This window comes from Enterococcus sp. DIV1421a, assembly GCF_051711025.1.
GTDB classification, from domain to species: Bacteria; Bacillota; Bacilli; order Lactobacillales; family Enterococcaceae; genus Enterococcus_B; species Enterococcus_B hirae.
This window is the reverse complement of the sequence record NZ_JBIOLU010000001.1, coordinates 806,372-864,042: the sequence shown is the minus strand read 5'-3', so window position 1 is coordinate 864,042 and position 57,671 is coordinate 806,372. Positions and strand designations below refer to the sequence as shown.

Here is a 57,671-nt window from a genome sequence, read left to right as displayed (position 1 = left end):
TCAAATTCATAGATATAAGAAATTTTCGGGTTCATCAGGACATTTTGACAATATTTATAATAATGCAAATTAAAAATACGGTCTTCACAGCTATTGTATCCTTTAAAAAGAAGCTGATTCTGTTTTAAAATATCCCTTCGATAACATTTATTCCAAACTACATACATCAACTGATCGTTCATTAATCGATACATGTCTTTTATAAAACTATCATGACTTTGATAATGATGCTCCGTCACTAAATTTTCTTTTTCTGAAATAATCTGTTCTCCGTCCATCGTTCGAAAGATAAACGAACTAACGATCAAATCGGTGTCTGGATGTTTAGCTAAAAGCTTGTCATAATCAGATAAAACTTCTTTTTTCGGCGTATCATCCGCATCAAAAAATAAGATGTAAGTTCCTTGGACTTGCATAATCCCTTCATTTCTTGCTAAACCAGGCCCTTGATTAGCCGTTGTGATCAGTCGAAATTTAGGGTCGTTCTCAATAAGTCTCGTAATGATTGCTTCCGTTTGATCTGTCGAACCATCATTGATTAACAAAACTTCATAATCAGTAAAATCAAATTCTTTTAAAGATGCGATCGTACGAGCAATCGTGCTTTCAGCATTATAAATGGGTATGACGATACTAAATTTTGGGTTACTCATTTTTCACTACCTCTCAACTAGCGAAAGATTTTCTCTTTTGGAAAAGCAATCTCTGCCAATGAATGAACATTCTCATCTTCTTCCAAGCCTTGAGAAGACATCTTATCAAAAAGAATTTTAATGGTTTGTAATAATATTTTTAAATCGAGCAATAAAGAATATTTCTTGATGTAAAGTAAATCAAACCGTAATTTACTGTTGTAATCTGATACGTATTTCCCATAAACTTGCGCATAACCCGTTATCCCAGCACGTACATTGTGTCTCAAATAGTAATAAGGATTTTCCGCATTGAATTGATCAACAAAGAAAGGACGTTCTGGTCGAGGACCAACGATCGACATGTCTCCCTTTAATACATTAAAGATTTGTGGTAATTCATCAAAACGAACTGCTCGGATAAATTTACCCACTGGAGTGACACGAGCATCGTTGCTCTTAGCCAAAACAGGTCCTGATTTGGCTTCTGCAGTCGCAGTCATCGAGCGAAATTTATAGATTGAAAATTCTTTTTGATTTTTAGTGATCCGAATTTGTTTATAAATAACCGGACCCGGTGAAGTAACTTTTACTAAAATAGCAGTTAATAACATGAAAGGTGAGGCTATGATCAGTAAAATCAACGAAACGATAATATCAAACAACCGCTTGAATAATTCATATTCTGGTGGAATCCTGAAGCCTGAAGCTTCAATAATACTTTCATCTTCAAAGTTCATGATGTTTGGATTGATCATCGTTAAGTTTTCAAATGTCGTATTGAGAAATAATTTCTTCTCATTTTTTGTCACTAGTTGATAGATTTTTACTTTTTCTGCTTCTTCAATATGTGAAGCCAGATAGACGATATCCATTTGATCAATCATTTTTTTCACATTTTCATAGTAGTGATCGATGACAACCGCTTCTACTTTATGCTTATTATTTTTTTTAGAACTGAAATTTTGTATGGCCGGTGCCACATCTTTTTCTGATCCAACGATCACGACTTTCTTATCACGACTGACTTTCAAGTACAACTTATAGATTAATATTCTGTAAAGACTCAATAAAATGGTCGCTAGCACAAATGACAGTAAAATTACGCCTCGTGGGAAAGCAAACCAGCGTCCAGCAAAGGTGACGACCATGATCCCCAATGTCATTAAGACTTGACCAATAACCGTGACAAACACGATATCGCTGACCGTTCGATTATAAAAAACATATACGCCCAATAAGATATTCAAGGCAATAAATATAACAGAAATAAAGATTGCTGAATGTTGAAAAGTTTCAAAATTCCGCATGGGTATTTCCCCATGAAATTTCAGTAAGAAACTGCTATATATGGCTACATTGTACATCAAAACATCCATTAAAATAATGAATATTCGTCTTGCAGCACTCCATTCCCCATTTTTATTCATATATACACTCCTAATCACAAAATAATGCACCTATTATCTTACCATAGCAGGGTTTAAAAGCCTAGTGAATAAACAAATTGTAACAGAATTACAAAAAACTACTGCTCTACAATTATAACGCTTGCTTTTAATATCTCATTTTACGAAAAAAAACTACCATGCTTTCTTAACTGATTGCATGATAGTTTCTATTTTCATTTCTTAATTAATCTGGTCTTAATGAAAAATCTCCAATTCCTTCTTTTGTCAGATTATCGTTATAAAAAGGATCATGGTTGATATATCCTGGCCATTTCACTTGCATTTTCTTTATCTCACCTGCAAAACGTTTTTGCTTCTCAGGCGTATCTTCATAGCCTCTTGATTTTGATTCAAAATGATAAAGTTCAACTTGATGGGCATAAACATTATATCGACCTAGCTCATAAATTTTCAGGCATAAATCCACATCATTGAAAGCGACTGCTAATGTTTCATCAAAGCCATGGACCGCATGAAAATCACTGGCTTTGACCATCATACAGGCAGCTGTTACCGCTAAGTAATTGACATCGATGACTAACCGACCAAAGTAACCACAGTGTGTTTGGTCATAGTTGTTCAACGCATGACCAGCAACGCCACCAATACCAACTAACACACCAGCATGTTGTGTCGTATCATCTGGGTAGTAAAGTTTGGCACCGACACAGCCAATTCGATCAAATTGCGCATAGGCAACCATATTGGTCATCCACTCAGGCTCAATAACTTCCGTATCATTGTTTAAGAACAATAAATATTTGCCACTTGCTTTTTCTGCCGCTAGATTGTTGATCCTAGAATAATTGAAAGGTATATCGATCAATTCCACTATAAAACGTTCGTTTAGTCGTTGCTGGTATTCCTTAAATAGTTCCTGCATCTTAGGATCGGTACTACCGTTATCAGCAACAATGATCTCATAGTTGGAATAGGTTGTTTTGTCAATAATTGAGTCGATACATAGTTTTAAGTCATCATATCCGTTTTTAGTGGGAATAATGACACTAACTAAGTCTTCTTGCAGCACTTCATAATTGACCTCGTAGAAACCAGAGATTCGTCCAGGACGAACTTTTCCTTTAATTCCTCTACGATCGAGTGCATCAGTCAATGCCTTGACTCCAGAATCATAAATATAGCTCTTCGCTTCACCATTGCTGGCAGTAGATCCTGGAATCGTGCGCCAGTGATACAGTACTTTATCAATGTGATAAATGTGATCAGCTGGGATCTGCTCAGTGATTCGTAGTACCAAGTCATAATCTTGAGAACCTTCATATCCTTTTCTAAATCCACCGATTTCTTTAACTAAGCTGGTACGATAAACCCCTAAATGTGAAATATAATTATTGCCCATTAAAGTATCTGGTGACCAATCCGCTTTAAAATGAGGATCAAAACGCTGACCTTCTGCGTCGATTTTATCTTCATCGCTATAAATGACATCAAGTTCAGGACGCTGATTCAAGACGCTTGCGACTTCAAACAACGCATAAGGCGGTAGTTCATCATCATTATCTAACAACGCTATGAACTCTCCTGTTGCCATTTCCAAAGCAGAATTGGTCGCTAGACTGATATGCCCATTTTTTTCTCTAAAAACGACTTTGATTCGTTGATCTTTAGCTTGATACTTTTCTAAACATTTTCTGATTTTAGGATCAGTTGATGCATCATCACTGATACATAGTTCCCAGTGATCATACGTTTGTTTTAAAACAGAATCAATACATTTTTCCAGCCATTTGATTTCGACATTGTAGACTGGCATAAGTACTGAGATTAATGGACGATATTCAAATCCTTTAGCATCTTGACGTTGCTTTTGGAGATCAAAGTGTTCATGACGTTTGATCCATTCGGTATAATTCACAGAAGCTGGTTTCATTTCAAACTTGACACGTCGGATCGCTTTTTTCACTCCGTGTGTCCGTGCATAATTGAATCCTTTTTGAAGCAATCTTTTTTTCTTTTCCCAGTTTGTTTCAAGGCCATCGTCATACGGATAACGACCATTCAATTTCACCGCGATCCCATTTTGATGGGATTTTGTTTGGAAATCTAAAATCGCTTTACCTTTCATTCTTCCAGATAATCGGATGTTGAAACCACTTGGTGTTTTCACATCCAGATTGTATAAATGATTGATATCCAAACGAACAACATTGGTGACTTCGGCAGATACTTTGTCCTTATCGACTTTAATGATCGGAATTTCTTTCGTCACCTCATCGACCGCCCAGCCAACAATCAATAAATCCCCAGTTGCTCTTTCACGAGTAATTCGGTCTATAAATACAGCAATCTCTTTTTTTTGCACGAGCTTTTGTTCTCCTTTATTAAAAATAAGTTCGTTCTTATATCTCGATAAACCAGGATTCGCCATTTTCAGCAACAGCTTCAATTAAAAAAGATTTTTCTCGTTCACATCTTATTTGCAATTCAAATCCAGCTTTTGTTCCCGCTGGCAATTGTTCCGCCTCATTTACTTCTGGCCGTTCAAACTGCAAGGCTTGAAAAAATGGTGCTTGGTTCACAGATAACTTATAGGATAACGGCTGACGTTGTGCGTTAGAAATTCCCCAACCATTGATTGTCAAAATTTTCGTTTCTGGGTCCCAATGCTTGCTATCCACGCATAGAGAAATCGCCTTTGCTTGAATTTTCTTTGCTGTTTCTTTCGATCGAAGCTTGCGGTTTCTTGGTTTAATTGCGAATTCTTCCTCAGTTATCAGTTTACAATAACGGTCAGTCGTCATCTGTAATTCGTTAGCTAATTTTTCATTTGTCAATCGCACTTGTTCATTTTCTTTTTTCAGCGAAGTGATTTGTGCCATTAGACGTTGCTCGATCTGCGCTAAAGGTTTGACTGCCTCAAGTAGTTCTTTCATGGTTTGTGTCAATTCCCCGATAAACCGATAATGACAATGGATCGTCAATTCTTGACCTGCGACATCAAATAGAGTAAATTGTGGCGTTACTTCACCATCAAATAAATAGCAATCATTTTGTGTTTTGATTACTGCATTAGATTGGATGAAATCAATTTTGTTCCCCGCCAACTCCCCGCTAAATTCGATAAAACTTGGTTGATCAGCAAATTTAAAAATGACCGATTCGACATCCCCGGCAATTGGAAAAGTCAATGTTTGGTTTTCTCCCGTATAATTGTTGAAAGGATATTTTTGGGAGACTTCTTTGTTTGCAGTCTTTTGGATCACTTCCACCATTCGAACATAATTCGAATTTTGTGGTTGTGAGATGTGACTATTCTCAGTGTGTTTTTTCAAAGAAAAGAAGTATTGATAAACTTCTCCGAAAGGTCGCATTTTGAACTCATAGCGAACTGCTTCGGGTAATTCTTCATAAGTTGAATTTAATTCTGTGTCTCCGACAGCTAAGTAAAGGTAATCCTCAATATTAATAGATAAACCAGCTTTTTCAAACACTTTTTTAAAGCCTTCGTGTGTGTAAAAAGAATTATGTGTTTCATCTAATAAGCCATAAGAAGCCCATGGCAACTCATTGTTGAATAAATGGATCAGCACAGAATTATGGACTAAATTCGGAAATGTGATTAAAATTTCTCCATCTTCATTGAGAAATTCTCTCACTTTTTTTAATGTTTCAGCTGGGTTCACTAAATGTTCTAAAACATCGGCAAAAAGGATATAATCAAAGGTTTGCCCTGCATAATAGTTTGCCCACTCAAAACTTTCAATATCTCCATAAAAACCATCTTGTGAAAATTCACTGACAAAATCGAATAATTCTTTATCTAATTCGACGATACTTACTTGACAATTTTTGGCTCCGATTAAATGTTTGGTCAATCGGCCGTTTCCCGGTCCAAATTCCAAGACTTTGCTGCCTGGTTTAATTTGGGCAGCAATTTTCCCTACACTACTTTGTTCATCTAAGTCCATTTCAAAATCATACTTCATCGGCTAGATAACCTTCTTCCCATTTATGGTCTAAGACCACGATTCCTTCCCCAATATATGAACCATTAACAAATAAGTTCATATATTTTGTTTTGTAAACTAAAGGTACGGTGGCATTTTCTTCAAAAATTGCCACATCAAAATAATATTCACCAGCTAGCAGGCCTAGTTTTTCATATTCTAAATAGAAAACATTTTTGCCTTTTTTCCAAGGGATTTTGATGCCATCCAACAGTGTATTTAAACCACAAACGTAAAAATTATCGACGGTCCGTAAGGCAATCCCTAAAACAGGATTCTTGATCGAATCATCTTTTACTTCATAGGTTACTTTGACATACAGTGTTTCGCCTTGATCAAGCACGTCAACAGGATTTTTTTCTTTATCCAATAATTCCGCACTCAGTACATCAACGATGTCAGGCGCTGCAAAACGTTCCATTTGATTTTTATTTCGATCAACTGTTTTGACTGATTTTTTCTTTAAAAAGTTTTCATAGTTCGTTGTGACATCCATAGTATCCCCATATTCAACCACTTCACCATTTTTTAGCCAATAGGATCGATCACAAAAACGGCGGATCGAACTGATGTCATGGGAAACGAATAAGATCGTTTTACCTGAGTTCTTGATTTCAGTAAATTTCTCCATACATTTCAACTGGAATTCAAGGTCCCCTACAGCTAGAGCCTCATCGACAATCAAGATATCTGGATTGACATTGATAGCTACCGCAAAGGCTAAACGAACAAACATCCCACTGGAATATGTTTTTACTGGTTGGTAAATATGTTCGCCGATATCAGCAAATTCAATGATGTCTCCGACCATTCCATCGATTTCTTCACGAGAAAAACCTAACACCATGCCATTCAAATAAATATTGTCATAGCCAGAATATTCGGGGTTGAACCCAGAACCTAGTTCTAATAGTGCAGATATTTTCCCTTCAATCTCCATTGTTCCAGATGTGGGCGTCAAAACGCCAGTAATGATTTTGAGCATGGTGGATTTTCCTGAACCATTTTCTCCGACAAAACCGATCATTTCCCCTTTTTTAATTTCCACATTGATATTTTTCAACGCATAAAAAACGTCATGATAAGATTTTTTAAAGGGATTCAATGCTTCACGAAAACGGTCAGATGGTTTTGCGTACATATTATAAGATTTTGTAATGTTTTTTAATTTAATCGCATATTCAGTCATATTCATACTCCTTACAGCACATCTGAAAAATGTGGTTTCAATCTACGGAACACAGCAGATCCAATAACGAAGATAGCTAGCGTAAATACCCAGAAATAGAGAGTATACATTCCGTGTTCCCAGAACCAAGCTTGTCCTAAGAAAGACTCACGATATCCTTGTACAACATAATAAAGTGGGTTTAGTTTTAAGATTTGAACGATCACTGGATTGAACTGACTTGGACTCCAAAGGATCGGCAATGTCCACATAACCAACTGTAGGACAATCGTGATCAATTGCATGATGTCTGGTAGAAATGGTTGAATTGATGCTGTCAACCATGTTAAGCCGGTTAAAAAAGCACACATACAGAATAAATAATAAATCAGTTGGAGCGTCATCCAAGTTGGATAGATTCCATGTCCAATAACCACCACTAAACCAACGAAAATAAAGAAAAGATGTGCATATAGATTCGATAAAATTTTCGTAGTTGGTAAAATGCGGATATTAAATACAACTTTTTTTACTAAATAAGTGTATTCTCTGAAAACTAACGTCGTTGATGTAAACGCGTCAGAAAAAAAGAACCATGGGATCATTCCCGTAATCAAATAAACAATAAAAGGATATTTTCCATCTGTCATCGCTGCCTTTAATCCAAAACCAAAGACCAACCAATAAATCAATACGGTAAAGACAGGATTAATGAATGCCCATAAAATTCCCAAAAAAGAGCCCGCATAGCGAGACTTAAAGTCATTCACTGAAAACTGAAGCAAGAGCTTTCTATTCTGGTAGATATCCTTCATAAATAAAAACAGATCTTTAAACATTTGTGTTCCTCCAAGCAAATTCTGTTAATTACAGTCATGTGCCATTTTACCACACTTTTACTCACGGACTGTGATATTCTTAGTTTCTTAATTTTCTATTAAGCAACTTTACGCTAACATTTTTATTTTACATAAGAAATAATTTAATTGCAATGAAGCAAAAAGCTAGCTGACCCAAGAATAACTTGTTTCAACTAGCTCTTATCTAAATATTTAATGTCGGCGTGCCACTCTTGATAGAGAGCCGTCTGTCGTTTCCCTCGTTTGTCGATTCGCTATTTTCCGCTTGTTTGCAACGTTTTTTAAATTATCATAGCGATGACTTGCCATTCCCAATAACAGATAGATGATAGGTACCCACGGAAAAGAAGTTAAAGTATCTTCCATAAAGGATTGGATCATCACTGCAAAGAATGCCCATAAAAAGGTTACTTGTCCATTCGATAAATCTGCTTTTAAGGTCAATCGACCTACATAGATTAAGACTAGTACTCCTGCGATGATGACACCCAGCAATCCATATAGATTTAAAAATGAATTATAACTATTGTGATTTCCTAAAAATTGATTTCCACGTTGAAAAATGAACGGTTTCATTCCAACCCAGACTTGTTCGCTTTTTTCTGAAATAGTCTCATAGAATTTCAACCAAATTTCTTCACGACCAGTAAAGAGATTTAGATGCTCGGAATGAGCTGCTAAGTAAGAAACTGGCAACGCAAAAATCGTGACAATCATGTAGGCTAAAAATGGCGCTCGTATTATTTTGAACAATTGTTTTGGCCAAATATCCAGTAAAACAAATACGATCATCGCAACTAAAGCACCTTTTGATTGACAGACCCAGATACCAATAATCCCAGCAATCACACTCGGAAATCCAACGAATACCCGAACATACCAGCGCTCAAATGAACTGGCAAACCCACTGATCAGTAAGGAGAGGGTCATTAAAGTACTACCAATCGTATTCGTGTTGATCCAAATATCGGAAACTTTATTATCAGGCAACCAAATACTTTCACCATCAGGAATTTTTATTTCAGTAAAAATGCGGTATAACGTAATGCCAAGAAAGACATAACATACTAAAATAAAAATCGAACGATCTAACTTATCAAACTGAATCCATTTAACCGTCAAACAAAAGACTATGATTAGCGGGATCAAAAGATCTACATTCATAGAACTTGCTCTTACTTCACGGAAATGATCAAACAGAAAATAAATAAGCATTGCCGCTGCTAAAAAAATAAAGTCAGCTCTTCGTCCTTTATATACGTTTAAAATAAATAAAATGACAATGCCAAACGTAACAAATTGCGCACTGTTGTCATATAAAAAAAGCGCTTGAGCATTGCCTAGGCCTGCTGTCCATACAAAATAAATAGCAGAAAGAAATAGAATCAGTAATCCAACACTCATTTTATTTATTAATTTTCCAATAACCGTCTGAATAATCTCCATCCTCCTTTCATACTGTTTTATTATACTGTTTTTTAAAAACAAACGGCAATGCTATTTTTAGATTAATTGATAAAAAACTCACTTTTAGTGCTTCATCCAGTCTTTTTAAAAGAAAAAACATGGAACCTAAAAATAGGTACTGAGCAATTTCAGAAGAAGCAGTAAAGAAATTTACTTCCTTACACTCCCATATCAATTACTCAATACCTAATAATTACTTTCTCAACCGCCTGTATACGACCATTCATCTACTTGGTTATCCGTATTATTCACAGCATTATTGGCTGTAGATGGATCGTTTTCAGGATAGGTTACTTCAAAAATCATATAACCATCTTTATCAGGACCGTATAGTTGAGTGAATTGTGCTTGGTACAATTGATTATAATCAGTTAACGGGCGTTTGCTGACCACGTATTTGATTCCAAGCTTTTCAGCATCTTTAAAGTTGAGGGTCACAGAAAACATATCTGGACGATCTAAAACAAATGAAGTTTTTTCTTTAGCAATAAAGGCACGTGTGTGGGCATATCGATTATAATATTTTTCATATTTTTTATCTGGATCAATTTTAGCCCATGCCTTCATGTCTGGATAAAAGCGTACCGAATTAAAAGCTTTTACGCCTAATGTTGGTGTAAAGTTATACAGCTCATCTTCTGTTAACCATACTTGTTGTGGATCTGCCTGATCAATTGCTTTTATCTCTTTTGCCAGAGTCTTTTCAAAGATCGCACCAGTTCCTTCTACAACTGGGTTCACAAAGAAACCTGAAGCTACAATCAAAGCGATAAACGAAAGATAGAACAATCGACAACGTCGGAACAGAATAAATGCCAGGATTAACGTACCAACAATCACAATCATGGTGATCTCTAATTCGGTAAAGTATTTTGTCATTTTGGAATTGACCAAAGCATACGTAAAGATTCCCGCGTTCGCCAACAATAGGAAAAATTTATACCATGTTGGGATCACATCTTCTTGCCAAATATAGGCAATAAACCATATGGTTAAGAGGCAAGCTGCAAAACTAAAGGTTAAGATTGCTCTAAAAGGTGGCACGTAAGATAATAAAGTGAGTTCAGCGAGCCATTTTGGTAATCCTAAAGTAATCCAATAAATTGAAAACAGACAAAAGAGCATTAAAATCCGTCCAAACAGTTTTTGTTCACTATTTTTTTTACCAAATAAAACAAATGGGCTTGCTAAAAAGACGGTCGGGAAGAAATGATAAAACAGAGCAACTTCAGAATTATTAGAAAAATTGATATCTTTAAACGAAATTTTCCAGTTTGTCAGAAAATAAAAGAACTCTCCCAAATGCCATTTTCCTCCTGTACTTACTCGTTTTCCTGGATATAAGGTATTTAAAGAAGCCAGTAACGCATCTTTAGAGGTTAACCAAAAGTGGATCAGTACGCCACCTATAAATAATATTGCCCCAATGATCAGTACTGCATCAAACCAATCCCAAGTGATTCGCTTCCCATAATAGAGCAATAACCCAACAAAATAAAAGACAAGTAAATAAGCAAGCATAACTTGATGGGCTGGATAAATCACCAGGATAAAACCTAGACCAAATATGACGATCAAACTCATCATCATTGCTCGTACCCATTTTTTTTGATGTTGGTAAAAATAATGATAAAAAGCAACCATTAGTCCTAATGTGAAGAAAATCAGATCTCCCACGTGTTGCATGAACCACCACTGGACTGCTGGTGAGAAAGTTAAGGCAAAGGCGCCTACGAGTGATAAAGCTTTTTTTCTTTTTGTCAAAATCATTAAAACTTCATACCCCAATAAAACCATGACCACTAATTTCATTGCCCAATAAAACGAAAGCCCACGATCTCTTCCCAAGAAAAAGAATCCCCAATTGAATGGTTTACCAATAACTGTGATATCTTTAACAGGAGAATTATAAGCAATGATCATATTTTGTCCATTTAAGGAATAATCGGGATTTACTAAAGGATAGTCATTTTCAGCTTGTGAAAGATAAAAAGGTGTTTGCACGAGCCATTCATCTGAACGAACTTCCCTATTTTGCCCGAAGATGACATCAGTTTTCTTTCCATCATCTCGTTGCGATACATATTTATCCCATACACCCAATGAACTACCATTCAAATTAAACGTTACAATAACTACAATGACTAGCAATCCGATGAGGTAACGAAGTTTTAGAAAGACATCAAGAACAGAATGATCTGTGCGCTCAGGCTTAACGGCTGTTCGTTGCGCGCGTCTTGTTTGTTTTTCCATGCGATTCTCCAATTTCTAGTTTGTTCTTTTTTTTACGGAAAAACAAGTTTGCTATCTCAAACTTTCAGCTGCTTCCAACATTTTTGCTAATGCTTCTTGCCATGTCGGAATGACAAAGCCTAGATCTTCTGCTTTCTTTAGACTCATCACAGAATATTGTGGGCGAACTGCTTTTTGTGGATACTCTGCTGAAGTGACTGGTGCTACTTCGACATCCGTATCTTTTAAGATTTCTTTGGCAAATTCATACCATGAACAGCTATTATCATTGGATAACTGATATACGCCATAAGGTGCTTGTTTTTCAATCACATATACCATAAATTCAGCAAGTGTTCGAGTCCAAGTTGGGCGACCATATTGATCATTAACAATAGTTAAACGATCATGCGTTTCGGCTAAACGTTGCATTGTAAAGACAAAATTATGTCCATAAACACCAAATACCCATGAAGTACGGATAATATAATAGTCTTCTAAAATTTCTTGAACTGCTTGTTCCCCTAGTAATTTTGTGCGACCATACTCATTCAATGGGTTAGTTGGATCGTCTTCGCGGTATTCTTGGTCTTTCTTTTTGCCATCAAAGACATAATCCGTACTGATATATACTAATTTAGCATTCACTGCTTTTGCAGCCAATGCCACATTTTTAGTTCCATCAACGTTAATCTTCTCATCTAATTCTTTGCCTTCTTCTTCTGCTTTATCAACGGCTGTATACGCTGCACAATGAAAAATAATTTCTGGCTTTAAGTTTGTAATATACTCCATTGTTTTTTCTGCATCAGTAATATCCAGCTCAGCAGCATCAGTTGACACATAAGCCATTCCTTTTTCATCTAATAAATGGCGTAATTCCGTTCCAAGTTGACCATTTCCTCCGGTTAATAAGAACATTCTGATCTCTCCTCTTTTTTGTTTTAAAAAGGGGTCTGCAACATCTGTCACAGCTCCCCTTACAATTGCCAATAAACAATTCCTATTTTTATACTAATTTTTTTCTGCACGTTTTACAACTTCATGCGTGTCTTTTTTACCCGAATTTTTTGAGAGTTCATTAAATCCGGCTTATCATCATTTATTGACCATTTTTGGCATAGGCTGCTTCCACAGCTTCTTTTTCTTTCTTCCACCAATCTTGGTGTTCTTCATACCATTTGATTGTATCAGCTAAACCATCACGGAAGTTGGTAAATTCAGGTTGCCAACCTAGCTCCTCACGTAACCTTGTCGAATCAATTGCATAACGTAAATCATGTCCTGCACGATCGTTGACATGGTCGTAAGCATCTTTGGGTTGTCCCATAAGTTCCAAAATCAATTCCATGACTGTTTTGTTATCTTCTTCCCCATCGGCACCGATCAAATAAGTTTCACCGATTTTTCCTTTAGTCAAAATCAACCAAACCGCAGATGAATGGTCATTCGTATGGATCCAATCACGAACGTTTTTTCCTTCACCATATAGTTTTGGACGTATACCACTTAAGATATTAGTAACTTGACGAGGAATAAATTTTTCAATATGTTGATATGGTCCATAGTTGTTTGAACAATTTGAGATCGTTGCTTGCAACCCAAATGAACGAACCCAAGCTTTCACTAATAGATCAGAGCCCGCTTTAGTTGAAGAATATGGACTTGATGGATTATAAGGTGTTTCAGCTGTAAATTTTTCCCCTTCGCCTTCTCCATGACCTGGTAAATCTTCACGTAAAGGTAAATCCCCATACACTTCATCGGTGGATACATGATGGTAACGAACATTGTATTTACGACAAGCTTCTAACAGGGTGTACGTACCAATAATATTGGTTTGGACAAAAGGAAATGGATCTTTTAGCGAATTATCGTTATGCGATTCTGCTGCATAGTGGACTACGGCGTCTGCTTCTTTGACTAAACGATCCACTAATTCTGCATCCGCAACATCACCAACGACCAATTCTACACGGTCACTAGGTAGCCCTGCTAAGTTCTCTTTATTCCCAGCATAAGTCAATTTATCTAACACCGTAACATGAACCTCTGGATGATGATTGACCACATAGTGGACGAAATTTGAGCCGATAAATCCGGCACCACCAGTAACAATGATATTTTTCATATAAAAATTCTCCTTGCAATCCTAAATTTCACCATAAACAAATGGATTTTCTGCTTCAAACTCTTTTAAAGTTGGATGATGCTGATCCTTTTCAGACATAATCGCTTTGGAAAGATCGATAGGCCAATCAATCGCTAAGTCTGGATCATCAAAGGCAATCCCACCATCAGCTTGTGCATTGTAGTAATTATCACATTTGTAAAGAAAATTGACATTTGGTGTCAATGTCACAAATCCATGAGCATAACCTTTAGGCACCAAAAGTTGTCGATGGTTGTGTTCAGATAAGATAAAGCCTTCCCATTTACCATAGGTTGGACTTCCTTTACGAATATCGACAATCACATCTAAAACAGCACCAGAAGTTACCCGAATCAATTTCGTTTGTGCTGCTTCTCCTTTTTGGAAATGCAGTCCGCGGATAACACCAGCTTCTGCCGATAATGAATGATTATCTTGAACAAAATCAAAATCTAAACCATGTTCAACAAATTTTGCTTTGGAATAACTTTCGGTAAAAAAGCCACGATGATCACCAAAAACATCCATTTCAATGATCTTCACATCTGTTAAATTAGTATCAGTTACTTTCATTACTTCAGACTCCCTTAATTGTTGGCCAACTGTAAAAGATATTGACCATATTGATTTTTTTTCAACGGTTGAGCTAATGCAAGTAATTGCTCTTTAGTGATATATCCCATTCGGTAGGCGATTTCTTCTAAACAAGCTACCTTGAGATTTTGACGTTTTTCAATCGTTTCAATAAATGTGGATGCCTCTAGAAGAGATTCATGCGTGCCAGTGTCTAACCAAGCAAAACCTCTACCCATCAATTCAACAGATAGTTTTCCTTTTTCTAGATAGACTTTGTTTACATCAGTGATCTCTAATTCACCACGTTCAGAAGGTTTGATGTTTTTCGCAATCGAAATAACATCATTATCATAAAAATATAACCCTGTTACTGCATAATTTGATTTTGGTAGCGCAGGTTTTTCTTCGATTGACAGAGCCCGCATCTTTTCATCAAATTCTACAACACCAAAACGTTCTGGATCATTAACGTGGTAACCAAACACTGTTGCTCCAGTATCTTTAGAAGCAGCGCGTTGAAGCATTTTAGATAAGCCACCACCGTAATAGATGTTATCTCCTAAAACTAAGCACACACTATCATCACCGATAAATTCTTCACCGATAATAAAAGCCTGTGCTAGCCCATCTGGACTTTCTTGCACTGCATACTCAATTTGTAATCCTAACTCTGCCCCATTACCAAACAGTTCTTTAAATCTTGGTGTATCTTGAGGAGTAGAGATAATCAGGATTTCTTTGATACCCGCTAGCATTAGTGTAGACATTGGATAGTAGATCATTGGTTTATCGTAGACTGGCATCAACTGTTTTGAAGTTGCCTTAGTTAGAGGGTATAAGCGTGTACCACTTCCCCCAGCAAGAATGATTCCCTTCATGAGTATAAATTCTCCTTTTCAATTTAAAATTCACCTTGTTATTATCTCATCAAACTTGTTATTTGTCATGGAATTATTAACGATTTAACTATCTTTTATTAATTCCAAACCATTTTCTCTTCACAAGCGCCTTGATCAGATACAACCGCCAGGTAATTTTTTGGGTTAGTTTAGTGTTTGTTTTGATTTCACTCACATTAAAATCATGTCTACGATAAAGTGTCAATGTTTCTCTAATAAACCCAACACGAGTTCCACCTAACATTCCAATCCACATATCATGCATTGGTACTTCAGAAGGAATCGGTACTATTTTTTTCTTTAATGAAGATCGAAAAGCCATGCCGGCACCGATATAATTACTCCGAATCAAATTATTGAGCCAGCCTGTTCGGGAATGCCGATAGGAAAAATACGACGCGTGTATCTCATTGAGTTGACCATCCACAATCACTAGATCACTCACTACTACTAATTGTTGCGGATTTTCTTCAAAATATGCGGTGATCTTAGCCACCTTATTAGGTAGCCATACATCATCTTGGTCTGCTAAAAAAATGATGTCGCCTTTAGATTGTTGAATGGCATGGTTGAAGTTGGCAATGACACCTTTCCTTGGTCCTTCAACAAATTTGATTCGATTGTCTAGTTGCGTGTATTCCTTTATAATTTGACAAGTTTCATCTGTCGATCCATCATCTGAAATAATCAATTCATCCTCAAGTGTCAGTTGGTTTAAAATACTATCCAATTGTTCTCTTAAATATCTGCCACCATTAAAGGTAGCCATACAAACTGATCGCACAAATTCACACCCTTCAGTTTTCAGTAAATGATTGTAATGTCAAACGCCATATTTTACGATTTCTGACTGTTAAAAATTGTTTTACTGTACGTAACAATAATTGTTTTCGATGACGCGGTAACATTTCTTTATCATAATTTTGATAAAAAGTTTTTTCAGCTTTCAGTATCGACTGATACCTTGTAACAGAAACTTTCTGATAATCAAGAACTGAAAGATCATGTTCCATTTTTTCAGGTAAGATAAAAACCGTCTTTTTGAACTGATAGATCGTCCAAAAAAGCCAATGATCCAAGAAATCAAGGGGAAAATCTAAATTAAAACCGCCAATTTCCTTTAAAAATTTGATAGAAAAAACAGCACCCGAATTAATCGCCATGATTCGTCTTTGACTGAGCTGTGATCGCTCAACCTTTTCAACTTGACGATTGATATAGCGATCCGCAAAAACAGGCGATATTTGGTTGCTTCCAGCATAAACCAACGGAACTGCTGCAACCAATTCATCTGTCCAATCAATCGTTAATAGCGTATCAAAATACGTTGCAGTCAATTGACTATCATGATCGAGTGTAACGAAATAGCGAATATTCTGCTGCGCATGATTCAACGCATAATTATAAGCCGTAGCTAGACCAGGATTTGATGGATCATGATAGTAGCTTATATCTTTGTCTTGTTCTAATAATGGCTCCAATTGCTTAACGGGACTATTATCATAAACAACCAGTTGAATCTTCTTCTCTTTGACAGCTTTCATGAGCAGATCAAAAGAAGGCGATTGACTAAAACGCTGCTGGTATAATACGATAACGACTACTATTTTGGGTATGGTCAAAAGAAAGTCCACCCCCACTTATTGAAAAATTTCACCATTGACTGTAAAAAGATACGAAAAAGTTTAAAATTGCGATGAGCGCCTTTTCCATATAAATGAACAATCGTATATAACGGCGTATAAAGGAGTTTTTCTCCTGCTTTTTCAAAAGTTAAGCAAAGATCATTATCTTCAAAATACATAAAATAGCGATTATCAAACCCGTTGACTTTTTTAAATTTATTGACATCAACGACCATAAAACTACCAGAGATCATACGCACGTAGCTATTGGTTGTTTCTGACAAATCATGGCATTCGAATTTTGCTAAACGTTGAGCAAACAACTGCTTGACAAAACGAGCCGGAATAAACCGCAATACATAATCGAATACATCTAATTTTTGGCGAATCAAATGTTGTGTCGTACCATCTTCATTCAATATTTTAGGTGCTAACATGGCACATTCTGGATGTTCCTGCAAAAGTTTGACCAAATCAACGACTGTCTGCTGATCCACCAGAATATCTGGGTTAAAGATCACAGCATAAGAAAAGTCACTCGTTAATAAATTATGGTTATGTCCATAACCAAATCCTTTATTTTCCTGATTAAAATAGATTTTGACAAACGGATACTTTAGATATTCTTTCAATTGTTCTTGGTAGTCAATCGACGAAGCATTATCGAAAATCAAGATCTCAACCATGGCTTGGTCATTTATGCTGGCTAGAAGCGTATCTAACGTTTGAAAAATCTTTTGACTATTAGCCGTTACGATGCTAATTAAAATCGGTTGTTTTTGATTTATTTTCATTAGTGTCTAGTCCATTTCCTTTTATATTTCTGTATGACTTGTGTTCGATATTCTTTATTGCCTAAAAAACGTAAAGTTTTAAGAATGTACTGATGCTTCTCGTTGATCAATCCAATCAACTCAAACAATAAAATAGCCGCAAATAGCATCGAAACGATCAAAACAATCGAACCGAGACGCCCAGTATAGTTCATGATCATGGCAGTAAATGAAAACATCAATGCCATAGCATAAATGGTCAAAACTGCTCCTTTATGCGTAAAACCTAGACTCAATAATCGATGATGTAGGTGTTTTTTATCTGCTGTAGAAAAAGAGACACGGTTCGCTTTTCTGCGAATAATCGCAAAAAATGTATCTGTTACTGGAACGCCCATCACAATCAATAATGAGATAGAAGAAACAAATGTTACATTCTTCAGACCTTGTAGAGAAAGAACAGCCATCATAAATCCTAAGAACAACGCCCCAGTGTCTCCTAAGTAAATTTTGGCAGGATAAAAATTATAAGGAAAAAAGCCAATAATGCTTGCCACTAAACAGAATATGACGATTGGTATGTATACTGTAGAAGCATGTAGGAAAAAATATCCGATAATACCAATTGTAATCAACCCGATCAACGAGATTCCGGTTGCCAAGCCGTCTAATCCATCAATCAAATTAATTGCATTAGTGATACCGAAAATCCAAAAAATGGTCACAGGAAAACTCAGCCAACCCAATTCGATATAACCAAAAAAGGGCAATGTTACTGAATCAATGTGAATATCTGCCACAAAATAGACGATCAACGCTGCTAATAAGATCCCGACGGACTTTTGTTTAGGCGTCAACTCGTATTTATCATCCAGTACTCCCGTTAGAATGATCACTAAGGAAGCTAGTAAAATAGGAATGATATAAAATTTGGGAATGATGTCACGAAAAAACAATAAGGTGGATACGACAAATGAAATAAAAATGGGTAGTCCCCCAGCTGAAGGCATAGGTATTTCATTAATACGTCGCGCATTCGGTTTATCCACCATTCCGGTTTGGACAGAAATAATTTTAAATATGGGCGTTAGTACTAAAGATAACAAGATTGTTAAAAAAAATTTGACAACCATACTAAATGAAACAAGCATATTGGCACCTACTTTAATTAAGAGTCTAGAATTATTATAAAACACTCAAGCAATAAAAACTCGCAGTTCTATTTTTTTTTATGAGAAAATTTATTTTTGAAACGAATCCACCATTTATTTGTAGAAACTCGTCTTTTCTTGATTTCGTTACCTGTTATGTATTCTTGCACAACAGCATTGATGATTCCGCCAAATATAATGATTGTAGCAGCAAAATTGAGCCATAGCATCAAGACGATGAAACTCCCGATGATTTGGTATCCACTGACTCTTGTTGCAAAGTATTTTGCGTAGATTCCAAACACCTGAGATAGCAACATCCAACCGACAGTAGCAAAAATCGTTCCCGGAATTACTGCTTTTAGTTTTAATTGCGCATTCGGTACTATCACATAAATCAAAAACATAATGATAAATAAGACAACTAAGGTAATCGGCCATTTCAAAGTTTGGAACTGGATGATCACATTGCCAGAAAAATTAAAAATCGGTTGGAGCGCTTCAAGTATCATTTGACCCAGTCCTAAAAAAATCGTTACGCCACTAATCGCAATCATGAAAAGCAAAATCACTACTAATGAAAAGAAACGGACGATCAAAAAATTCTTTCTATTTTCTACACCATAAGCCTTATTCATGGCAATTTGTAAAGCGTTGATACTTTGACTGGCAGACCACAAAGCAGCTAAAGCAGATAACGACAACAAGCCACCGGAACTTTGCGTTAACAAATTTCGAATTGCAGGACCGATAAACTGATAGACCGTCTCAGGGATGATTTGCCGCACATAAGTCAATACTGTCTCTTGATCGATCTTTAGAAATGGCAAAATATTACCAAACGCAATAATTAGGGGAAATAAAGACAATAATAAATAATACGCCACAACAACTGACGTGGTACCCATTTCTGAATCAGTGATCCGTTTTTTTGTTGTTGCAATAAAACGCATTAAATTCTCATTTTGCTTTATTTTCCCTAATAATTTCATCAAATTCTCCTTATTGATCTAGCTTCTCAATACGTACCTTCTTCACCTTGAGAAGTTAAGATTCTTGGTCCATCTTTCGTAATTGCCAGTGTATGTTCATATTGGCAAGACAAGCCACCATCTCTTGTATAAGCAGTCCAGCCATTTGGATCCATTTTCATTTTCCAAGTTCCAGTATTAACCATTGGCTCAATGGTAATAACCATCCCTTCTTTTAACCGTAGACCTTTTCCTGCTTCACCATAATGAGGGACAGCAGGTTCTTCATGGATCGTTGGACCCACACCATGACCAATAAAGTCCCGGACAACCGCTAAGTTTTCACTTTCAACATAAGTTTGGATAGCATGACCAATGTCGCCAATTCGGTTCCCAACTTGCGCTTGTTCGATTCCCAGATACAAAGCTTTTTTTGTCACTTCCATCAAGCGGTCAATTTCCGGTGTTGACTCTCCCACTACATAAGCCCAACAAGAATCAGATATGCCGCCTTTTAAATCGATACACATATCCACTTTCACTAAATCGCCATTTTTCAGCGGTTTTTTACGTGGAAATCCATGACAAATTTCGTCATTGATGCTAATACAAGTCGCATACTCATAGCCTTCAAATCCAATTTGAGCCGCAATCCCACCATGGCTTTCAATATAGTTACGAACAAAAACTTCAATATCCCAACTCGTCACGCCTGGTTTGATAAAATCTCGCAGATTTTTATGTACATCCGCTAACAACGCGCCAGACTCAGCCATTGTTTCAATTTCTCGTGCTGATTTCAATGTAATCATATTTTCGTCTCCTTTTTACAAATCTTCCTCATTTTACCATAGTGTCCGGTCGTTCGCCAAATCAGATTCTCTTCACATGACTTGTTTTCTTTTAGTAAAGGTTTTGGTATAATCTGTAAATGTTAGAGGATCATATATCAATAAGTAGGAGGCAACCCATGGCTTTAGCAAAAATCGTTTACGCAAGTATGACTGGCAATACAGAAGAAATTGCTGATATCGTAGCAGAAGCTTTTGAAAATTTAGATATTGATGTTGAAATCAATGAATGTACTCAAGTGGATGCAGATGAATTTGAGGATGCAGATATTTGTGTCGTCGCAACTTATACATACGATGATGGTGACTTACCAGATGAGATCGTAGACTTATATGAAGATTTACAAGAACTTGACTTGTCTGGAAAAATCTATGGCGTTTGTGGTTCTGGAGACACTTTTTATGATGAATTTTGTAAGTCCGTAGATGACTTCGATGCTGCCTTTGCGAAAACAGGAGCAGTCAAAGGAACAGAAAATGTTAAAGTTGATTTAAACGCTGAAGAAGAAGACATCGAAAAACTCGAAGCATTTGCTAAGGCGCTTGTTTCAAAATTATAGGCCAAAGCAGTCAGCTCACAGCTGAGAACTTTTGGCAAAACTTCAATTATTTGATAAAAAAAACGTGTGATGCTGGAGAGAGTTAGCGTCACACGTTCTTTTTATCATGTTTTTAGAAGCTTTTTTAATTTCAAAAAATCAATGTGTATGTTTGAGAAAGACTTTCGAGAAATACTTCAAGTAGTTTGTTTAATTCACTTGGATCGTTTCTTTCGTATTTAGCGTCGCATTGATGCTATCTTGGATCATTTTTTCAATTTGTTCCTTGGTCGGATGAATGATACTTGAAGACATCAGTGCCGCTAATCCTGTAGCGATGATCCAAATTGTGTTATGCAAAGACTCAATTTGTTCCGCAGATAGATCAGCATACTCTGGATCTTTCTTGACCGTCTCGACAAAATAATTATAAGAGAAGTTTTGCATCTCCCTTCCCCCACCATATTCTTCTAAGTACAGAGAACTGTATAATTTTTTCTCTCGATTGGCAAAATCAATATAGTTTACAGCTAAATCGATAATGGTATTTCCTGTATGTACAACTGGGAACACTTCATGCTTCAAGTACTCGTAAATCTGAGCAAATAAGGCTTGCTTCAGATCATCCATGTTTTTGAACTCAAGATAAATCGGTTGAGTCGAACAATTCATTTTATTTGCAATATTCCTTGCCGTAAATTTTGAAAATCCTTCTGTGGTAGCCACTTCAAAAGCGGCTGCCAAAATCTGATCTTTTGTGATCGTCTTTTTTCTTGCCATAATTTTTTAATCTCCTTGAAATTATTTATAACGCTTCCACCATTGATTAATTTAATTGTAACATGATTATTTTGTTATGCACAACTTGTTTTTTTATTTTTAAAAAATTACTTTAAAAACAATCAATTTTATAAATTCTAGACATCATTTAGAAGAACATCCATTTTTTTATTTTACGATTCTGGCAGATTGTCTCTAAAAGAATTAAATGTTATCATACAAATAGCTATTGGATGAAACATTAGGAGGAAATGGATTATGTTAGAAAATTTTAATGAGAACCTCGAAAAATATGCACGATTAATTGTTGAAACCGGCGTAAACGTCGAAAAAGACCATACAGTTGTTTTACAAATCAACGTCGATCAAGCCCCATTAGCTCGCTTGATCACCAAAGAAGCCTATCGTTTAGGTGCAGCTGAAGTGATCGTACAATGGACGGACGACGTGATCCAAAAAGAATTTCTTTCTTACGCTGCACAAGACCGCCTTGAAACTGTTCCACAATATAAAATTGATCAGACTGATGATTGGATCGCTAAAGGCGCTAGCCGAATCAGTGTTGTATCTGCCGATCCAGATGCTTTTGGTGGCGTAGATGGAAAACGAATCGCTACGTATCAAACTGCCGCTGGCAAAGCAATGATGAATCTAAGAAAAGCGACCCAAGCAAATAAAGTAAGCTGGACTGTAGTCGCTGCGGCTGGTAAACAATGGGCAGCTAAAGTTTTCCCAGATTTACCAGAAGAAGAACAACTGGATGCGTTATGGGATCAAATTTTTAAAACAACTCGTATTTACGAAGAAGATCCTGTACAGGCTTGGAAAGAACATGATGAAAAATTAGCGAAAAAAGCTGCTGAATTAAATCAAGAACAGTTTACTGCCCTACACTATACTGCCCCTGGCACAGATATCGTCATTGGCCTACCAAAAAATCATCTTTGGGAAGGCGCAGGAAGTTACAACTCCCGTGGAGAAAAATTCATGGCAAATATGCCTACTGAAGAAGTGTTTACTGCACCTGATTACCGACGGATCGATGGTTATATCTCTAGTACAAAACCATTGAGCTATGCAGGTACGATCATCTCAGGGATGAAGTTTACTTTTGAAGCTGGAAAAGTCATTGATTTTTCTGCTGAACAAGGTCAAGAAGTATTGGAAACCTTGCTCAACACTGATGAAGGCGCACGCTCATTAGGAGAAGTAGCGCTCGTTCCCGATCCTTCGCCAATTTCTCAATCGGGTATTATCTTTTACAATACGTTATTTGACGAAAACGCGTCGAATCACTTAGCTCTAGGATCTGCGTATGCCTTTAGTGTCGAAGGTGGTACTGAAATGACCGATGAAGAACTTGTGCAAGCTGGTCTTAACCGTAGTCAAACCCATGTTGATTTTATGGTTGGTTCTGACCAAATGAATATTGACGGTATCCGTGAAGACGGTTCTACTGTTCCAGTATTTAGAAATGGTGACTGGGCTTAATCTGATAAAACGATACAAAAAAAGAGGAGAAATCTTAAACGACCTCCAAAAGTTAGATTTTTGGTCTAACTTTTTGGGGTACTACAGACTTCTTCTCTTTTTTGTGATGATTATTTCTATTACAGACAACACTTTTCCCTGCTGATCACTGAAAGATGGTCGAATAAGCGATTTTTTGATCCTGTTGTTCAAGTTTTTTATAAAAATTATTTATACTATCTATCACGAAATTCTATTAATACATTTTCTGTTTTTTGATAAGATTGACAAAAACAACATTCATTATTAAAAATTAGAAAAAATGATGGAGAGATAGTATGCCTTTTATTGTTTATTTTTTTGTCTTACTATTAACACTTTATATCCCTCTGCCGACTGTATTATTATTTTTTCATCGTTTAGCTAACCAACATGATATGCTCACGACTATTCACAAATTCATTTTACTATTTTTGGTTTGTTTAGATTATCGGTTCAGTTTCTACTGTATTTATCAATGTAAAATAAAGAAACAATACTACTTGTACCTTATCTTGATTAATATTATCGAATTAGGCATCCATTTTTATTTACTGGTCAAATACCAAACAGTTTGCTTAACTATCATCACTTTGAGCCAGTTATTATTGCTTATTTGTATGTTTACTTTTCCTTTATCAAAAAAATTTAGAAAAGCTGTCTTTCATTCACCAGAAAAATCGAATGTAGCGTAGAAAACTATCTTGGTCCCACACAAACAAAAAAACCTGAACCACAACGGTTACAGGTTTTTAACGTTCCTGACTGGAATTGAACCAGCGACCTATCGCTTAGGAGGCGATTGCTCTATCCTACTGAGCTACAGGAACAAGTTCTCAATAATATTATTTTAGCTTGTTTAAGAAGCACATGCAAGCTTCTCTTAGAAAAATCATTTTTCTTCCTAAGCAAAACGTTTCCACTAGCTTTTGACGAGTGATAAAATAGAATTATCCAACAAGTGATGAGGGAGGTTTTATTTATGAAAGACAAACCAAAAGAAGAAGTATATGCTGAACGCTTTGATGCTTCTAAACAAGAACGAGAACAACTATCAAAAGAAGCCATTAAACAGCATGAAGATGAAAAACCTCAGAAAAAAGAAAGTCGCAAATTCAAGTTTACTAAAAAAGAAGATTTGCTGTAGAGAAATGAGATAAATCAGTGGCAAAAAAGCAATCTGATTTTCAGAATGATATCGAAAAAATTTCAAAATAGCTTTTTATACGATAACGCCCTCCAAGAATTCGTCGAAAACCTTGGAGGGCGTTATATGCGTTGAGCAACAAACATTTTACGTTCATTTTAAAAATAATCATTTAGAATAGGTTGCTGACTTGGAAAGCATGGCGCCATTTCTAATAGAGCTTCAGTTGACAATTGGATGTGATTGTAAAAAACAAGTTCTTCCATCTGACGATACCCCATTAATAATTGAGTCATGCGTTGAATGGTGCCACTGATGGTTGGTAATTTTGTTTCTGTTACTTTTTCAATTTTCACCTCTGCATTTGATACAGTGATCTCAAAGATCCCTTCATTCCACTGTGCGTAAGGATCATCTGTTACTTCTAAAGCAAAAGTGAGCGCTTGTTTTTTGAAAGGATAGTCTTTCAAAAACAACTCAAGATCAACAATTCTGCCCATCATATATGGCGTGATCGTCATTTGTGCAAAAGGATTTTTAAGCAAATAATTTTGATCACTACCTGAATAACCACAAGCATAGTCAAAAGAAGCAAACGCCCCACTATGGGAACTAACAAACCTCACTAATCCTTGAAAGGCTTCATGACTCAAATAGCCCCATTCCACTACTACAAATGTTGGTGCCGTTAACTGGTAAACCACATATCCCGCTGCTTGACCAGATTCATCGTAATACAGCGCATAATGATTATCTGTCTTTTGCTTAAACTTATAAGTATACCACCAGTCTTCTCTACTTAATCCACCACGTTGATTTGCTGGCATTTGTTTATAAATCATTTCTATGACTTCTTTTGCTTGTTCAAAAGTCACTCGTTTCATTTTGCCAGCCGTCTTTTTCACGTTCGGTACATCTCGACTATCCAATTGATAATTGATTTTATCAAACAATTGCTCATAACCGTAGCGACGATAAAATGGGTAAGAAAATGGAGCAAGATAAGAAAGACTTACTTTTCTTTCACGGCAATCTTTTAAGATTTTTTCCATGATTTGATTGATCCCGCCTTGTCCCCTAGCTTCAGGATAAGATGCTACATAACCGATTCCTGCCATTAAATACTGTTGCCCATAAAATTCAACAGAAAAAGGCGTCGCCATTACTTGGCTAGTGAGTTGCTCTTCCTCGTCAAAAAAACCATAATTCCATGAATTTTCAACGATCAGTTTGAATCGTTCACGTCTTGCAGGTGTATCCTGCGCATTAAATGCATAGGTTGCTAGTTCAAACATCGCTTCTTGATAAGCAACACCAAGTTCTTTTACTTCATTTGCCATTTTTGTTACCCCTTCCATCAAAAACAATAAAAAATTGTGTCAAGTTCAGTGATCCAACCATAGTCACTTTATCAAAATAAAAATGTTATTTCAATAAATCACTATTTAGCTGAATCAACTGCTTCTTGCCACAATTAGTTTTTTACTAGTAAGTTTCTTCGATCATTACTAACATTTTTTTGAAGCGACGTTTTTTAAAATACATCAACATCGTTCCTAAAATCATATCATTCAATTTTTGTAGCATCCCATATGATTGCATTTGTTCCGTATAACGTACTTCGCAGGTTTTATCATCTAACGCTTTGATTTGATAATGGACGACATAATCATTTTTTGTGGTAGATGTTCGAAATTTATACGACTGATTTTCAATAACTTCCTCGATCTTGATGCGAGCGCGGCTATTTTGTGAGAATTGTTTGACGTATTCAAGGTTTTTAAGTTGTTTACGAGTAACCGATTTTCCAGTCGCTTTACGTACATCAAAAAGGACAGAGTCCATCACTTTATCATAGAAAAAGGATGCTGGAATATTTAAAGTTTTAACGATTTCCATTAGCTATTTTTCCCCTTTGCTTCTTCTCTTTTTTTCCCTTTTAAAAAGAAATGTATACCTAAACCTGCCAGAAATAGTCCTGTAGCCATACTATACAAATCATAGTTTTGCGAACTAGGATTTAAACAATACAATACGATCAGTGAACCAATACTACATAAAAATAAGCCGTTTTTCATCATTTTGAACCCTTCCTATCTTACAACCAGTTAAACTGCTGTTGCTTGAAAATATAAAACAGTGCCCCATGGTTGTGCTTTGATTAATGCTTTTGCTTTTTGTGCTGCTGCTTCTTTATCTTGTGCGCTCGTCTCAAAAAACAATTTGATCCCTTGTTTTTCTTTAAATGTATATGAAAAGCCATCTTCATTGTAACCTTCTAATAACTCTTTGATAGCATCTTGTTGCATGGCACTTGCGATTGAAATCATTTTAGTTCCTCCTAGATTATTGTTTAGAGAGCAGAAGCAAAAAATGCTTCTGCTCATTGATTTTTATTGTTCGCCTGCTGCTGGATCCATCTTATTCGCTGAGATAACGAACGGTGCCCAGATCAAGAAAGTAACAACCATACATACTAATGTCACGATTGGCGCACGCCAGTCTGCTCCGGTAGCTAGGAACGAGAGTAAGAATGGTGGAACAACCCATGTGACTTGTTGCGATACTGGGGCGACCAAACCAAAGTAAGTTGCTCCCCAACCTATAGCTGTTGCAACAACAGGTGCTAATAAAAATGGGATGAACATGATAGCGTTCAATACAATCGGCAAACCAAACATAACTGGTTCATTGATGTTGAAAATACCAGGTCCGATCGACAATTTAGCAACTGTTAAATAATCAGCACGTTTAGAAAGGAGTAAAATAGCAATCAATAGAACGATCGTACCACCAGAACCCCCGAACCAAGCGAAGGCATCAAAGGATCCACGAACCCACATATAAGCCTTACCATCTTCAATTGCATCTAAGACTGCAGGTGTTCCTGTTTTTCCATTGTAACCTTTTTGGAAAATATCGATATTGATCAATTGTGCTTGACCCCAAATTCCTTCTAAAACTGGAGCTAATACGTTTGGTCCATGAATACCAAAGAACCAGAAGATCTGAACAAAGACCGTAACGATCAATACAGCACCGATCCCTTGAGATAATCCCAAGAAAGGTTCAGCGATATATTTTTGAACTAAATCAATGATCAATTGTCCATCAGCGATACGACCAACGATATAATTAATAATAGCAATGACATATAAAGCGATCGTTGCTGGCAGAATTGCGGCAAAAGCCTTCGATACTGCTGGTGGTACAGAATCTGGCATTTTGATCGTAATGTTGGCTAACATTAATTTACAGAAAATAATGACAGAAATAGCACCCATAATCATGACTGTGAAATAAGAGTTTCCATTTAAATGATCAAGTTTTAGCCAACCCCAAAGACCAACAGATAAATTTCCATCCGCGATCGTTGCCCCTAATTCTGTTCCATTGATGGCATCAACGATATTTTGCGGAACATTCACGTTCAAAGCGGCTGACAATGAAGGACCAAAAGAAATTCCTTGGATCAAAGTTGCCAGACCAACGATCCCTCCGGCTAGGTCATTGACCCCATAAGCTCTCGCAAGATTGTATCCCCAAGAAAAGGCAAAAATCAAGCCGGCAATTGCTAAAGTTCCATTCCATACAAATCCATTAATTCCAATAATAACATTTAATACTGCAAAAATTCCTTTGTCCGCTGCTAAACTATCTGCATACGTACTATTAAATTGCTGTGGTAAATCTCGAATAATTGCATTGATCATTACAGCGACTGATCCCGCCATTGTTGCAGGTAAAGTACCGATAAAAGCGTCACGCAAAGCAACTAAATGTTTCTGCGCGCCAATTTTTGCGGCAACCGGAAGGATGTATTTCTCCATCCAACTTGTTAATCCGTTCATTTTTATATCCTCCTATAAGTTTTTTATATAAAGAATTGCTTCCTCATACCAAATTAAAAAAATCCGTTCAAAATTTTTTCTTCTTCCGTTCAAAAAAGAAGGTTCTATTTTCGTTCATCTGTCTTTATTCGACATTGATTCTTCGGTAAAGTTCAATAAGTTCTTCTGCTAAATCAGTAAAAGCAATCGACGTCATTAAATGGTCTTGACTGTGTACGGTCAATAACGTGACCTGAACATGGTTTCCTTGTGCTTCTTGTGTCAACATTTGCGTCTGTGAATGATGGGCTTGGACTAATGATTCCTTTGCATCCATTATTTTTTGATCCGCTAACTCGAAATTACCTTTTTTAGCCGCAGAAATCGCTTCCATTGCATCGCTCTTGGCATTACCACCAAACATGATGAGTCCCATGATGGCTTCGAGATTTTGTTGATCTTCCACATTTTTTCCTCCATTTCCTATAGATTTATTGCATCAAATTTTCGGCTTGTTCTAGTACTTTCGCACCATTCATCATGCCGTAATCTTGCATATTGATTACATCTAGCGGAATCCCTTTCGGTGCTAATTTTTGCTCAAATTGAGCTTTCATAAACCGGACTTGAGGTCCTAAAAGTAAGACATCGACATTTTTTGCTTCAAGATTATTATCAGCATCTGAAGCTGAAACAGCAAAAATATCTGCCTCCATTCCTTTTTCTTCTGCAGCTTTTTGCATTTTCGTAACTAGCAAACTTGTACTCATCCCCGCAGAGCATACTAACATAATCGTTTTTTTCGCCATTTTCTCCACTCCTTTTAATTTGTTTTACACATTTTTATAATGCAAGAAGCATGCCAAACAAAAAAAGAACCAAAATAGCGTTTTCATAGCCTTTGGTCCTTCTTTTCTGTGCGCACACTGATGATATCTGTGTAAAAAAATAGATTAGTGTGTTTTATTTTTTAATTTTATTTTCAATAAACATTTGCGTTAAGAAGGCAATCTCATTTTCTGGGATATTCACCTGATATTTCCGTTCCAATCCAATAAGATTCGTTCGAACGATGTCCATTTCTAAACGATAAATTTTTGAGAAAGTAGACAGATTCTCAAATTCTCGGGTCTTCTCATGCTTGATCAGTCCATCCAGTAAAAAGGCTAAATGAATCACGATCCCAATATCTACTCCTGGCTCTACTATAATTGAGAGATCCGTTTGGATTTGCTGGATGTTTTTTTGTAAAGAATGGATCAAAAGCTCTACCGAAGAAATCGAATTTAAAGAATCTTTTAATGAATCAACAATTTTGGCAGTTGGAACTTCATCATCAGCGATCCGCTTGAGCATATTCAATTTCTCATCGTTGAAGACATCATACGCTGAGAAAAACGGAATATTTTGGTAATCCACATCTACCGTGCCCGCAATGGCTTTGATCTCATATTCTTCTAATAATGCATCAATGTGTCGCTTAAATGATTCTCGTTCTAAAAACTGCATTTGGATCACTTCGACCTTTTTCTGGTCGATTACAGGAACAATCCGCTGGTATAATTTAGCTGCTACACCTTCCCCAGTAAAACAAGTAACGATCACCGCTTTTTTACGTTCATAGGTCTCAGTTTGTTCTTCTTTGAATTGGTCCTTGACGATCGTTTCAAAGGATATCTGGATACTTTGATAGATATCTTCCAAGCTCCGACCAACATTCGCCATCCGTAATGCCTCAATCACGATCATCGTACTACTCATTGTAATTGCTTTCGTTTTGATTCCAGTCTCTTCAAAAATCAAGTCACCAAAGGTATTTAAAGAACCCATATCCGTCAGTAAGATCAATCCATTCGTCAGACTTGCCTGACGATTTTGAACATAAGCCAGCACTTCTTCATACATCGTTTGGACTTCCATGGCTAACGGCATATTAAATGCTGTACCTAATTTCGTTCCTAATAATTCTTGCGCCATTTCCAACATACTTGAGGCGGTTTGTCTGCCGTGCATCAAAACTAAGACCTCAACTTTATTTTCTTTTACTGGTTCACTTTCGCCAAGATTAATGGAAAGAAACATACTGATAAAACCAATTTCGTCAAACGGAATTTCAATTTGTTGTTCTTCTTCAATGATCGTAGATAAATCAATGGCTACTTGAAATTCCTTTTTAAAATTTTTGCGTACGTTGTTGAGATCAGGATGAACAATCATGTGTCCTTCTTTGACCCGATCCAATGTACTTTGCAAATGAAGGGCAAAGGCAAATCGAGCTTTTTCATTGTAGATTCGATCCAACCTAGCTTCTGCAACATCGTATAACTCGTTGGTTAACCGCCAAATGTCATCTGGCAACAGATCTTTTGGAATCGTACTCTTTGTCAACTCTTTGACATAAGTTTGGAAATAAGCATCCACATCTTTCGAGATCAAAGTTTCTAAATCAATACTTTCGACACCCGTTTCTGATAAAGAAAGCATTTTTTCTTCGATATCATTATAGACCTGCATGTTTCGTTCTGGATCTTGTGACCAAACAACATCAGCAAAACCAGGCTCAAAAGTCAGGTATTGACTCTTACTATCCATAAAGCGATCCAAACGTTCAGGTACTTCTTTGATTTTCAATAACCCTTTTTGTACTTGGAGAGACAGTTCTTCTTTACGAATAATCAGTTTTTCTTCATTATGTGTCCGATAATGTAAAAATGACTTCGCACACACTAATTTCAAATCACGCTTGACTTGTCCGATATTTCCTTCTGCATCATAAAGCATAAATGCCAAAATGGCTTCTTTTTCGATATCAATACGTTGATTCAAACGATTGGCCTCTTGTTTGATAAATAAAGAAATGATTTCATAACGTTCATCTAATGAACGAGAAGCCAGATTTGGTAATGTGATTGCCATAGGAATTCGGCGATTAAAGGTTGTCAAAAAACTTTCGGATGACTCGGTGGTTGCTCCAATGATCTGAACAGATGCTTCATGGACGTGGGCGCTTTCTCCCAACGGACGATAGAACCCTTTATCAATAAAAGTAAACAACATTTCTTGTCCTTCTGGTGGTAAACGATGAATTTCATCAAGAAACAAGATCCCACCATTCGCTTTCGCAATCAACCCTTGACTATCTTGCGATGCCCCAGTATAAGCTCCTTTTTTGATTCCAAAAATATGTCCAAACAGTAACTGTGGATTCTGCGCATAATCCGCACAGTTAAATGAAACAAAAGGTGCATCTTCTGAGAGCATTTCAGAATCAATCGCAAAATGATACATACATTCTGCAAACATCGATTTACCCGTTCCTGTCTCACCAAAAATGATTGTATGCAATCCTCGAGGAGGATATAATATGGCTGCCTTAGCTTGCTGGATGCTTACTTTCAAAGAATCATTTTCACCAACTAGTGTATCAAACGTCACTTGGGTCGATGCATCAACGTGAACTTTGTCAGAGGCTGTTTTTTGCGGAGGCAATGAATAGACGACTGGTCTGCCGGAACTTTTGATAATATAGCGGTCTTTATAGAGATCGCTGAGATATCGACTTGCATTACTTCGATCGATTTTTAGATGTTTTGCCACATCACTTGCCGTCAATCCTTGCTGTTTCTCATGCAATAGATCCAATATTTCTTCTTGTCTTTCGTTCATACAATCCCCCACTATCCTCAAATAACGCTGATTGCGTTTTCAATATAATAACACAAAAAGGCGCTTATTTGCGCCTTGCTCCTTTATTTTTCTGCTTTTTTTGTTTGTTTTTAAGCTTTTTCTTTGGCGTACTATTTTTTTCAACTTGTTCTTTTTTCGAAGGACCAAATGGAGCATTTTTTTTTGTGTTTTTGTCATTGGCTTCTTCTTTTTGTGAGAGTTCTTTTTGTGGCAATTCTTTGACTAATTGTCCACCATGAAGAAAAATCTCTTCCATATCAATCGCCATATGACGTGTTAATTTTTTCAACTCTTTAACTGTATGATCTTGCACGAACGTGATCACGGTTCCGTCTTTCCCCATCCGTCCGGTTCGCCCTGAACGATGCAGATAAGCTTCTTCCGTTAAGGGAATTTCGGCATTCACAACATAAGGTAATTGTTCGATATCTAATCCTCTGGCTGCTACGTCAGTCGTGAACAACATCGTGATTTTTTTATTCTTGAATTGATCAAGTGCTGCTTTACGTAACAATTTATTTTGATCGGAAGCTAAGCTGCCAACTGAAACACCACGAAATTGTAATTTTTCTTCCATTGTCCCTAATTCATTGAGTTGGTTGAAAAAGACTAGTCCATGAAAATCTGTGACATAAGCAAGCCGTCTTAAATACTCTTCTTTTTTACGAGGTGGTATCCTTAAATAGTAATGTTGCTGACCTTTTCTAGAGTCATCGTCTTTTGTGACATCAACAACTGGGATGGAAGCCTTTGTGATTTCTTCAATTTTACTGATTGAGCGATCAGCTGTTGCTGAGAAGAATACTAATTGATAGTCCACAGGGGCTTGTCGCAAAATTTGTTCCACTAATGAACGATTCCCCTCATCAAACAATTGATCTGCTTCATCAAAAACAATCGTTTGCAACTGATGAGCTTTTAATTTTTTGGTCTTCATCAATTCCAGCACCCGTCCAGGAGTCCCTACTAAGACTTCTGGTCGTTTTTTCAAACCTTCGATCTGCCTTTTGACGTTAGCTCCGCCCACAAGTGATTGGACTTTTAATGCCAATCCTTTTGACCACTCACGAGCCACTTCTGCGACTTGAATTGCTAATTCTTGCGAAGAAACAAGGATTAGTAAAGTACTTCCCCCCTCTTTAGGGACATTCAGCAGCAAAGGTAAAAGATAAGCTAATGTTTTGCCTGAGCCGGTTGGTGAAATACCAATAATTGATTCTTTTTCTTTAAGCGGTTGAAAAGCAGCCTGTTGGATCAGAGAGGGTGTTTGAAATCCCTTTTCCTGCCATTTTTCTTGCCAAGCTTGTGGAAAGTTTTTTACAAATTCATTCATTTTAAAAATCGTCCTCATTATCGGCATCAAATTTGATGCCACCATTTATTCTAAGATCGTAAACTACTTGGTTCACATTGCGAGCAAGTTCGATCCATTCTTCATATCGTAATCCCCAAGCTGGATCGTTTGGATGATTGATCACATTGGCAAAATCAGCTGCCTCTTCTGCCATGGGATTTTCAGCTGCGGTAATTGCTAATGCATCAATTTCCTGATGTTCTCGATCATGGAACTCTGCTTTTTCAATCGCATTGACCCCATTCATGACTAATGTTCCTGAATTAAAGTAGATTTCTGAAGGTAAGTAAGAATCCCCGATTTTACCAGGTTGAATCGTGACATCAAAGGTCTCATAACGCAAGATCCCCCAACCTAATCCATCAACACCAGTTGAGATTTTCCGTGGGAAATAGTGAACTTCTGAAGGCATCCCAAACCATCCTATCGTAGCATAAACGAGATAAACGCCCAGATCCATCAGCGCACCACCAGAAAAACGGGTAGAGAAAATATTTGGTACTTCTCCTGCTAGTACTTGATCGTAACGAGAAGAATATTTCATATAACTAAAGTTGGCACCGAGGATCTCATCTTTCAATGGAAGATAGTCAGCAATTTTTTTGAATCCTGCTTCATGGATGTTTCGTGCAGCTTCAAAAAAATAAACATTTTTCTCATTCGCTAGATGAATGATCTCATCCATTTCTTTAGGCGTACTAAATGCCGGTTTTTCAACAATGACATTTTTCCCTGCTAAAATGCCTTGTTTTGCTTGTTGAAAATGCAGGCTGTTAGGTGAAGCAATGTATACCGTATCAAGATGTTCCAGACCAAAAAAAGTTTCTAAATCTGTCGCATAGGCAATATCTCCCTCATACTTGGCGCCAAATTCTTGTGCTTTTTCTAAATGTCTCGAATAAACTGCTGTTAATTCATATTGTTTCGTGCTTAATGCTGCTTGCACAAATTGATGGGTGATCCAGTTGGTACCAATAATTCCTAAATTGATCATTTCATTTACCTTCTTTCTATTTATTCGGGTCTTCAAACGATGCCTCTACATCAAATGGTATGGCTTGTTTCAAATTGACACAATCCGCTGTTACCTGACAATTATAGGCTAAAACATTCACGCCGTTTAACTGTCCGTAGCGTATGATATTGGCTAACTCCGGTTGCATTGCTTCGTTGATTGTTGCCAGATGAAGGTGTTCAAACTGTGCGATAAACAACACGTAAGTTTCATAGCCTTCCTGTCGCGCTTCCACTAATTCTTTCACATGTTTTAAACCTCGTAACGTTGGCGCATCAGGAAACGCCCCAATTCCTTTATTTTCTAAAGTCATTCCCTTTACTTCGACGAACACTTTTTGTCCTGAATCTGTTTCTAAATAAATATCAAATATGGACTGTCGATAGCGGACTTCACGCTTGAACTTAACGATTTTTCCGATCAACGATGGCAACTGGATTGTTCCAGATAAAATTCCTTCTAATGCCAAACGGTTGGGAAGTTGACTATCGATATTGAACCAGTTATCCCCTTTTTTCACAGCAATTAAATCATAATCTGTTTTCCGTTTTAAACTAGGTGTATATGCAACCGCTACTTTCGCTCCTGGGAGCAGGACTTCTTTACCTCTTCCAGTGTTTTTCACATGGACTACGATCACTTCTCCTTGTTGGTTCAAGCAATGAGCGATGAAACGATTCGGTCGTTCAATAAAAAAAGCGATTTCTACTTGCTGGTACTTCAAAAACGGTCACCTTTCTTCCTACTATGTATCCTACCATAATTTCACAAAAAACTCTTGAAAAACCAGTCGAAAGTCCTAGAGAAATCTTTATTTTTTTTAGGTACAATGAAACTGACAGAAAATGATCGTTGGAATTAAAAGAGGTTAGGAGTGACAATCGTATGATACGTAAAAAAACACTTTATGGAATCCTTGCATTTTTTGCTATTTTATTTGGAAAATTCTTTCTGAAAAAGAAACAGCCAACCACCAAAGACTTTGATCCAACGCAATATCATGGAACCTGGATCTTTATAGATAAAAATCAACAAAAACAACAACTACTGGTCACAGAAACGTTTGATTTATCTATCAACGGTCACTCCTTAGTAACTGAATTGGTCGAACTAACTCCACAGCAACTCGTCTTGCGAGATCAATATGGTTTTTATTTGATCCTATCATACAGTGATACGACCTTTTATGATGAATCATCCGATACTTCTTATACGTTGACAAAACAAAATAGTTCCTCAAAAGAGGGTGTGACAAGAGCGGCTAACTCTGAGAAATAAGTCGAAGAATTTCCAAAAATCTCCTCCTGTTTTTGGAATTCTTCGGCTTATTTTTGATAGAGCCACTTCTTGAACGACTTTTAGAGCAAGTCCTATATCCCAAACTCTTTTCATTCCCTTCATCATTGATTTACCTTTCTGTATTTCTTCGTTTATTTTACGTTTTTTGTCTAGAAAAATAGTCATTTGATGTTTTTTTTGATAAACTTACTAATGATGGTTTCATACCATGAAAGGATGATTAAACATGACACCAAATCGAGAAGATTACTTGAAAATCATTTTGGAATTAGGCGGAGACACGACAAAAGTAAATAATAAACAAATCGTTTCCAGTCTTGCTGTGTCCCCAGCTTCTGTTAGCGAAATGATTTCCAAACTTGTGAAAGAACAACTCGTTGAGCATTCTCCTTATCAAGGAGTTCAACTTACGGAGACTGGCTTACAAAAGGCAAGTAGTTTGATTCGCAAACATCGTTTATGGGAAGTTTTTTTAGTCGAACATTTAGATTATAGCTGGAACGAAGTCCATGATGATGCTGAGGTGTTGGAACATGTGACTTCAGAACAACTTGCTGACCATTTAGAAGACTATTTGAATCATCCTATGCACTGTCCACATGGTGGAATTATTCCTAAAAAAGAACAAGTGGTTCATGAAGAACGTAGACAAACATTAGAGTCTTATCCAGTTGGTTCTAAAGTTCGCATCGCTCGAGTGTTGGATGAAAAAGAACTATTGGACTATCTTGTGACGATTGACTTAAACATTGATGAAGAATATGAGATTGTAGATGTTGCCGCTTATGAAGGACCGATCACAATCCAAAATCAACAAAAGAAAATCCCTGTCAGCTTTAAAGCAGCCAGTACGATTTTTGTCGACAAATTATAAAGGAGTACACCCATATGGCTAATGAAAAAAATGTCTTATTTACAATCTTTGGTGGTACAGGTGATTTAGCACAACGCAAATTGTATCCTTCCTTGTTCCGCCTTTATAAAAAAGGAAATCTAGGAAAACATTTTGCAGTAATCGGTACTGCTCGTAGACCTTGGAGCGATGAACATTATCGTGAAGTGGTCGCTTCGACGATCCAGTCCTTGAATCCGACTGAAGAAGAAGCAAAAGAATTTGCTAGTCATTTCTACTATCAATCACATGATGTAAATGATTCTACCCACTACAATACTTTAAAAGACCTAGCTGACCGCTTAGATGAAACCTACCAATTAGCTGGCAATCGCATCTATTATTTAGCCATGTCTCCAGAATTTTTCGGTACGATCGTTTCTCATCTTAAATCGCAACATATCGTTACTGAAAATGGTTATAATCGCTTGATCATCGAAAAACCATTTGGTTCAGATTATCAATCTGCATTCGAGCTGAATGAAAAGATCCGTCAAGTCTTCCCTGAACAAGATATTTTTAGGATTGATCATTATTTAGGTAAAGAAATGATCCAAAATATCTCAGCAATTCGTTTTGCTAATAACATTTTTGAATCACAATGGAACAATCGCTATATCGATAATATTCAGATTACATTCGGTGAAGCTTTAGGTGTTGAAGATCGTGGTGGCTACTATGATCACAGTGGTGCTTTAAAAGATATGGTCCAAAACCACATTCTACAAGTACTAGCACTTTTAGCGATGGAACCTCCTGTCGCCTTTTCTGAAAAAGAAATTCGTGCAGAAAAAATCAAGGCACTGAAAGCTGTGCGAATCTATGAAAAATCTGAAGCATTAAAAAACTTTATCCGTGGGCAATATGCACCTGGTGAGTTAGATGGTAATACATTTAAAGGCTATCGTGAAGAAGATAAAGTAGATCCTGAATCTACTACCGAAACTTTTGTAGCTGGGAAGTTTGTCATTGACAATTTCCGCTGGTCAGGTGTTCCCTTTTATGTGCGCACTGGGAAACGTTTGACAGAAAAAGGAACTCGGATCAATATCGTCTTTAAACAAGTCCCAGTCAATGTTTTTAAAACTTCGGTCGAAGATGAACCTTGTGAAGATAGGACATTACCACCAAATGTTTTAACGATTTATATCCAACCAACGGAAGGTTTCTCTTTAACATTAAATGGAAAAGAGGTTGGACAAGGGTTTAACACTGAATTTAGAAGATTAGAGTACCGCAATAGCGCTGAAATGGTTGAAAACAGTCCTGAAGCTTATGAGAAGCTGCTTTTAGATGCTTTAAAAGGTGATGGTACAAACTTTTCACATTGGGAAGAAGTTGCTCAATCTTGGCATATCGTCGATGTCATTCGTAAAGCTTGGGATCAAGTGGAACCTGACTTCCCTAATTATAAAGCTGGAACAATGGGACCAGAAGCTGCATTTGAATTGCTGGAAAAAGATGGGTTTGAATGGATCTGGCAACCAGATGGCTGGTACCGTGATCGTGGAAAGCTAGAAGACTAGCTGTGTGTAACGTTTAAAAGTAAAAATTTACTAACATTAAGAGTCTGGGATATTAATCAGTTATGTTCTGATTAATATCCCAGACTTTTTGGCTCCTCTCGGCTCTATATGGATAATGAAATCACTCTATTAAAACGAAAAACATCAAAGCTAGTAATTCTTACTAACTTTGATGTTTTTTAGATAACTTTCCTTTAGTCACCAAACATGACCAAATTTTTATTCAAATCCTTCTGCCACTGCTTCTGGATAGTTTTCTTCAACGATGTGCGCACAGCGTCCACATAAGTGTGGTAATTTTTCATCAACGCCCACGTCTTTGCGGATTTGACGACAACGATCGCATGTTTGTCCGTCAGCTTTTTCTACTAAAATGGCTACGTCATCAAATTTCACCGCAGTTTCTGGTACTTCTGCGTTAGCTGACATCACTTCATAGTAATCTGGTGACACGATCAACAATTGTGGAATATCCGCATCCACAGCTGTCAGCAATCCACGAACTTGTTCATTTGGATAGATCGTTAACTTCGCTTCCAAAGATTTACCGATCAATTTATTATTTCGTGCTTCTTCTAAAGCTTTTAACACTTTATCACGGAAGTCCATAAATGCTGCCCAAGTATCCATCAATTCTTCTTGATTTGGATACTCTTGGTAACCTGGAAGTTCACTTAATTGAACAAACTTTTCTTCTTCTTTTAAGAAAGACCAAATTTCTTCTGCAGTATGTGGAATAATCGGTGTTAATAATTTTGTTAAAGCTACTGCTGTTTGATAAAACACAGTTTGCATGCAACGGCGTTGGTAATCATTTTCTGATTCGATATAAACAACATCTTTAGCAAAATCCAGATAGAACGCAGATAGATCTACTGTTAAAAAGTTCATTACGGTACGATAGATGTGCATGAAGTTATATTTCTCATATCCTTCTTCACGAATTTCTTTAATCACTTCGTTCAATCGGATAGTCATATATTTATCTACAGAACGTAATTCTTCAAATGAAATCGTATCTTTTTGTGGATCGAAGTCTTCAGTATTTGCAATCAAGAAGCGCATCGTATTTCTGATTTTGCGGTAAACTTCTGCTACTTGACTTAAAATGTCCATGGATACACGTACATCTGCTTCATAATCCACACTAGCTACCCACAAACGTAAGATATCCGCACCAAATTGTTTGATCACTTTATCTGGCAAGATCGTGTTACCTAACGACTTACTCATCTTACGCCCTTCGCCATCCAGAGTGAAGCCTTGAGAAAGGACAGATTTATACGGTGCAACCCCATTGATTGCCACACTTGTAGTAATACTTGAATTGAACCAGCCACGGTATTGATCAGAACCTTCTAGATACATATCAGCTGGGAATGATAGTTCTGGACGTTGACGCAAGACTGCTTCGTGAGAAGAACCTGAATCAAACCAAACATCCATGATATCTGTCTCTTTCGTAAACTGTCCATTCGGTGATCCTGGATGCGTAAAGCCTTCTGGAAGAAGATCTTTCGCTTCTTTCTCAAACCAAATGATTGAACCATGTTCAGCAAATAATTGCGCTACGTGTTCAATCGTTTCCGGCGTAATGATTGCTTCCCCATTTTCAGCGTAAAAGATTGGCAATGGCACACCCCATGCACGTTGACGTGAAATAACCCAGTCGCCACGATCACGGATCATATTATAAAGACGTGTTTTCCCCCAAGGAATGATCCAATCTACTTTCTCTACTTCCTCTAAAATATTTTGTCGGAAATCGTCGATTGATGCAAACCATTGTGGTGTAGCGCGATAAATCACAGGTTTTTTCGTACGCCAGTCATGAGGATAACTATGCGTAAAGAAGTCAAGTTTTAATAAAGCACCTTTTTCTTGTAACAAATCAGTAATCATTGGATTCGCTTTGTCGTAAAAGACCCCTTCAAATCCTGGTGCTTCTTCTGTATAAACCCCTTTTGAATCTACTGGAGAAACTACTGGCAATTTATATCTGTTTCCTGCAATATAGTCATCTTCCCCGTGACCTGGTGCTGTATGGACTAATCCAGTACCAGCGTCTAAAGTTACATGGTCGCCTAAGATGACTAATGATTCCCGCTCATAAAACGGATGCCAAGCAGTCATGTATTCCATTTCCTGACCAGCAATCTCTTTCAACACCTGAACATCAGACCAACCGATTTCAGTTTGAACTTTTTCTAATAAATCTTTTGCAACGACAAATTTACGTCCATCTGCTTCGATTAAAACGTACGTATAAGTTGGATTTACTGCAATCCCTTGGTTTGCTGGTAATGTCCATGGCGTAGTTGTCCAAATAACGAAAGCTGTATCTTCATCTAACAACCCTTTGCCATCTTTCACATTGAAAGCCACAAAGATAGAAGGAGACTTCACATCTTTATATTCGATTTCTGCTTCAGCAAGTGAAGATTCACTTGACGGAGACCAATAGATTGGTTTCAATCCTTTATAGATATAGCCTTTTTCAGCCATTTTACCGAAAACACGGATTTGTGCCGCTTCGTAAGAAGGATCCAACGTGACATATGGATGCTCCCAATCGCCTGCCACTCCTAGTCGTTTGAAATCTTCTCGTTGTTTGTCGACTTGTGAAAGGGCATATTCACGACATTTCTCTAAGTACTCTGACATTGTCATTTCTTTTCGTTTGATCCCTTTATTGGCTAATACTTGTTCAATCGGTAAACCGTGAGTATCCCAACCTGGAACATAAGGTGCACGAAATCCTGACATTGATTTTGAACGGATAATGATATCTTTACTGATTTTATTTAATGAATGTCCTAAATGGATATTTCCATTTGCATAAGGAGGTCCATCATGTAAGATGAAACTTGGCTTTCCTTCATTTAATTCTTGTCTTTTTTGATAAATTTTATTTTCTTCCCATTCTTTTTGCCAATCCGCTTCACGATTAGGCAAATTACCACGCATTGGGAATTTTGTTTTACCTAGTTGTAAGGTTTCTTTCATTTTCATAAACCAGTTACGCTCCTTCTTTCATCATTTTAAAGAACACAAAAAAGCATGTTCATCCAAAGGGACGAACATGCCGTGGTACCACCCAAATTCAGTTACATGATCATGTAACTCTTAAAAACCAATAACGAGGTCAACCGTTGTTTCTTACTCCTATTTCAGAAACAATTTTCGTAGAGGATCTTTCACTTTGCAGGGTCTTGCCGAACTTCCACTATCATCGGCTCGCTGAAAAGAATGACAAAATGCTTTTCTGTTCTACTCTTCGTCATCACCAGGAATGATCGAAATATCGATCGCCTGTGTATCAAATGCAGTCATTGGTGCTTCCATGATGCCTGTGTCTGAGTTTACATCAGTTTGATTTTCATTGTCAAGTTGTTTTGCTAAAACTTCTTTGATCACTTCATGACTATCTGACACATAGCTTGAGAAAGGTTGTAAAATTTCATCCCATTCTGGACTTTTTACTTGTTCTAATTGAGATTCTAACATCAAGCTGATTCGTTGGTGGAAAACTCGTGTTTTTTTCTTTAAGTCTTCTGTTTCAACTGCTAGCTGTTTTGCTTTTTCAGTTGCATCTGTTAGGATTTGTCTTGCTTTTTCTTCCGCATCTGTCGTTAATTGGTGCGCACGTTTTTCAGCCGTAGCCACTAATTCATCCGCTTTGTTTTGAGCAGATGTCACGATTACTTCGGACTCTTTACTTGCACTTGTTTTAACTTTATCCGCTGTGTCTTGTGCCACGATGATTGACTGATTCAATGCATCTTTTAGTTCATTGAAATATTCTAATTTTTCTTCTGAATGTTTCACTGCTTTTTCAAGTTCACGGTTTCGTTGCGTGATTTCTTCATAGTCACGAACAACTAAATCTAAGAAATCATCTACTTCGTCTTGATTGTATCCCCGCATTTTTGTGGGGAATGTTTTGTTTTGGATATCTAATGGAGTTAAAGCCATGTGTAAACCACCTTTTTGTTTTATTTACGTAATACACCAAATAATACCCTGTATTTTTCTTTTTTAGTTTTTCCTTCAAGTTCTTGAATTTGGATTCGACCAAATCCTCTGATCGAAACGATATCTAATAACTCAAGCAAAAAATCAGGGCGTGTATTTTCTGTCCAATTTACTTTTACTTTTCCAGACTCAATCAGCTGCTTCGAACGCTGTCTGGAAATATTATAAATCTCCGAGATCACGCTGTCTAGTCTCAATGAAGTCACTGTACCTCTTTCTTGTGTCCAACCATCTTTTGGCACAAGTAATTCCGTATACTTGATTGGCTCCATCCGAACAGAGACTTTGCCGATTTTTGTTACTTGCGTTGCTACAAACTGTTCAACTTCTCTTGCAATGAACACTTGCCAGCGATCACCATCAGAAATGATATCACCAAAGTAAGCTCGTTTGATACCTGTACCAACCAATGTACCTAATACTTTTCCATGAGTCAAACTAGCAAACTTACTCGGATAATGGATTTCATAAAGTGACACCTCAAAATCTTCGTCAGTAGGCTCATAATAGTCAGGAAAAATCAAACATCGCTTCCGTTCTGCTTGCTCATAACCGCCATAAAATGAAAAGTGTAATTCACTATCTTGACGGATCAGCGTCTCTAGTATATAGGATTGTCTTGGATCAAGAAAGGCAGTAAGATAAGGTGCATATTGCCCTTGTACCTGTTCGATCCAATCACCTACTGAATCGATGAAAGAACGTTCATCTGCACGGAAATGCTGATAAACATTAGCGTCCATATTTTCCCCTCCTATCAGCTACTCCTTTGATCGTTTTAATAAATTGCCATGACTATCCATAAAACGATATGTTGAAGACCTTGTACTGCTAAGTTTAAAATCAAGATCGCAGCTAGAATCGTAAAATCAATTCCACCAAATCGAAGTGGAAGCCGATCAAATAACTGGATATACGGTTCACAGATTTTTGCTAAAAAGCGACCAATCCCTGATTGATATCCTCCTGGAAACCAGGATAAAAGTGCATAAACCATTAACAAAAAACTGTAAAAGTAGGCTGCTCGTCCCAGCAGATTAAGTAATATAAAAATAATATAAATTGTCGTTCCTCCTCTTATAGGTCAAATAGGTTCACGTCTGCAAAAGATTGTGCTGTTGAACTATCGATTTCCATTCCAGTTGGCGTGCATAGAAAAATCTCGTCACCTACTCGCTTAATGTCACCATCTAATGCATAGACAGTGCCAGTTAAAAAATCAACGATTCTTCTCGCTTGTTTTTCTTCTACTAAATGGAAATTTACTAATGTTGCTTCACCAGCAATGATTCGTTTGGCAATAGCCATTGCTTCAGAATAAGCTCGTGGTTCCATGACCGTAATTTTTTCAGCTAAATTTGTTTTAGGTGTAAAAGAAGTTTTTGCTGTTTCTTCTTTACGTGTTTTTTTAGCTGGTGTTTGATGTAATTCAATCACTTTTTTTGTTTCATTTGCCGCTACACTTTCACGAGCAACAGGACGTGTTGTTTGTTGCGCACGTGGCTTTGAGACAGCTCTTGGCTGGCTCATTTGAGATTGTGTTGGCTGTATTGGTTTCTTTTTTGTTGTAGGCTGTGCTACAGCCGGCTTAGATGTTTCAGGATACTCCTCGTACTCTTCCTCATCAGCTAATCCGAAAAAATTAGCAATCGCACCTCTATTTAAAAGTGGCATTATTGTTCCTCCTCGTCTTTGAATAGCGCTGTTCCTACACGGATGAATGTGGCACCTTCTTCGATTGCCAGTTGAAAGTCCTGACTCATTCCCATGCTTAATTCCGTACATGGTGCATGCGAAAAACCTTTCGAATGAACAAGATCACGCAATTCTTTCAGCGTTCCAAATACTTTGCGAATTTGTTTAGCAGAAGCCTCTTTAGGTGCCATCGTCATTAAACCAACAACTTTTATTTTAGACAAAGCAACTAAAGATTCGATAAAAGGAACCAGCTCTTCTGGCGAAAAACCATGTTTGGATGCTTCACCAGATACATTCACTTCCACAAAACAATCGAGGGGTTTTGTTGCCCTTTTTTGTATTTCTTCTGCTAATTTCAAACTGTCTAATGCGTGAAAGCAATCAATTTCATTTATAATCAATTTTACCTTTCTACGCTGCAAATTACCAATTAAATGCCACTTTACATCAGGATAATTAACTAAATCTTGTTTTTTTTGTAACAATTTATCTACGCGGTTTTCTGCGCAGTTTTTTACACCCTGTTCAATCAATTTTTCTGCCGTAGCAGAATCCACTGATTTGGTGACAGCGACTAGTGTGACTTCTTTCGGATCACGATGAACAAGAGCACACGAGTCCTGAATCTCTTGCTCGATTTTTAGCAAGTTGTCAGCAATCATGTGCTCTTCCTCCTTTATTTTTTACGACGGAAAAATGGTGGTGTACTTAGTTCATCGTCACCTTTTGCTTTTGTTTCTTCACGATTGAATGTATCAAATTCTTTTTTTTCGATAGGTTCAAAATTCGTTTCTTCAACTCTAGGACGGACATTTTGTTCACGTCTGATGTCCCAGTCACCAAAACTGCTATTTTCTTCTTCAGCAGAGATTGGTTTTGCTTGATCCATATCTAAAACTGTTTTTTGAGTAGATGATTGCATTTGTGTTTGTCTAGCCGGACGACTAGACTTGCGTTCCTTTTTTGATTCGTCGATACCCGTTGCAATAACCGTTACACGGATTTCATCGCCCATTTCTTCATTGATTGATGTACCTAGAATGATGTTAACATCGCCTGTAGCAGCATTTGCTACGATATCTGAAGCATCTTGAGCTTCAAATAAAGTCATGTCTAAGCCACCAGTGATGTTAAGCAAGACTTGCTCAGCTCCATCGATTGATGTTTCAAGAAGTGGAGAAGAAATAGCTTTCTTCGTTGCTTCGATCACACGTTCTTCACCGCTTGCTACACCGATACCCATTAACGCTGTTCCTTGGTTTTCCATAACAGTTTTCACATCAGCAAAGTCAAGGTTAACGTAACCTGGGGCTGTAATCAAATCTGAGATCCCTTGAACCCCTTGACGTAATACATTATCAGCTTCACGGAAAGCTTCTAACATTGGTGTTTTCTTGTCAACTACTTCAAGAAGACGGTTGTTTGAGATAATCAATAATGTATCGACGTTTTCTTTCAAACGTGCGATACCTTCAGCAGCAAATCTGCCACGTTTTGGTCCTTCAAAAGTGAATGGTCGAGTTACGACACCAACAGTTAAAGCACCAAGTTCTTTAGCAATTCCTGCTACGATTGGAGCAGCACCTGTACCAGTTCCGCCTCCCATACCTGCAGTAATGAAAATCATGTCAGCGCCATCTAAGGCTTCGCGTAAAGCTTGTTCACTTTCTTCGGCAGCTTTTTGACCAACTTCTGGTTGAGAGCCTGCACCTAGTCCGCGTGTATATTTAGGTCCTAATTGGATAACTGTTTCAGCTTTTGAATTTTTCAATGCTTGGACATCTGTGTTGGCAGTGATGAACTCAACACCTTTTACATTTTCTTCAATCATACGGTTAACAGCATTTCCACCGCCGCCACCGACACCGATGACTTTGATTACTGCGCCGTCATTGATATTATTATCAATTGAGAATTCCATATTTTATTCCTCCCAGGATGAATTAATCAAAAATTTTTGAAAAGAAACCTTTAATTTTAGTTGTTACATCTTCGTCTGATTTCTTTTGTTCAGGTTCGTCGTAGACCGTTTCTTCTGGAACATCATAGCTATCATTATCATATGATGTCACTTCTTGTTCTACAGTTGTGTGATGCGCGACCACTGTTTCACCTGTCACAGCAATTTTAGCCAATTGATAGACTTCACTCAAGTTAGCTGAGTAATCCACGATGCTGATTACATTAGTAAAGACTGGATTACGAAGTCCCATTTGGTTAGGTACATATAGCTTAACATTCACACCAAAAATCTCTTGTGCCAGATCAACAACACCTGGAAGGCTTGCAGCACCACCAGTTAGTACGATACCACCAGGTAACTCTAGTGCTTCGATTTGGTCTAACGCTTCTTTGGCTTTATTGAAAATCTGTTCCATACGGGCTGAAATCACTTCTGATAAATAGCGTTCATCCACTTTGACAGGTTCAGATTGACCGATCACATCTACTGGAAACTCTTCATTTGCAGAAGTACGTTCTGGATAAGCATCCCCATAATTGATTTTTAACGCTTCAGCATTATTGAATGACGTATTCAACACAATCGAGATATCTTTTGTGACGAACTCGCCACCTTCTTGATCTAGACTAGTGAACTTCAATTGTTTGTCATGCATAACAGCTGTTGTTGTTTGTCCACCGCCCATATCAATCACGATCGTTCCAAAATCTTTTTCTCCATCTGAAAGGATTGTTTCTGTTAAAGCTAATGGTGTAATGACTAATTCATTGACAACCAATCCTGCATTTTCTACACATTTACGGATATTATGAACAATCGTCTTTGGCCCAGTAAATAACAAGCCATACATTTCTAATCTGACACCGATCATTCCACGAGGATCTTTGATTCCTTCGAATCCATCAACGGTAAAGTCTTGTGGCAAAATTGATACGATTTGACGTTCAGGAGGAATTGAACGAACAAGGGCAGCTGAAGCCACGTTTCTGACATCTTCATCGGTGATTTCTTTCGAATCCCCGTTTACTGCAATCATTCCTTGGCAATTTTCCACTTCAAGCAAGTTTGCTGGTAGACCAACACTAACCCCTTTGATCTGTATTCCTGCTTTTTCTTCTGCTTGTCTTACTGCTCGTTGTATCGCTTGGACCGTTTTATCGATATCAACGATAATGCCGCGGTTAATCCCTTCTGATTTTGCGTTTCCTACTCCAATAATATTCATTTGGCTGTCGATATATTCAGCCACGACAACTTTGACAGATGTCGTTCCAATATCAAGGCCTACATACATTCCTGTTTTTGCCATGAACGGGATTCCCTCCTACTTACTATTCCATATACAAGCGAACAACTAACGTCCGTTTTTAAATATACTTTAATAGATATATTCACTGCCTTCAATTCTACCATAAATTACCGGTTTTTAGAAAGTAGATTATCACTTTTTAAAGCTGTTTTATTAATTTTCGGTTAAATCTGAAGACGATGAACTTGAATTGTCATCGATTTGGCTAGATTCACTTGTATTCTCTGACTGACCTGCTTGATTTGACTCAACTGATTCCGAAGATTGGTCTGACTGATCACTTGATGCTCCCGATTGTCCTGTGAGATTTTCGGTAGAACTTGTCTGCGCAGATGGATCTGTTGCTCCGCCATTCTCCTTCTTGCTTTCACTGTAAGGATAAGAGAAAATCCCTACCTCCATATCAATGACGCCCTTTTCCTTCATCTCTTTAGCGACTTGTGGATAATATTTCATTTGACTGGCTAGATTTTGAATATTGACAATCACTTGGTTTCCATCATTCATATTTAGTTGGATCAAATTTTTATTGCTCTCTTTTGGTGTATATTTGATTTCTGAAATTGCTTTTTGTAATTCTGAAGTTAATTGATTATATTCTTTAACCAATTGACTAATTTTGGCGTTATCTGTGAAATTCTCTAGAATTGGTAAATTCTTAGTCGGATTTGCTACTTTTTCCTTTAAGACTTTCCCATTTTCGATTACAGGAAAATATTCGCCGTCCTTCATCACTAAAGCAATCTCTTTGTATTCTTTGATAGCCAACTCAAAAGTATTGATTGACTTAAAATGCAATTGTGCGCTCTCTACTCTTGGTTGTTCTTTTTTCAATGTATCAAGATATTGGTTTTTATGGAAATACTGACTCCAAACATTTCCATCAATTGCCAAATGAGAGTCGGCAATGGCTGTTTGACTCGTAATCATTTGGTTCCCTGAAACTGTTATCCCTTGCAGTCGACTATAAGGGGAAACATAATAAATCAAAAAAATCAGTGGGATCGTTAGGATTGAAATAATAAAAGTCAGTCTTCGATAAAGAACTTTATTTCGTTGATTTTTCAGATTCGGTAGCCGATTTAAAAAAGAGCCATTATAAGGACTACCAATTTTTGGTTGTTCAATTTTTTCAAATGGCTCAGAGTCTCCTTTTTTCATTGGATCAGAAGCGGTTGCTTCTTGCTTCTCACCTTCCGCTGAGTCTGCTTCTTTAGTAGCGGAAGTGGATGCTGCCGGCTCATTTGTATTTTCATTTTTTTCTTCTTTTTGCTCTTCTTTTTGTTCTTCCTTTTTTTCGTGTTCTGCCAAATATTTCCGGTTGGCCTTTTGCCAAGGAGTTAGATTTTGTTCACCCTCAGATTCATTTGGCAGCTTGTCTGGCTTTTTTTTCTTACTCACTAAGACCACACCACCTTTATTTTTGAATTAATGATTTTACTAGCTCGTACATTCTTTCTGATGCGTCTGGGATTCCTTGCTGTTTAGAAGCTAAAGACATTTGTTTTTGTAATTGATCATTAGTCATGATCTCTTCAATCGCTTGTTTTAGGGAACGTCCATCTAATTCGTCATCTTTGATCATCTTCGCTGCATTGTTTTTGACTAAGCTCATTGCATTTTTTGTCTGATGGTCATTCGTCACATAAGGACTTGGAATTAGAATAGCTGGCAAACCTAAAGCTGTTAATTCAGCAATCGAAGTCGCACCTGCTCTACCAACCAATAGATCGCTTGATGCCATTACTTCTGCCATTTTATTGATATAAGGCTGTATGCTGACATTGGCACAAGCAGGAACTTTCGTTTGGATATCTTTATAATAGCGTTCGCCTGAGGCATACAGAACCTGGTATTCCTGATCGAACGACATTAAAAATTCTGTCACTGCCTGATTGATTTTTAAAGCCCCTTGACTACCACCAAAAATCAAGACTGTTTTTTTCTCTGGATCAAGTCCATAAGTGGCTAAAATTTTCGATTTATCCATATCCGCAACTTCTTGCGCCCGAGGATTACCGATCAAAGACGATTTTTCTGCAGGAAAAAATGGAGCAGCATCTTCAAAAGAAAGTGCGATTCGATCCACATAGCGACTTAAAAATTTATTGGTGATGCCAGGCACACTATTTTGTTCATGGATGATCGTAGGAATCGCTAACTTAGATGCCGCATAGACTACTGCACCCGACACGTAGCCCCCAGTCCCAATCACCACATCTGGTTTAAATTCTTTTAAAATTTTTTTTGCTTCTCGAATACTTTTTAAAAAAAGTTGGATAGTCTTCAGATTATGTAGCGAAAGTTTTCGCTGAAATCCTTGTATTTCTAGCGTACGAAAAGGCATCCCGGTCTCAGGAACAATCTTATTTTCTAAGCCTCTTTGCGCTCCAACGTACATAAACTCAGTATTCGGCTCTTTTGTTTTTACATAATTGACGAAGGCTAGTGCTGGATAAATATGCCCGCCAGTTCCGCCACCAGTAACCAAAATTTTCATTCATTCTCGCTCGTTTCTACTTTTGTATAGTTAGTTTATTGACAGCTTCCATAAACCGTTCGCCTCTAATTTCAAAATTAGGGTATTGATCCCAACTTGCATTTGCTGGTGACAATAAGATCGAATCACCCTCTTCACTCAATTCAAGGGCGATCGGTACAGCGGCTTCTGCGTTTTCAGCTGTCTTGATCACAGGAATACCTGCTTTCTTGCCCGCATCCGCTAATCTATTTTGAGTTTCCCCAAAAGTAATCAACGCTTTGATGCCTTTTAAAGCTGGTATCAACTCATCAAATGAATTTCCCCGATCCAGACCTCCAGCGATTAATACTAATTGATTTAACTGAAAACCACTTAATGCCATTTTAGTAGCTAAAATATTAGTTGCTTTTGAATCGTTATAAAACTTCCTTCCTTGGAATTCCCCCACATACTGTGTACGATGCGGTACTCCATGGAAATGGTGTAAAGCATTTTTGATCGCTTCATTTGAGATACCATATAATTTAGCAACTGAGATGGCAGCTAGTGCGTTCTCAACATTGTGTGAACCAGGAACACCCAATTCTGTAATATCCATGATTTTTTCTTGGTTATAGTAGATACTACCATCTAAAGAATAGGCACCTTTAGGTAGTTTTTGTTCCGTCGCAAAAGGCAACACCGTTGCTTTAGTCTTTTTACTGAGTTCTCTTAGCTCTTCTTGATTCCAATTCAAGATCAAATAATCTTTCTCTGTCATATTCTGTTGTAAATGCCATTTTGCTTTTACATATTCTTTTCTCGTTTTGTGGTAATCGATATGAGCCTCATAAATATTGGTTACTACTGCTACATGGGGACGAAAATCAGTGATTCCCATCAATTGGAAACTAGATAGTTCCATAACGATTTTATCGTCAGCTGTTGCTTCTTGCGCCACACTACTAGCTGGATAACCGATATTCCCGGCTAGGCGAGCTGTTCCTGGCAAATCACCAGCGTTCAATAACAAGCCTGTCATAGTTGTTGTTGTTGTTTTACCATTTGTTCCTGTAATCCCAATAATCGGACATTCCGCTACCTCGTAAGCTAATTCCACTTCCGTAATTACCGGAATACCCAGTTCTTGTGCTTTTTGAACAAATGGATGACTATACGGAATCCCCGGATTTTTCACCATCAAAGAAAATTCTTCATCCAATAATTCAATCGGATGGCTTCCAGCAATCACTTTGACTCCCAGTGATAGCAACTCTTGTGCTTCTGGATTTTCATCAAACGGCTTTCCGTCATTAACAGTGACAAGTGCGCCCAACTCATGTAACAGTTTGGCCGCACTAAATCCACTTTTCGCTAATCCAAGAACAAGGACTTTTTTGTTTTCATATGTTGAAATTTTTTTCATTTCCTGTCATCTCCTACCAAATGAACCATAGTGTTATTAAAGAAGTTACAATACTTACTAACCAAAAAATGATGTCGATCTTCCATTCCGACCAACCACACATTTCAAAATGATGATGGATAGGAGACATTTTGAAGATACGTTTTCCTGTTAATTTGAAAGAAGTAACTTGAAGCATCACACTTGCTGTCTCCATAACATAAATCAAACCAACTAATAACAATGTCCATTCTTGGTTTAACATAATAGAAATTGCTGCCAATAATCCACCTAATGCCAGAGAACCAACATCGCCCATGAATATTTTGGCTGGTTTACGATTATAAGCAAAAAAGCCAAGTAACCCACCAAGCACACTTAAACAAATAACTAAGACATCATATTGTTGTTGATGCCAAGCAATGATCCCGTACGTTGCAAAAGAGATCGTTCCTAGTCCAGCAACTAATCCGTCAATCCCATCTGTCAGATTAACCGCGTTTGAAAAACCAACAAGCCAGAAAATAGCAAATACCCCATAGAATAGTCCAAGTGGCAACTCTATTCCAAAGAAATTTAACGTACCAGGATAGCCTTCTGAACGATAGACAAGATAAAAAATGATCCCGCCAATGATCTGCCCTAGCAGTTTTTGTTTAGAATTTAGCCCCATGTTTCGTTTTTTAAAGATTTTAATGAAATCATCTAAAAATCCGATCACACCATATAAAGCTAAAACAAATAGTAGGATGAAAAGAGTAGGCGTCAACTGATTTTGCCAAGCGCCAACCCAAATTCCGGTTAATATTGCTGCAACTAAAAACACCAATCCACCCATCGTTGGAGTTCCGGCTTTTACATTATGCCATTTTGGTCCTTCTTCACGAATCGCCTGCCCTTGTTTTTTCATTTGAAAATACCCAATAAATAGTGGCATTGCTGCAATAGTCATTGCACAACTACTAACGATAGGAATCAATGCTTGTGTCCACTCCATACTCTTTTTCTCTCCCAATTCTATTCTTATTCTTCTAATGTAAAACTTAATTTTTTATCAGTGATTTTTTCATAGGGTGCTAAACTTTGCTCCTTACAGTAACCATCGCCATGGAAGGTGACTTCAACCCCTAAGATTTTCCCTAACTTCATAATATCTGCTTTGGACCAATCGGTGACATCAGGCATTAACTTTTCTCCGCCTGTATACAAGATCAGTTTTTCGCCAGAAATCAATTGATCTCCATTTGCAGTAGATTGTTTCTTCACTTTTTTCCCATCACCTACAACGATAGGTTGCAATCCACTTTTCTGTGCATCTGCTGCGGCAACATCAGCACTTAGATTACGGTAATCTGCTACAGTGATTTTTTCTGTTTTTGCTTCTGGTGAATTTTCTTCTTCACTTTCTTGGAAGTCCATCGCACGTTTCATCAATGGATTAGCGATTTTAGCTAAAGCCATTCGATCGTAAGTCTTAGGATGTTTCATCGTAATGTATAAAACATACTCTGGATCTTCAGATGGAACCATTTCTACGATGGAATATAAGTATGCTGTATCACCAGTTTGGTACCCACCTTTATCAGAAGCAATCTGTGCCGTACCAGTTTTAGCTGAAACATTATAACCCGGCACACTATATACCCCATATGCACTACCATAATTTTCGCTTTCAACTACGTCACGCATATATTCTCGTACTTTTTCGGTCGTTTCTTTTGAAAATGGTTGCCCTAAAACTTCCGTTTGCGTTGTACGCTCTTCATTCGTTGCAGGATCTACAACTTTACTGATGTAGCGTGGTTGGATCATCGTCCCATTATTTGCGACGGAAGTGAAAGCTTTCATCATTTGGAAATTTGTAACACCAATCGCTTGCCCATAAGAACTCATTGCGCGGTCAACGATATTTTCCGTTGGCAAAGCACCATTTACTTCATCATCTAGACCTGAATGAGTACTTTGACCAAAACCTAATTTTTGTAGGTAGTTGTACCAAGTACCGCCCATTCGTTGCTCCAGCATTACCATCCCAACATTACTTGACCAAGATAACGCTTGTCGCATCGTAAGAACTCCTTTTGCTCCAAAATCGTGGTCGTTGATCGTCGCGTCAGCAACTTTTATTTTCCCAGATTGGTACGTTTCATTCTCATTGAATTTCCCTTCTTGGATCGCTGCTGCAGTCGTGAAGACTTTCATAGTTGAACCAGGCTCATAGCTATCTTGCACTAAGAAATTACGCCAAACAGCATCCTTGCCGGTTAAGCCTTCCATTGTTTCAGGATTAAAAGTAGGTCGTTGACCCATTGCTAGAATTTCTCCAGTTTTCGCTTTCATCAACATGGCTGTTAATTCTTCTGGCTGGTATTCTTCATTCACTTGATCCATAAGCGTTTCAAGATAACTTTGTAAACGACTATCCAACGTCGTATAGATATCTTGTCCGTCAACTGCTTTCACTTCTTCTGCCACTGTTCCTGGTAGAGGATTTTGGTAGTTGTCTTTTTGGTAAACGATCTTCCCATTTTTACCACTTAAAATATCATTATAAGCAGCTTCTAGTCCGAGCTTTCCAACTAAGCCATTTTCATTTTTATCTGGAACAGCATAGCCGATAAAGTGGGAAGCAAATTCGCCGTTAGGATACATCCGTGCGGGATGATCTTCAAAATACAGACCGACTACTCCTGCTTTCTTCATATCGTCTTCTATATTCTGTTTGGTCTCTTGACTGATATTTTTTCCATAAGAACCAAATTCAACTTGATATAGATTATTTTTGGCGCCATCTTTTAAGATTTGTAAGGCATCGTTCTTTTCTATAGAGAGATTTTTATTTAGTATTTCGGCGATTTTGTCAAAGTTCTTTTCTTCGGCATACAATTTTTTGTCACCAGAAGTATAAGTTTTTGAAAGGATTGCTTTGATTGAGTAAGAAGTGGCATCTTCTGCCAAAGCGACCCCATTCCGATCATAGATCGTTCCACGTTTTGCTTTTACGACCTCGCTCCCTTTGTAAAGTTGTTCGGTCTTTTCTGCCAAAGAGGTTCCTGCCACGTGACCACCGATCACGATATAAGAAAAACGAACGGCAAATAAAAAGAACAATCCAATACTCGTAGCAAATAAAATGATACCTACTTTTTTGCGATTGTTCGTCGGATTTAGATTTTTCTTTTCCATAAACCGCCGGAATTTATTTTTAAGACTCATTTACTTCACTTTCCTTAAATTGTCGTCATTGATTGACAACCCTTTTTCTTCTGCGATTTTTTTGATTCGTTCAGTACGTGATAATTCATTTTTTTCCTGTACTAAACTAGTTTTTTCTTGGTTTTTTTGAGTGATCTCTGTTTGAATCGTTGTGATTGCTTTTTCGACACCACTAATATTTGTTCGTAACATGACTGTCAAGACACATAGTGCGATCACTGAAAAAATAATACTTACTACTGCTAATTTTTCTAAAACAGAAATATGTTTTAGGCGTTTAGCCGGTGATTGAGGGCGTACGATTTCTTGATTTGAATCTGGCAATTGTTGTTCTGGTTGATCAACCACTTCTGGTAAATCATATGGATATTCTTGGACTTTTTTTAATTCTGCCATTACGCTACTCCTCTTTCACTCGTATTTTTTCAGCAATCCGTAATTTTGCACTACGTGATCGATTATTTTCACTTAGTTCTTCTTCTGATGGAAGAATCGGTTTTCGATTAACCAACTTCAGCTCTGGCTGAAATTCTTCAGGAACAACCGGTAATCCGGGTGGTAAATCTTGAACGGTACTGTATTCTTTGAACATACTTTTGACAATCCGATCTTCTAATGAATGGAAGGTGATTACACTGATTCTTCCATTGATTTTTAATAGCCGAATCGCCTGTTCTAATGAAGCTTCTTCTGCACCTAATTCATCATTTACTGCAATTCTTATTGCTTGGAAAATTCGTTTAGCTGGGTGTCCACCTTTTCTTCTTGCTGGTGCAGGAATCACATCTTTAATGATTTCTACTAATTCACCAGTTGTTTGGATCGGATGGATTTTTCTTACTCGTTCAATTTCTCGAGCAATTTGTTTAGAAAATTTTTCTTCGCCATAACGAAAGAAGATTTTTACTAATTCATTATAGGAATACTCATTAACAACGTCATACGCTGACAGAGGTGCTGATTGATCCATACGCATATCCAAAGGAGCATCCTGATGATAACTAAAACCTCTTTCAGCTTCATCTAATTGTGGAGAAGATACGCCTAAATCATACAAAATACCATCGACTTGAGGAACATGCTCTTTTATCTTTGCTTCTAATTCACGAAAATTCGCTTTGATAAAAGTAACCATACCTTTTTCAATGTATGGGGCTAACCGTACTTTTGCATGATCAATGGCTTTTTGATCCTGATCGAATGCATAAAGGTGCCCGTTTGTATTTAATTGGCTCAAAAGATATTCACTATGTCCGGCACCGCCTAGTGTACAGTCTACATAAATGCCATCTGGTTTGATGTTCAAGCCATCTACCGTTTCTTTCAACATGACTGTATAGTGTTGAAATGTCTCAGTCATTAGTCAGCCTCTTCCTATTCTTATAGTCCAAAATCAATCATATTTTCAGCAATTTCATCAAAGTTTTCTGCTGCCACTTCAGAAAATTCTTGCCATCGTGCCTCATCCCAAATCTCGATTCGATTGGATACACCAATGACAACACATTCTTTCGTTAAAGCAGCGTAGTTTCTTAATGTACTGGGAATGTTGATCCGTCCTTGTTTATCTAATTCACATTCAGTGGCCGCCGAGTAAAAAAAACGCACAAAAGTTCGAGCATCTTTTTTCGCTAAAGGCATGTCGTTCAGTTTTGTTTCTAAATTCGCCCACTCTTTCATTGGATAGCCAAAAAGACAGCCATCTAATCCACGCGTGAGAACGAATTGTTCACCTAACTCTTCACGAAGTTTTGAAGGTACGATCATACGACCTTTTGTATCAATATTATGCCGAAATTCGCCCATGAACATTGAAACTACCCCCATCTCTCCACTAACTAAAATTAGTCTACCACAATCCCCCACTTTCTACCACCTTTTATAGGAAATCAGAGAATAACTTTTTTATTAGTAAAAAAAATTTTAAGAATCAAGCTGTAAAAAGTCTTTTTAAAGACTTTTTACAGCTTGATTGGCTTTTTATCAAAGATACGAGAGAAGATTTAAGACGATTAAAACGACATAAAAACCACTTGTTAACAAGAAAGCTAAACGCCAAGTCATTTTAAGATAACGTGAATAGATAATTTCATCATAGTAATACGCCTGGAATACAGCGATACAAATCGCCATCAACAAAAGTGAAATCATAAAGAAAGGCAGGAAGGAAACTGTCGCAGAATTGCGTGACAATGCATGCATCCCTCCCCATAAAAAAGGAACGGCAAGATCAGGCGCTTTGATTTTAAAACGACGATCTAATGAAAAAATTTTCACTAAAAAATTACAGCCAAACAACACGATGGCTGGAAAGATATACCAAAATAAAACAAGTGGCGTAAAAGTGCCCATCTAACAAAACTCCCTTTCATAGTTGGTTCAAGTATACCTGATGTATTTTACACAACTATTTCATTTATTTTAAATTTATAAAGTTTTCTACTATTTTTACTTCTTAGATAAAGATCTAATCCAAATTGTATGAGTCCACTCCTTTAATACTACCTTTTTCCTGTTCCTAGCCAATCCCATTTTCCAAGCTCTTTCACTGTGTTCTATTCTGATATTCGTTATAATAGATGAAAGAGCGTATTAGGAGGTTCAAAAATGATCAAGTATTTTTCTATCGAGGATCGACAATTGGTCAATACTCAAAAAGAAACAGCAGATACGATTTGGTATTGCGTCGAACGTCCAAGTGAAGATGAAATCCAGCAAATCACACACCAATTTCAAATTCCGTCTGATTACATTACTTCTATTTTAGACGATGCTGAAAATTCACGAGAAGAAGAATTTAATCAGACTAAATTAACAAAACCAGCGTTATTATTATTGCAATACCCGTTTCCAAAAACAAGCCCAAGCGGCTATTTTCAAGTAGATACTTACCCTTTTTCTATTATTGTGACACCTAAAAAAAAGCTTATCACAATTACGAATCATGAACCACTCTTTTTGAAAAAAGTATTTAGTCAAGCTTTTACTGAAAATGATTTACCAGCCAACTTAAATATCTTCATGCAATTATTGTGGCAAATTACTTTTTCCTACAATACTTATCTCAGCACCTTACAATCACAATGCGATGTCTTGGAAAAACAATTGCGTGTCTCAACAGAAAATAGTCAACTGTATCAAATCATGGATATCCAAAAAAGCTTGGTTTATTTCAAAGAAGCAACAACGGCTAACCTGACCACTTTAAAAACCTTAGTAAAAAACAAAAC

General features: G+C 37.2%; 55 protein-coding genes, 1 tRNA gene and 1 other annotated feature (2 of these 57 running past the window's edge). Of the genes, 8 read left to right on the top strand and 48 right to left on the bottom strand.

Features of this window, described 5'->3' with window-relative positions; translation table 11 throughout:
• The 18 genes from IGK21_RS04105 to map all read right to left on the bottom strand — a co-directional run.
• Window positions 1–653 carry the 5' portion of a glycosyltransferase family 2 protein gene (locus IGK21_RS04105; protein ID WP_181914861.1) on the bottom strand. It extends 388 nt beyond the left edge of the window, so only the first 653 of its 1,041 coding nucleotides appear in the window; the start codon lies at window positions 651–653; its stop codon lies beyond the left edge, outside the window.
• A gap of 17 nt (window positions 654–670) precedes the next feature.
• On the bottom strand, window positions 671–2,062 hold the full coding sequence (locus tag IGK21_RS04100) for a sugar transferase (protein ID WP_010738174.1): 1,392 nt from the start codon (window positions 2,060–2,062) through the stop codon (window positions 671–673).
• Between the two features lie 205 nt (window positions 2,063–2,267).
• A complete protein-coding gene (locus tag IGK21_RS04095) occupies window positions 2,268–4,406 on the bottom strand; it encodes a glycosyltransferase family 2 protein (RefSeq protein ID WP_181914860.1) in 2,139 nt (712 codons plus the stop codon).
• 37 nt (window positions 4,407–4,443) lie between these two features.
• Window positions 4,444–6,030, bottom strand: coding sequence for a class I SAM-dependent methyltransferase (locus tag IGK21_RS04090; RefSeq protein ID WP_010738176.1), 1,587 nt, complete (start codon window positions 6,028–6,030; stop codon window positions 4,444–4,446).
• Window positions 6,020–7,240 carry an ABC transporter ATP-binding protein gene (locus tag IGK21_RS04085; protein WP_010719738.1) on the bottom strand — a complete coding sequence of 407 codons (1,221 nt, stop codon included), beginning with the start codon at window positions 7,238–7,240 and terminating at the stop codon, window positions 6,020–6,022. Before IGK21_RS04085 ends, IGK21_RS04090 begins: the two co-directional genes overlap by 11 nt.
• Window positions 7,241–7,251: 11 nt before the next feature.
• Window positions 7,252–8,058, bottom strand: coding sequence for an ABC transporter permease (locus IGK21_RS04080; RefSeq protein WP_010719739.1), 807 nt, complete (start codon window positions 8,056–8,058; stop codon window positions 7,252–7,254).
• Window positions 8,059–8,271: 213 nt separating this feature from the next.
• Window positions 8,272–9,525, bottom strand: coding sequence for an EpaQ family protein (locus tag IGK21_RS04075; protein ID WP_181914859.1), 1,254 nt, complete (start codon window positions 9,523–9,525; stop codon window positions 8,272–8,274).
• Between the two features lie 222 nt (window positions 9,526–9,747).
• Window positions 9,748–11,799, bottom strand: coding sequence for a DUF7657 domain-containing protein (locus IGK21_RS04070; protein WP_181914858.1), 2,052 nt, complete (start codon window positions 11,797–11,799; stop codon window positions 9,748–9,750).
• 51 nt (window positions 11,800–11,850) lie between these two features.
• On the bottom strand, window positions 11,851–12,699 hold the full coding sequence (gene rfbD, locus IGK21_RS04065; protein ID WP_081128596.1) for a dTDP-4-dehydrorhamnose reductase: 849 nt from the start codon (window positions 12,697–12,699) through the stop codon (window positions 11,851–11,853).
• Window positions 12,700–12,880: 181 nt separating this feature from the next.
• Complete coding sequence (gene rfbB / locus IGK21_RS04060) at window positions 12,881–13,909, bottom strand: dTDP-glucose 4,6-dehydratase (protein ID WP_010719743.1); 1,029 nt, start codon at window positions 13,907–13,909, stop codon at window positions 12,881–12,883.
• Window positions 13,910–13,930: 21 nt separating this feature from the next.
• Window positions 13,931–14,503 (bottom strand): dTDP-4-dehydrorhamnose 3,5-epimerase, encoded by a 573-nt coding sequence (gene rfbC, locus IGK21_RS04055; RefSeq protein ID WP_010719744.1) that lies wholly within the window; start codon window positions 14,501–14,503, stop codon window positions 13,931–13,933.
• 14 nt (window positions 14,504–14,517) lie between these two features.
• On the bottom strand, window positions 14,518–15,384 hold the full coding sequence (gene rfbA, locus IGK21_RS04050; RefSeq protein ID WP_053766099.1) for a glucose-1-phosphate thymidylyltransferase RfbA: 867 nt from the start codon (window positions 15,382–15,384) through the stop codon (window positions 14,518–14,520).
• An 88-nt stretch (window positions 15,385–15,472) separates the two neighbouring features.
• Complete coding sequence (locus IGK21_RS04045; RefSeq protein WP_181918544.1) at window positions 15,473–16,189, bottom strand: glycosyltransferase family 2 protein; 717 nt, start codon at window positions 16,187–16,189, stop codon at window positions 15,473–15,475.
• A 13-nt stretch (window positions 16,190–16,202) separates the two neighbouring features.
• Window positions 16,203–17,027, bottom strand: a complete 825-nt coding sequence (locus IGK21_RS04040; protein WP_081128592.1) for a glycosyltransferase — start codon at window positions 17,025–17,027, stop codon at window positions 16,203–16,205.
• A complete protein-coding gene (locus IGK21_RS04035; RefSeq protein WP_096709301.1) occupies window positions 17,024–17,824 on the bottom strand; it encodes a glycosyltransferase family 2 protein in 801 nt (266 codons plus the stop codon). Before IGK21_RS04035 ends, IGK21_RS04040 begins: the two co-directional genes overlap by 4 nt.
• Window positions 17,824–18,954, bottom strand: a complete 1,131-nt coding sequence (locus IGK21_RS04030) for a glycosyltransferase family 4 protein (protein ID WP_010719749.1) — start codon at window positions 18,952–18,954, stop codon at window positions 17,824–17,826. The genes IGK21_RS04035 and IGK21_RS04030 overlap by 1 nt, the downstream gene beginning before the upstream one ends.
• Window positions 18,955–19,022: 68 nt before the next feature.
• Window positions 19,023–19,946, bottom strand: coding sequence for a YihY/virulence factor BrkB family protein (locus tag IGK21_RS04025; protein ID WP_010719750.1), 924 nt, complete (start codon window positions 19,944–19,946; stop codon window positions 19,023–19,025).
• Window positions 19,947–19,972: 26 nt separating this feature from the next.
• On the bottom strand, window positions 19,973–20,737 hold the full coding sequence (map, locus tag IGK21_RS04020) for a type I methionyl aminopeptidase (RefSeq protein ID WP_010719751.1): 765 nt from the start codon (window positions 20,735–20,737) through the stop codon (window positions 19,973–19,975).
• A gap of 158 nt (window positions 20,738–20,895) precedes the next feature.
• Between map and IGK21_RS04015 the strand changes: the two genes are divergently transcribed.
• The gene (locus IGK21_RS04015) at window positions 20,896–21,336 is read left to right on the top strand and encodes a flavodoxin (protein ID WP_010719752.1); all 441 of its coding nucleotides are present in this window, start codon (window positions 20,896–20,898) and stop codon (window positions 21,334–21,336) included.
• 189 nt (window positions 21,337–21,525) lie between these two features.
• Here IGK21_RS04015 and IGK21_RS04010 read toward each other — a convergent pair whose 3' ends face one another.
• Window positions 21,526–22,095 carry a TetR/AcrR family transcriptional regulator gene (locus tag IGK21_RS04010; RefSeq protein ID WP_010738183.1) on the bottom strand — a complete coding sequence of 190 codons (570 nt, stop codon included), beginning with the start codon at window positions 22,093–22,095 and terminating at the stop codon, window positions 21,526–21,528.
• A 258-nt stretch (window positions 22,096–22,353) separates the two neighbouring features.
• On the opposite strand from IGK21_RS04010, the gene IGK21_RS04005 reads away from it, so the two are divergent.
• Window positions 22,354–23,586, top strand: coding sequence for an aminopeptidase (locus tag IGK21_RS04005; protein WP_081128590.1), 1,233 nt, complete (start codon window positions 22,354–22,356; stop codon window positions 23,584–23,586).
• Between the two features lie 317 nt (window positions 23,587–23,903).
• Entirely contained in the window at window positions 23,904–24,299 is a 396-nt protein-coding gene (locus IGK21_RS04000; RefSeq protein WP_081128588.1) for a hypothetical protein, read from the top strand.
• A gap of 61 nt (window positions 24,300–24,360) precedes the next feature.
• Here IGK21_RS04000 and IGK21_RS03995 read toward each other — a convergent pair.
• Window positions 24,361–24,434: transfer RNA gene (locus tag IGK21_RS03995), tRNA-Arg, on the bottom strand.
• A 152-nt stretch (window positions 24,435–24,586) separates the two neighbouring features.
• On the opposite strand from IGK21_RS03995, the gene IGK21_RS03990 reads away from it, so the two are divergent.
• Window positions 24,587–24,751 (top strand): hypothetical protein, encoded by a 165-nt coding sequence (locus IGK21_RS03990; RefSeq protein ID WP_010719756.1) that lies wholly within the window; start codon window positions 24,587–24,589, stop codon window positions 24,749–24,751.
• Window positions 24,752–24,909: 158 nt separating this feature from the next.
• Here the strand turns inward: IGK21_RS03990 and IGK21_RS03985 are convergent, their stop codons facing one another.
• The 11 genes from IGK21_RS03985 to sfsA all read right to left on the bottom strand — a co-directional run bounded on the left by IGK21_RS03985 (window position 24,910) and on the right by sfsA (window position 35,361).
• Entirely contained in the window at window positions 24,910–26,091 is a 1,182-nt protein-coding gene (locus IGK21_RS03985; protein WP_010719757.1) for a GNAT family N-acetyltransferase, read from the bottom strand.
• A gap of 145 nt (window positions 26,092–26,236) precedes the next feature.
• Window positions 26,237–26,650: a DUF3284 domain-containing protein gene (locus tag IGK21_RS03980; RefSeq protein ID WP_010719758.1), complete on the bottom strand. Its 414-nt coding sequence runs from the start codon at window positions 26,648–26,650 to the stop codon at window positions 26,237–26,239.
• A complete protein-coding gene (locus tag IGK21_RS03975; protein ID WP_010719759.1) occupies window positions 26,650–26,832 on the bottom strand; it encodes a DUF3188 domain-containing protein in 183 nt (60 codons plus the stop codon). The genes IGK21_RS03980 and IGK21_RS03975 overlap by 1 nt, the downstream gene beginning before the upstream one ends.
• 27 nt (window positions 26,833–26,859) lie before the next feature.
• Window positions 26,860–27,081, bottom strand: coding sequence for a hypothetical protein (locus IGK21_RS03970; RefSeq protein WP_010719760.1), 222 nt, complete (start codon window positions 27,079–27,081; stop codon window positions 26,860–26,862).
• 63 nt (window positions 27,082–27,144) lie between these two features.
• Window positions 27,145–28,602, bottom strand: coding sequence for a PTS sugar transporter subunit IIC (locus tag IGK21_RS03965; RefSeq protein WP_096709302.1), 1,458 nt, complete (start codon window positions 28,600–28,602; stop codon window positions 27,145–27,147).
• Window positions 28,603–28,726: 124 nt separating this feature from the next.
• Window positions 28,727–29,047 carry a PTS lactose/cellobiose transporter subunit IIA gene (locus IGK21_RS03960; RefSeq protein ID WP_010719762.1) on the bottom strand — a complete coding sequence of 107 codons (321 nt, stop codon included), beginning with the start codon at window positions 29,045–29,047 and terminating at the stop codon, window positions 28,727–28,729.
• A 25-nt stretch (window positions 29,048–29,072) separates the two neighbouring features.
• Complete coding sequence (locus tag IGK21_RS03955) at window positions 29,073–29,390, bottom strand: PTS sugar transporter subunit IIB (RefSeq protein WP_010719763.1); 318 nt, start codon at window positions 29,388–29,390, stop codon at window positions 29,073–29,075.
• A 154-nt stretch (window positions 29,391–29,544) separates the two neighbouring features.
• On the bottom strand, window positions 29,545–32,247 hold the full coding sequence (locus IGK21_RS03950) for a sigma 54-interacting transcriptional regulator (protein WP_181914857.1): 2,703 nt from the start codon (window positions 32,245–32,247) through the stop codon (window positions 29,545–29,547).
• 64 nt (window positions 32,248–32,311) lie between these two features.
• On the bottom strand, window positions 32,312–33,601 hold the full coding sequence (locus IGK21_RS03945; protein WP_181914856.1) for a DEAD/DEAH box helicase: 1,290 nt from the start codon (window positions 33,599–33,601) through the stop codon (window positions 32,312–32,314).
• 1 nt (window position 33,602) lies between these two features.
• The gene (locus IGK21_RS03940) at window positions 33,603–34,616 is read right to left on the bottom strand and encodes a Gfo/Idh/MocA family protein (protein ID WP_010738192.1); all 1,014 of its coding nucleotides are present in this window, start codon (window positions 34,614–34,616) and stop codon (window positions 33,603–33,605) included.
• A gap of 16 nt (window positions 34,617–34,632) precedes the next feature.
• The gene (gene sfsA, locus IGK21_RS03935) at window positions 34,633–35,361 is read right to left on the bottom strand and encodes a DNA/RNA nuclease SfsA (RefSeq protein WP_096709303.1); all 729 of its coding nucleotides are present in this window, start codon (window positions 35,359–35,361) and stop codon (window positions 34,633–34,635) included.
• Between the two features lie 161 nt (window positions 35,362–35,522).
• On the opposite strand from sfsA, the gene IGK21_RS03930 reads away from it, so the two are divergent.
• From IGK21_RS03930 to zwf, 3 genes are all read left to right on the top strand, one after another.
• The gene (locus tag IGK21_RS03930; protein ID WP_096709304.1) at window positions 35,523–35,915 is read left to right on the top strand and encodes a DUF4828 domain-containing protein; all 393 of its coding nucleotides are present in this window, start codon (window positions 35,523–35,525) and stop codon (window positions 35,913–35,915) included.
• 247 nt (window positions 35,916–36,162) lie between these two features.
• Complete coding sequence (locus IGK21_RS03925) at window positions 36,163–36,810, top strand: metal-dependent transcriptional regulator (RefSeq protein ID WP_010719768.1); 648 nt, start codon at window positions 36,163–36,165, stop codon at window positions 36,808–36,810.
• Between the two features lie 14 nt (window positions 36,811–36,824).
• Entirely contained in the window at window positions 36,825–38,354 is a 1,530-nt protein-coding gene (gene zwf, locus IGK21_RS03920) for a glucose-6-phosphate dehydrogenase (protein ID WP_010719769.1), read from the top strand.
• A gap of 219 nt (window positions 38,355–38,573) precedes the next feature.
• On the opposite strand, the gene ileS is transcribed toward zwf, so the two are convergent.
• The 17 genes from ileS to IGK21_RS03835 all read right to left on the bottom strand — a co-directional run bounded on the left by ileS (window position 38,574) and on the right by IGK21_RS03835 (window position 56,793).
• Complete coding sequence (gene ileS, locus IGK21_RS03915; protein WP_181914855.1) at window positions 38,574–41,366, bottom strand: isoleucine--tRNA ligase; 2,793 nt, start codon at window positions 41,364–41,366, stop codon at window positions 38,574–38,576.
• 57 nt (window positions 41,367–41,423) lie between these two features.
• Window positions 41,424–41,641 (bottom strand) — a binding site (T-box leader).
• Window positions 41,625–42,329: a DivIVA domain-containing protein gene (locus IGK21_RS03910; RefSeq protein ID WP_010719771.1), complete on the bottom strand. Its 705-nt coding sequence runs from the start codon at window positions 42,327–42,329 to the stop codon at window positions 41,625–41,627. Its footprint overlaps the feature before it by 17 nt.
• 20 nt (window positions 42,330–42,349) lie before the next feature.
• Window positions 42,350–43,132, bottom strand: coding sequence for an RNA-binding protein (locus IGK21_RS03905; protein ID WP_181914854.1), 783 nt, complete (start codon window positions 43,130–43,132; stop codon window positions 42,350–42,352).
• Between the two features lie 35 nt (window positions 43,133–43,167).
• Window positions 43,168–43,437, bottom strand: coding sequence for a YggT family protein (locus tag IGK21_RS03900; RefSeq protein WP_181915170.1), 270 nt, complete (start codon window positions 43,435–43,437; stop codon window positions 43,168–43,170).
• A gap of 29 nt (window positions 43,438–43,466) precedes the next feature.
• Window positions 43,467–44,063: a cell division protein SepF gene (locus IGK21_RS03895; protein WP_181914853.1), complete on the bottom strand. Its 597-nt coding sequence runs from the start codon at window positions 44,061–44,063 to the stop codon at window positions 43,467–43,469.
• A complete protein-coding gene (locus IGK21_RS03890) occupies window positions 44,063–44,749 on the bottom strand; it encodes a YggS family pyridoxal phosphate-dependent enzyme (protein WP_010719774.1) in 687 nt (228 codons plus the stop codon). The genes IGK21_RS03895 and IGK21_RS03890 overlap by 1 nt, the downstream gene beginning before the upstream one ends.
• Window positions 44,750–44,763: 14 nt before the next feature.
• On the bottom strand, window positions 44,764–46,008 hold the full coding sequence (gene ftsZ, locus IGK21_RS03885) for a cell division protein FtsZ (RefSeq protein ID WP_010719775.1): 1,245 nt from the start codon (window positions 46,006–46,008) through the stop codon (window positions 44,764–44,766).
• Window positions 46,009–46,030: 22 nt separating this feature from the next.
• Window positions 46,031–47,359 carry a cell division protein FtsA gene (ftsA, locus tag IGK21_RS03880; RefSeq protein ID WP_010719776.1) on the bottom strand — a complete coding sequence of 443 codons (1,329 nt, stop codon included), beginning with the start codon at window positions 47,357–47,359 and terminating at the stop codon, window positions 46,031–46,033.
• Between the two features lie 153 nt (window positions 47,360–47,512).
• A complete protein-coding gene (locus tag IGK21_RS03875; protein WP_161651877.1) occupies window positions 47,513–48,760 on the bottom strand; it encodes a cell division protein FtsQ/DivIB in 1,248 nt (415 codons plus the stop codon).
• Between the two features lie 16 nt (window positions 48,761–48,776).
• Window positions 48,777–49,859: an undecaprenyldiphospho-muramoylpentapeptide beta-N-acetylglucosaminyltransferase gene (murG, locus tag IGK21_RS03870; protein WP_010738199.1), complete on the bottom strand. Its 1,083-nt coding sequence runs from the start codon at window positions 49,857–49,859 to the stop codon at window positions 48,777–48,779.
• A 16-nt stretch (window positions 49,860–49,875) separates the two neighbouring features.
• The gene (gene murD, locus IGK21_RS03865) at window positions 49,876–51,246 is read right to left on the bottom strand and encodes a UDP-N-acetylmuramoyl-L-alanine--D-glutamate ligase (protein WP_034698808.1); all 1,371 of its coding nucleotides are present in this window, start codon (window positions 51,244–51,246) and stop codon (window positions 49,876–49,878) included.
• Between the two features lie 13 nt (window positions 51,247–51,259).
• On the bottom strand, window positions 51,260–52,222 hold the full coding sequence (mraY, locus tag IGK21_RS03860; RefSeq protein WP_010719780.1) for a phospho-N-acetylmuramoyl-pentapeptide-transferase: 963 nt from the start codon (window positions 52,220–52,222) through the stop codon (window positions 51,260–51,262).
• A gap of 26 nt (window positions 52,223–52,248) precedes the next feature.
• Complete coding sequence (locus IGK21_RS03855; RefSeq protein ID WP_010719781.1) at window positions 52,249–54,441, bottom strand: penicillin-binding transpeptidase domain-containing protein; 2,193 nt, start codon at window positions 54,439–54,441, stop codon at window positions 52,249–52,251.
• Window positions 54,442–54,837: a cell division protein FtsL gene (ftsL, locus tag IGK21_RS03850; RefSeq protein WP_010719782.1), complete on the bottom strand. Its 396-nt coding sequence runs from the start codon at window positions 54,835–54,837 to the stop codon at window positions 54,442–54,444.
• A gap of 4 nt (window positions 54,838–54,841) precedes the next feature.
• Window positions 54,842–55,801: a 16S rRNA (cytosine(1402)-N(4))-methyltransferase RsmH gene (gene rsmH / locus IGK21_RS03845; RefSeq protein WP_034698806.1), complete on the bottom strand. Its 960-nt coding sequence runs from the start codon at window positions 55,799–55,801 to the stop codon at window positions 54,842–54,844.
• Window positions 55,802–55,821: 20 nt separating this feature from the next.
• Entirely contained in the window at window positions 55,822–56,253 is a 432-nt protein-coding gene (gene mraZ / locus IGK21_RS03840) for a division/cell wall cluster transcriptional repressor MraZ (protein WP_014834189.1), read from the bottom strand.
• Between the two features lie 171 nt (window positions 56,254–56,424).
• Complete coding sequence (locus IGK21_RS03835; protein ID WP_010719785.1) at window positions 56,425–56,793, bottom strand: DUF3397 domain-containing protein; 369 nt, start codon at window positions 56,791–56,793, stop codon at window positions 56,425–56,427.
• Between the two features lie 255 nt (window positions 56,794–57,048).
• On the opposite strand from IGK21_RS03835, the gene IGK21_RS03830 reads away from it, so the two are divergent.
• A protein-coding gene (locus IGK21_RS03830) for a magnesium transporter CorA family protein (RefSeq protein ID WP_010719786.1) crosses the window boundary here: on the top strand, window positions 57,049–57,671 show its 5' portion. The gene runs 334 nt beyond the window's last position; only the first 623 of its 957 coding nucleotides appear in the window; its start codon is at window positions 57,049–57,051; its stop codon lies off the right edge, out of view.

What these genes read in the sequence shown, in the direction of transcription:
- map (WP_010719751.1), bottom strand. Translation starts at nt 20,737, where the DNA reads ATGATTACATTGAAATCAGCACGAGAAATTGAAACAATGGCTGAGTCT.
- IGK21_RS04085 (WP_010719738.1), bottom strand. Translation starts at nt 7,240, where the DNA reads ATGACTGAATATGCGATTAAATTAAAAAACATTACAAAATCTTATAAT.
- IGK21_RS03970 (WP_010719760.1), bottom strand. Translation starts at nt 27,081, where the DNA reads ATGATTTCAATCGCAAGTGCCATGCAACAAGATGCTATCAAAGAGTTA.
- IGK21_RS04000 (WP_081128588.1), top strand. Translation starts at nt 23,904, where the DNA reads ATGCCTTTTATTGTTTATTTTTTTGTCTTACTATTAACACTTTATATC.
- murD (WP_034698808.1), bottom strand. Translation starts at nt 51,246, where the DNA reads ATGAAAAAAATTTCAACATATGAAAACAAAAAAGTCCTTGTTCTTGGA.
- rfbB (WP_010719743.1), bottom strand. Translation starts at nt 13,909, where the DNA reads ATGAAAAATATCATTGTTACTGGTGGTGCCGGATTTATCGGCTCAAAT.
- IGK21_RS03940 (WP_010738192.1), bottom strand. Translation starts at nt 34,616, where the DNA reads ATGATCAATTTAGGAATTATTGGTACCAACTGGATCACCCATCAATTT.
- IGK21_RS03835 (WP_010719785.1), bottom strand. Translation starts at nt 56,793, where the DNA reads ATGGGCACTTTTACGCCACTTGTTTTATTTTGGTATATCTTTCCAGCC.
- IGK21_RS03895 (WP_181914853.1), bottom strand. Translation starts at nt 44,063, where the DNA reads ATGCCACTTTTAAATAGAGGTGCGATTGCTAATTTTTTCGGATTAGCT.
- IGK21_RS04090 (WP_010738176.1), bottom strand. Translation starts at nt 6,030, where the DNA reads ATGAAGTATGATTTTGAAATGGACTTAGATGAACAAAGTAGTGTAGGG.
- IGK21_RS03945 (WP_181914856.1), bottom strand. Translation starts at nt 33,601, where the DNA reads ATGAATGAATTTGTAAAAAACTTTCCACAAGCTTGGCAAGAAAAATGG.
- IGK21_RS04100 (WP_010738174.1), bottom strand. Translation starts at nt 2,062, where the DNA reads ATGAATAAAAATGGGGAATGGAGTGCTGCAAGACGAATATTCATTATT.
- rfbC (WP_010719744.1), bottom strand. Translation starts at nt 14,503, where the DNA reads ATGAAAGTAACTGATACTAATTTAACAGATGTGAAGATCATTGAAATG.
- ftsA (WP_010719776.1), bottom strand. Translation starts at nt 47,359, where the DNA reads ATGGCAAAAACAGGAATGTATGTAGGCCTTGATATTGGAACGACATCT.
- IGK21_RS03990 (WP_010719756.1), top strand. Translation starts at nt 24,587, where the DNA reads ATGAAAGACAAACCAAAAGAAGAAGTATATGCTGAACGCTTTGATGCT.
- ftsZ (WP_010719775.1), bottom strand. Translation starts at nt 46,008, where the DNA reads ATGGAATTCTCAATTGATAATAATATCAATGACGGCGCAGTAATCAAA.
- IGK21_RS03975 (WP_010719759.1), bottom strand. Translation starts at nt 26,832, where the DNA reads ATGATGAAAAACGGCTTATTTTTATGTAGTATTGGTTCACTGATCGTA.
- zwf (WP_010719769.1), top strand. Translation starts at nt 36,825, where the DNA reads ATGGCTAATGAAAAAAATGTCTTATTTACAATCTTTGGTGGTACAGGT.
- mraZ (WP_014834189.1), bottom strand. Translation starts at nt 56,253, where the DNA reads ATGTTCATGGGCGAATTTCGGCATAATATTGATACAAAAGGTCGTATG.
- rfbA (WP_053766099.1), bottom strand. Translation starts at nt 15,384, where the DNA reads ATGAAGGGAATCATTCTTGCTGGGGGAAGTGGTACACGCTTATACCCT.
- IGK21_RS04010 (WP_010738183.1), bottom strand. Translation starts at nt 22,095, where the DNA reads ATGGCAAGAAAAAAGACGATCACAAAAGATCAGATTTTGGCAGCCGCT.
- IGK21_RS04005 (WP_081128590.1), top strand. Translation starts at nt 22,354, where the DNA reads ATGTTAGAAAATTTTAATGAGAACCTCGAAAAATATGCACGATTAATT.
- IGK21_RS04070 (WP_181914858.1), bottom strand. Translation starts at nt 11,799, where the DNA reads ATGGAAAAACAAACAAGACGCGCGCAACGAACAGCCGTTAAGCCTGAG.
- IGK21_RS03985 (WP_010719757.1), bottom strand. Translation starts at nt 26,091, where the DNA reads ATGGCAAATGAAGTAAAAGAACTTGGTGTTGCTTATCAAGAAGCGATG.
- rfbD (WP_081128596.1), bottom strand. Translation starts at nt 12,699, where the DNA reads ATGTTCTTATTAACCGGAGGAAATGGTCAACTTGGAACGGAATTACGC.
- IGK21_RS03950 (WP_181914857.1), bottom strand. Translation starts at nt 32,247, where the DNA reads ATGAACGAAAGACAAGAAGAAATATTGGATCTATTGCATGAGAAACAG.
- IGK21_RS04080 (WP_010719739.1), bottom strand. Translation starts at nt 8,058, where the DNA reads ATGTTTAAAGATCTGTTTTTATTTATGAAGGATATCTACCAGAATAGA.
- IGK21_RS03965 (WP_096709302.1), bottom strand. Translation starts at nt 28,602, where the DNA reads ATGAACGGATTAACAAGTTGGATGGAGAAATACATCCTTCCGGTTGCC.
- IGK21_RS03905 (WP_181914854.1), bottom strand. Translation starts at nt 43,132, where the DNA reads ATGGACGCTAATGTTTATCAGCATTTCCGTGCAGATGAACGTTCTTTC.
- IGK21_RS03890 (WP_010719774.1), bottom strand. Translation starts at nt 44,749, where the DNA reads ATGATTGCTGACAACTTGCTAAAAATCGAGCAAGAGATTCAGGACTCG.
- IGK21_RS03955 (WP_010719763.1), bottom strand. Translation starts at nt 29,390, where the DNA reads ATGGCGAAAAAAACGATTATGTTAGTATGCTCTGCGGGGATGAGTACA.
- IGK21_RS03910 (WP_010719771.1), bottom strand. Translation starts at nt 42,329, where the DNA reads ATGGCTTTAACTCCATTAGATATCCAAAACAAAACATTCCCCACAAAA.
- mraY (WP_010719780.1), bottom strand. Translation starts at nt 52,222, where the DNA reads ATGGAGTGGACACAAGCATTGATTCCTATCGTTAGTAGTTGTGCAATG.
- IGK21_RS04025 (WP_010719750.1), bottom strand. Translation starts at nt 19,946, where the DNA reads ATGAAATTATTAGGGAAAATAAAGCAAAATGAGAATTTAATGCGTTTT.
- rsmH (WP_034698806.1), bottom strand. Translation starts at nt 55,801, where the DNA reads ATGACTGAGACATTTCAACACTATACAGTCATGTTGAAAGAAACGGTA.
- murG (WP_010738199.1), bottom strand. Translation starts at nt 49,859, where the DNA reads ATGAAAATTTTGGTTACTGGTGGCGGAACTGGCGGGCATATTTATCCA.
- IGK21_RS04075 (WP_181914859.1), bottom strand. Translation starts at nt 9,525, where the DNA reads ATGGAGATTATTCAGACGGTTATTGGAAAATTAATAAATAAAATGAGT.
- IGK21_RS04015 (WP_010719752.1), top strand. Translation starts at nt 20,896, where the DNA reads ATGGCTTTAGCAAAAATCGTTTACGCAAGTATGACTGGCAATACAGAA.
- IGK21_RS03980 (WP_010719758.1), bottom strand. Translation starts at nt 26,650, where the DNA reads ATGGAAATCGTTAAAACTTTAAATATTCCAGCATCCTTTTTCTATGAT.
- IGK21_RS04030 (WP_010719749.1), bottom strand. Translation starts at nt 18,954, where the DNA reads ATGCTTGTTTCATTTAGTATGGTTGTCAAATTTTTTTTAACAATCTTG.
- IGK21_RS03855 (WP_010719781.1), bottom strand. Translation starts at nt 54,441, where the DNA reads ATGAGTCTTAAAAATAAATTCCGGCGGTTTATGGAAAAGAAAAATCTA.
- ileS (WP_181914855.1), bottom strand. Translation starts at nt 41,366, where the DNA reads ATGAAAATGAAAGAAACCTTACAACTAGGTAAAACAAAATTCCCAATG.
- ftsL (WP_010719782.1), bottom strand. Translation starts at nt 54,837, where the DNA reads ATGGCAGAATTAAAAAAAGTCCAAGAATATCCATATGATTTACCAGAA.
- IGK21_RS04035 (WP_096709301.1), bottom strand. Translation starts at nt 17,824, where the DNA reads ATGAAAATAAATCAAAAACAACCGATTTTAATTAGCATCGTAACGGCT.
- IGK21_RS03930 (WP_096709304.1), top strand. Translation starts at nt 35,523, where the DNA reads ATGATACGTAAAAAAACACTTTATGGAATCCTTGCATTTTTTGCTATT.
- IGK21_RS03925 (WP_010719768.1), top strand. Translation starts at nt 36,163, where the DNA reads ATGACACCAAATCGAGAAGATTACTTGAAAATCATTTTGGAATTAGGC.